This is a genomic window from Atopostipes suicloacalis DSM 15692 (assembly GCF_900129085.1).
GTDB lineage: Bacteria > Bacillota > Bacilli > Lactobacillales > Carnobacteriaceae_A > Atopostipes > Atopostipes suicloacalis.
Genome location: NZ_FQUF01000011.1, coordinates 1 through 57,671 on the forward strand (window position 1 = coordinate 1; position 57,671 = coordinate 57,671).

Here is a 57,671-nt window from a genome sequence, read left to right on the forward strand (position 1 = left end):
TTTTAGCTTCCAAGACCGTAGGGACTACGGGGTTAGCCTAATCAAAATCCGACCAGTAGGTTGGAGTTCTTAGGAATCTCCATCTTCAAAATCCAAAGGATTTAAGGTGGAGTAGTTCAAATTGCATTCATTCCTGTTATTATTACAGTAAAGAGAAAGGGAGAGATTGATTTGAAGCATTCTACAAATAAACATTTTGAAACGACAGAAGAAAACTATATTCGCTATTTTGATGCGCAAATTAGTGATATACCAGATATTTTAAAATTTACAATGGGGGAACCTGATTTTGATATGCCAAATTTTGTTAAAAAGACGGCGATCAAAGCGATCAAAAATAATCAGTCTCATTATGCTCCTTCGGCTGGGATACAGGAATTGCGTGTGGAAATTGCCGCTTACTTAAAGCGCCATTACGACTTGAGTTATGACGCTGATAAGCAGATTTTAGTTACGGTCGGTGTAACTGAAGCTCTTTCCGTAGCAGCCAATGCGTTATTAAATCCTGGCGAGAAAGTGGTGATTCCTGCTCCTTATTTTTCACTGTATGACAATATTATCAAAACCGCTCATGGTGTGCCGGTTCATGTAGATACATCCAATGATGGTTTTGTATGCACTGCAGAAAAACTTGACGAAGTTCTAACTAAAGAAAAAAATGTAAAATATGTCCTTTTGAATTACCCAAGTAATCCTATAGGTACTTCTTATAGCGAAAAGGAATTGAAGGATCTAGCGAAAGTCATTAAAAAGCATGAAGTCTATTGTGTGGCGGATGAAGTCTATGCGGACCTTATGTATGATGGGTTTAAGCACGCATCAATCGCAAAATTCATCCCTGAACAGACAATTGTCCTTAATGGTTTATCAAAAAGTTTCGCCATGACAGGGATGCGAGTAGGTTACATGGCTATTCCGGAAGATATTTACCAAAATTTTTATGTTGTTCACCAGTCGACGGTGACTTGTGTATCAACACCGATTCAGATAGCAGCCGTTGCTGCGCTTCGAGATGGCGATGCAGAAATGGAATACATGCGTCAGGCTTATGAAGAACGCCGTAATTTTTTAATTCCAAAACTTGAAAAACTGGGCTTTGAAATGGCTTCTCCGATCGGTGCGTTCTATCTGTTCTTGAAAATCCCTGAAAATCAAAATCAAGAGGATAAAGCTTTTGCTTTAGAATTAGCCCAGAAAGCAAAAGTAGGGCTTACTCCTGGTTCTGCTTTTGGTCCAGGTGGAGCAGGTTACTTACGTTTGAGTTATGCAGCCAGCTTAGAAAGCTTAAAAGAAGCGGTTAAACGTTTAGAGGATTATCTTCTAGTATAAAGTAGAAATTTTTTTATTATTTATATGATTTAAAGAAATATTGCCTGCTAACTTTATTTAAAGAGGAGAGAGAAATGATGCTATTTGAATACTTCCTAAAATTTGATATGGTAGTTACTTTTGTTGCGTTATTTACAATGGTCATTCTCTGGATATTAGAACTTCCTATTCCAAAAGCTCTTTTGTGGATTTTTGGCGTTAGTCTAATCGTTTCTATCATAACTCTCCTACTCATTCAATTTTTAAAATCAAAAAATAATGGATAAGGTATCGATAATTGCAAAGAAGTTTAAACGAATATATTCTAAAAATATAAAAATGAAGGAGTGTTTTAAGATGGTCTATGAACTACCAAAAGTGTGGCAATGGGAAGAAAAAAATACAAAAAAAGGGGGAAATCGTCCGACGGCAGGGAAACGGTTCGAGCAGAAGTTACCTGTTGGAAAAGCCCCTTTTCAGCTTTATTCACTGGGAACACCGAATGGAATAAAGATTACAATCATGCTGGAAGAGCTAAAAGAATTAGGTGTAACAGAGGCGGATTATGACTTGTACGAAATTAATATTGGGGAAGGCGACCAATTTGGTTCGGATTTTGTTGAGGTGAATCCAAACTCGAAAATCCCTGCACTAGTGGATCAAAGTCAGAACCCTCACCTGAATATTTTTGAATCGGCCTCGATTCTTCTTTATTTAGCAGAAAAATTTAATCAGTTTCTTCCAACAGATATTCATGGACGAACAGAAACAATGAATTGGCTATTTTGGCAAATTGGTTCCGGACCTTTCGTCGGTGGTGGATTTGGACATTTTTTCTCATATGCGCCTGAGCCTATGAAATATCCAATTGATCGCTTTACAATGGAAACTAAGCGACAACTTGACTTGCTCGATAAACACTTAGCAGAACGAACTTATATTGCTGGAGAGACGTATACAATTTCCGATATGGCGATTTGGCCATGGTATGGAAGACTTGTTTTAGGTGATTTATATGAAGGTGCAGCAGAATTTTTAAATGTTGAAGAGTATACGCATCTTTTAGAGTGGGCTCACCGTGTAGAAAAACGACCAGGAGTCCAAAAAGGGTTAACCGTTGATTATCAACCAATCGAAAAGTAAATATATTTGAATAGAATAAGTATAGAATTTTTTAATTTTATTAAAGGGAATATATTGATAATTAGATTTAATGCTACAAATTATTAAAATATCCTTCATATATTTACGTTATAGTTTGCTTAAAATCTTTTTATTTGAGGAGTCTTTGCATGTTTAATAAGTTAAAGTGGAAATTAACTCGTTTTATGTATGGTCGTTATGGGGTGGACCAGCTTTATATAGCGAGTGCGCTTCTTTTTATTGTGTTGCAGGTGGTTCAATTATTTGTTCGTAATTCTTTTCTAAGTGTATTGATTTTTGGTTTGGTGATCTGGACCTTTTATCGCGCATTTTCTAAAAATATCTATGCTAGACAAAAAGAAAATCAAACCTTTTTGAAGTTTATACGAGCTGCAAAGTCAAAAGGAAAATTGTTTGGTCGAAGAATGAGAGATATCGGTTCCTACCGGTATCGTAAATGTTCAGCGTGTCATACCACTTTGCGTTTGCCACGAAAAAGAGGTCAACATAAAGCTCGTTGTCCGAAATGTGGCCATTTATTAGAAGTGAAGATTTGGGTCTAAAGTTTTTTTAGCGTAAAAAATTTCAGAAGACTATTATTTTTTTGAAAATGTGAGACAAAAGTCAAAATAGATAAAGGAGCTATCAGCATGCATACTTTTCCAATCAAGGCATTTACAGATAATTATATTTGGGTCATTGAGGAACAAGAAAAAGTGATTGTGGTGGATCCTGGAGAATCGGGTAAAGTATTGGCTTATTTAGCGGAACATACGATTGAGGAAGTGACCATTTTACTGACTCATAAGCATGATGATCATGTAGGAGGCGTTGAAGCAATTGTTGCTCAGTATCCTAAAACGATCATTTATGGACCGGAGGAAACAAAAGAGTTTAATGATCAAACAATTCATTCAGGGGACGTTTGTGAAATCTATGGGAAGAATTTTGAGGTCCTTGATACGCCAGGGCATACGGCAGGGCACATTAGTTATTTAATGGAGGAGCAACTTTTTTGTGGGGATGCTTTGTTTTCTGGAGGATGTGGGAGAGTCTTTACGGGTGATTATCACGCACAATATAATACGTTACAAATATTCGCTCAACTTCAAAAGTCGGTAAAAGTATATGCAGCACATGAATATACCCTGACAAATTTAGAATTTGCACAATCAATAGAACCTACAAATTCAGTCATTGGCGAAGCGTTAGAGGGAGTTAGAAAGAGGCGTGAAAAAGACCAACCGACGCTACCTTCTACGATTGGCCGCGAATTGGAAATCAATTTATTGCTACGTGCAAAAACAGAGGAAGAGTTCACGCGATTACGGAAATTGCGGGATAATTTTTTAGGAAATATAGGCTGAAAGTTCTGGGGAGATCTGTCCTTTCATGCTAAAATATAATCTGCTCCTTAAAGTTGAAATAATGATTGAAGGTTTGAAATTTAGGAGTGTTGAAGATTCAAAAAAGTGAAATTAAAAGGATGGATTCTGGGGATGAAACTGTTATGGTTAGTGTTTAATGGGATGTTAATTGGAGTTTCAAATATTATTCCGGGGGTAAGTGGGGGAACGATGGCTGTTTCTTTGGGGATATATGATGATTTAATTTTCTCCATTACTCATTTAATGAGAAATAAAAAAAGAAGTGCTAGGTTTTTACTTCCTTTAGGTGTAGGCATTATTGTCGGTGTCCTTTTCTTTTCTTATGCGATTGAGTTTTTGTTGTCTGAGTTTCCTTTTTTTACGGCTTTGATTTTTGTAGGTTTAATTATCGGGGGTCTGCCGATATTAAATCAGGAGTTTAAACAATCCCTACGAAAGAAAAATGAAAAAGTTTCTTTGAAGCATGTTTTGGTCTTTCTTTTCTTCGTTATTTTTATTATTGGTTTTTCTCTCATGCAGGAACCGGCAATGGATTCGAGTTCTTTAGTCTTTTCATTCAGTATGGTCCTGATTATGTTTGTATTAGGCGTTATTGCATCGGCAACAATGATTATTCCAGGGGTTAGCGGTTCTTTAGTTTTGATGGTTCTTGGGTATTATTATCCGTTGATTCAGTTATTGAATCTTTTTTTTAAAAACAGTTTAACTTTTAATTGGGTAGGAATCTTTGAAAATCTTCTTTTAATTTTTCCTTTTGGTATAGGTGTTATTGTTGGTGTATTTGTGATTAGTAAGCTTCTTGAATTTTTATTTTTGAATTTTCCAAGTATTACATACAGTGGTATCTTAGGATTAGTGATTGCTTCGCCTTTTAGTGTTTTATATAATACCGATGCTTTTTCAAGTCTTTCCTCAGAAAATATGGGACCCACATTACTTGTTGGGATAGCACTTATGGCTCTTAGTTTTTATATTACTTTTTATTTGGGGAAATTAGAGGATAAGATAACTGAATAATAATTTTAAAAGAAACTTTCCATTGAAAACCAGCAATGGAAAGTTTCTTTCTTTTCTGGGTATTTTTAGAAACTAATTCGTGTTTCTGACAAGGGGGAGAGGTTTTAGTTTCTTTGATTTACTGCTCGTCTTTTGTTTCTAGAAATACTTGGTCTTCTATCGGTTCTTCTAATAATGTTAAGCGAGCTAAGTTCAAGGCGGATAATACTGAATTTCGGCGATTTCTGTCGCGCTTGTAGCCGAAATGGAATTTTTTCGCAAAGGTTTCTTTTCCCTCTTGAGCCAGGCCAATCCAAACAGTTCCGGGGATTTCTCCTTCGAGGGAAGAGGGACCGGCGACACCTGTTAGTGAAATGGCCAGATCGGCTTCAAAGAGGTGTCGGGCATTTTCAGCCATTTCGATCGCACATTGAGGGCTGACGACGCCATGTTTTTCAAGTGTTTCTGTCGTGACTTTTAATACGTTATGTTTAATATGCTCGCTATAGGTGACCACTCCACCTTCGAAAATTTCACTGGATTCAGGCTCACCAGAAATGACATCGAGAAACGATCCACCGGTCAGGCTTTCAGCTGCGGTAATTTTCTTTCCTTGTTCTTTTAGTAATTGTTTAACGACGTGAGCTAAACGCTTTTCGTCTTTTCCATAAATATAATCTCCAATGTGTTCTTTCACTTTTTTTGCGGTTTTGTTGAGTCGCTTTTCAGCTTCCTTTTCGGTACTCGCTCTAGCGGTAATTTGAATTTCAGCCTCATCCTTTTCAAAGTAAATACCAACGAATGGGTTTCCCTCATATTGAATGAGAGGGCTCAATCGATCATTAAGTTGTGCTAGAGTCAGACCATATACTGAATATTTTTTTGTTTTAAAAATAGGACGATCGAGCAATTCTTCGACAATGAGCGGGTAAGCTTGTTCTAAAAACATAGGCTTAAGTTCATCAAAAGGGCCGGGTAAAAGAATATAGGTTGTATCTTCTTGCATATAGAGAAATCCTGCCGCTAAGCCTGTGACGTTTTCTAAAAGTGTAGAATTCATTAGGATCATTGCTTGAAGTTGATTATATTCAGGCATTGTTAGACCCGAGTTTTGATGATAAGAGATAATTCGATTTTGTGTTTCATTGTCTAACACTAAGGGGACATCTAAATATTCAGAAAGTGCTTTTTTGGTAATATCATTTTTATCTGGGCCTAAACCACCTGTAATCACAATTAAATCTGAGTGTTTTTTCGCAAGCTCAAGGGCTTCTTTTAAATCTTCTGCATCATCTTTAAGTATGGTGCTTCGATTAATGGAAATTCCTAAAGGGGCTAATTCACGGGCTAAAAAACGCGCATTTTCATTCGCTACTTGACCTCTGAGTAGATGAGAATTGACTGCAATGATTTCTGCTTTCATTTCATGTGAACCCTCCATATTTTCATTCGTGCATAACTGATCTGGCACCTTTTTCTTTTACTCTAGCATAGGTTTCAAAAAGAATGAATCAAAATGACCCTATTTGTGTTGTTTAAATTAAAGGGTCTTAGTGAACATTTCAAAATTAAAGCTGGAAAATAATATTTTAATCCACTGGAGGATGGAATTCCTCTGATTTTTCATCGTAAATAAGGACGGTCCCAGAATCAATATCATAATGCCAAGCTTCTAAAGTGAGTTCTCCACGTTCAACCCGCTCACGAATTTCAGGATATTCGTATAAATGGTTGAGTTGCTCAACGGCATTTTCTTGTTCCATTAGAGTAGCTTTTGAAAGCTGTTCTTTTCTGGCCTGTTTTTCTTCAACTTTTTCTCGAACCCCTGCTAATGGTTTCAGGTATTCTTTTGTATAGGGAAGATCTATTAAAGATTCCACTGTTGAAAGAGCAGCCGCACATCCGCCACAATTTGAATGGGCACAAATAATAATTTGTTCGACCTTTAAAACTTGAATGGCGTATTCAATGGACGATAGTGTAGTGAAATCATAAGGCTCCTGCTGCAAAGAGGGAACAGTGTTTGCGATATTTCGAATCGTAAAAATTTCTCCAGGTAGACTATCCGTAATCAATTCGGGACTGACTCTGGAGTCCGAACAGGCAATAAAAAGTGTATGGGGATGTTGATTATCTTTTAATTTGTGAAATAATTCTTCGTGCTCTTTATAGGTATTTTTTTTAAAATAGGAAAGTCCCTTTTTAGTTGTTGAATTCATGTTTCAGTTGCTCCAATCTAAAGTGGAATATAAAAATTGTACTATATTATGCATCTAAAAAGAACTTAAAAGCTTTGTGTGATGTAGTTTAAATTGCACTTGTTTTTTTTTAGCTAGTTTATAGCATCTTTAGAAAATCGCTGGAAAAGCCCAGCACACATAAAATACGAATAAGTGCGTGCAAGTAGGGCTTATCCCGCAAAGATTACAAATAAGTGCGCGCAAGTAAGGGTTACCACGCACAAGATACGCATAAGTGCGTGCAAGTAAGGGTTACCACGCAAAGATTTACGCATAAGTGTGTGCAAGCAAGGCTCACCACGCACAAATTTCAAATAAGTGCGTGCAAGTAAGGGTTACCACGCACAAATTATGAATAAATGCGCGTAAGTAATGCCTACCACGCACAAATTTCAAATAAGTGCGCGCAAGCAAGGCTCACTCCGCAAAAAATCCAAATAAGTGCGCGCAAGCAAGGCTCACTCCGCAAAAAATCCAAATAAGTGCGTGCAAGCAAGGCTCACCCCGCACAAATTTCAAATAAGTGCGTGCAAGTAAGGGTTACCACGCAAAGATTACGCATAAGTGTGTGCAAGTAAGGGTTACCCCGCACAGATTTCAAATAAGTGCGCGCAAGTAAGGCTCAAAACGCAAAGATTACAAATAAGTGCGTGCAAGTAAGTTGAGGTGTTCCAAAAACTCTCAAAAGAAACATGCTATACTAATAGAAAGAATAAATTTTGAAAGAGGGGCCTTAGAAGTGATTATTAAACTGTTAGAACCTTTACGTGTACCGGATGCATTGATTGAAGAATTAGCCAGACCTTTAGAAAAAGCAGGTCATAAATTTGTGTATTATAAGGAAGAAACAACAAATATAGAAGAACTGGCAAAACGTAGTAAGGATGCCGATATTGTAATGATTGCGAATAATCCTTATCCGAAGAGAGCTTTCCAGCATGCTGAAAATTTAAAATTAATTAATGTAGCTTTTACAGGCGTTGATCATGTTGATCAACAAGCAGCTAAAGCACAAAATATTCAAATCGCAAATGCTGCAGGCTATTCCAATACAGCAGTAGCCGAACTTGTTCTGGGTTTAACGCTTGATGTTCTTCGAAAAATAAGTTTTGGAAATCAGAGTGTGCGATTAGGTGAAGAAGTTTCTATTATTCAAGGAAATGAAATTAAAGGAAAAACCGTGGGGATTATTGGAACGGGAAATATTGGATTAGAGGCCGCAAGACTATTTAAAGCTTTTGGTGCAGAATTGATTGGTTATAACCGCTCAGAAAAAGAATCTGCCAAAGAACTAGGATTAGACTATGTTTCTTTAGACGATTTACTTCAAAAAAGTGATATTGTTAGTGTTCATTTACCTTTAAATAATGAAACAACCCATCTACTATCCAAAGAAAAATTAGCGTTGATGAAATCAGAAGCGATTTTAATCAATGCAGCTCGCGGGCCAATCATTGACAATAAAGCCCTAGCAGAATTATTAAATGAGGAAAAAATTGCAGGAGCTGGGATTGATGTTTTTGATGAGGAACCGCCTCTTTCAAAAGATTATCCTTTACTAACAGCAAAAAATGCTGTATTAACTCCCCATGTGGCTTACTTAACCGATGAAGCGATGGTTACTCGAGCTCAAATTGCCTTTGAAAATATAGAGAAATTCATAGCAGGGAATCCTCAAAATATCGTTCAATAAAAAACGAATAAATTTTTTGAAAAGTTTCTTTTGTATTCACTATAAATGAATTGACCCTCGAAAGTTAGAGTAAAAAATCTAACTTTCGAGGGTCAATTTTTTTAGTCATTTGCTTTTAAGGCTTCGACCATATCGATTCGTTTTAATTGATAGTGAATGACTAGCATCACGATAATGCTAAAGAGAATCGTCAATAAACTTGAGTAAAGATAACTACTCAAATGAATTTCGCGGCCAAAGACTAACATATCGACTTCCATCGTATCCATAATAAAGTCAGTGAGTAGAGTCCCAAAGCCTAAACCAACGAGAATACCAAGAATGGTTAAGATAATATTTTCTCGGTAAATATATAAAGTCACTTCATGATCATGACTTCCTAAAACTTTTATGGTAGAAAGTTCACGCTGTCGCTCAGACACGTTGATATTGGTTAAATTATACAACACAATAAAGGCTAAGGCAGCTGCAGAAATAATAAGAATTTGAGTAATTAAATCAAGACTATCTAAAGTTCCGCTAAAGCTATGGGCAACATCTGAAACATAGTTGACGCCAATCACTTCATCTTCATCCATCAGCTCTCTACCTAATTCTGTTTCATCCAAAGCTTTTGGATCATATTCGATCAGTTCAAGATTGGGCTCTCCATTTGTTTCTCCTGTCATTTCTTCATAATAGGCAGGGGTCATGTAGAGGGTGTGACCGATATAATTCTCAACCACTCCTGCAACAGCAACTTCCCATATCTCATCATTATCGCCAAGGATTTCTAACGTATCACCAGTCTCTACTTCAAATAATTGAGCCAGTTTTTGTGTGAGGTAAGCCCCTGAGTCGTCTAACGTATGCACCGTTTCGCTTTCATAATCCTTAAGTTTCACAAAATTATTTATTTGTGAAGGGTCATTTGGAACAAAGAGGGTGATTTCTTGTTCATTTAAGTCTTCTTTTTCAGCCGTGGCAGTGTCTTGTGTGACGAGTAAATGATCCTCAATTCGTTCATCTTTTTCAATGGTTTCGTTGAAGCTATCAATTTCGTCTTTTTCTAGATTTGGATTCAGTGCGACATAAGCTTGAAATTGATAAATCTCGCCGTATTGAATGTCTGGAATGTCACCAATGGAATCAGAAATTCCAAAACCGGTCAGAATAAGCCCCGTACTTCCAGCTACGCCTAGAATCGTCATCAGCATCCGGGATTTATACCGAAAGACATTTCGGAACGTGATCTTATAGTTAAAGCTAAGTCTTTTCCAAATAAAGGGCAGACGTTCTAACCAAATTCGTGAACCTTTTTTAGGTGCTTTTGGCTGAAGCAATATAGCAGCATTACTTTTTAGAGAATGACGGACCGCTAATAAACTCGCGCCTACAGTAGACACAAAGGCTGCTACTAATGCAATACTTGTATACAAAGGATACCCTTGGAGAACCGTTTCTGGGAAATTATACATTGAACTGTAAGCAAAGAAAATGATATTCGGGATAAACATATAACCCACAATGAGCCCCAGTATCGACCCAATCGAAGTTGCCAAAACGGCATACGTAATAAACTTCGTTAAAATATGATGGTTCGCATAGCCTAAAGATTTCATAATCCCAATATACTCACGCTCTTCATCTACCATCCGCGTCATTGTCGTAAATGAAATAAATATGGCAATGAGGAAGAAAAATACCGGAAACACCATAGCGATTATCGATAGACGTTCGGCATTGTCTTTATATTCTAAATAACCAGGATTATCTGATCGGTCATAAAGAAGGTATTCAGGTGCAGGCAAGTCGGCTAAATCTTGTTCCGCTTCTTTTAATTCTGCCCGTGCCTTTTTCATTTCTTTTTGCGCAGTTTCTTGTTCACTTTCGAAGGTTTCGAGTCCTTCTTGATAATCTGCTTCTCCTTTATTGAGCTCGGCTTCCGCTTCTTCTAACCCTGCTTCTGCATTAGTTGTTTCTGTTTCTAAGGTTCGTTTGGCTTGTTCAATTTCCTCAAAACCGGCATTGATTTGTTGACGTCCATCTTCGATTTGAACAAAGCCTTCCTCGATTTGTTCGAGCCCATCGGACAGAGCCAATCGACCAGCGACTAATTCTTGTTCTTGCGCTTGTAGTTGCTCAAGTTGTGCTTGAAGCTCTTCTTTTTGCGCCATAAGCTGGTCTTCTTGTTGAAGGGGTGCGCTAACTTCCTCTCGTTTTTCTTCTAAGGTAGTGAGTTGTGCTTGCATTTCTTCAATGGTGTCTGGAGGCAATAAAGGATTTTCTAAAGCAGCTTCAAGTTCAGCAATTGCTTGGTCGATTTCTTCGATCCCTTGTAAAATAGCTTCGCGATTGCTCTCAATTTCAGCTAATCCAGTATTGATTTCCTCGACCCCTTGTTCTAACTGCTTTTTACCGGCTGCCATTTCTTCTTCGGCACCCTCTAAATTATTGAGTTCAGTTTGTAGCTCTTCTCTTTGTTGAACAAGCGCTTGTTCTTGTGCATTTAAATTATTGAGCTCTTCTTGAAGCTGGGCTTCGTTTTGCTCGATTTCATGACGTGCATTCGCTGTTTCATTTTTAAGTTCTGCTCGTCCTTCTTCAACTTCTGCCCATCCCTCATCGAGTTCTGTTCGGGCATCATCAAGTTCCACTTTTGCATCAGCTAACTCTTGTTCGCCTTCTTCAATTTCTGCCCAACCGTCATCAATTTCTTTTTGAATTTCATTTTTAATTTCTTCAGTTCGTCGAGTTTCTAGTTGTGTTAAACGTTCTTCTAATTCTGACTTTTTCTGTTCGATATCTGCATCATATTCTTCTGAATAAGCTTCATCGTTATCAGTGCCATCAACCGTAAGATAAGCTTCACTTTGAAGCTCTGTATCGTAATCTTCTTCAGGGATTACACCAAATCCATTTAGCGTTCCACTTCCCATCGTCGTGTTCCCTCGAGAAGGGAGTTCAATAAATAGGGGACTGTGAACAAAACCGACAACTTCAAAGGTTTGCTGATGGAGATTTTTTTCGGGTTCGCCGACATCTTCGCCGTTTTTTAGGGTGATGGTTTCACCAATGTTTACATCGGAGAGAAAACCTTCGTTGGCATCAAGCGCAATTTCACCAGAAACTTCTGGGAGACGTCCATCAACAACATAATAATCATTGATCTTTTGGCCGTCTTCTAAATCATAGTTGTATAAGCGAATGGTTTCAGAAGAATTTTCAAGGACAAAATCATTGGCTGAGTGACTCTGAATGGTATAGCCGGAAAGATTATTTAGATCCGTTAAATCTTCATCGGTGAGTCCATAAGTAGACAGTACGCGAAAGTCCATTAGATGATGATCTGAAAAGTATTCGTCCGCTGTTTTCATCATATTCGGACCAGTAGCGCTTAAACCGACGTAAAAACCGACCCCCAAAAAGATGATAATTAAAATGGCAAGAAATCGCATCACGGAATGGGAAAGCTCGCGGAAGGTGTCCTTCCAAATAGCTTTATACTGCATAATTGACCTCCTCTTGTAAAAAGTATTGTCTTACCATTCAATATCAGCAATTGGTGTTGGGTGTTCATTGTATTCATTTGTTAACACTTTCGCGTCACTAATATCAATGACCCGATCCGCCATGGGGGTTAATGCTCGGTTATGAGTAATGACTAAAACAGTCGCGTTGTACAGTTCCTTGGATTGGTACAAAAGGGATAAGACTTGTTTCCCTGTTTGATAGTCAAGCGCGCCAGTCGGCTCATCACATAAAAGTAGCTTCGGTTTTTTAACGAGTGCTCGAGCGATCGCTACTCGCTGTTGTTCGCCTCCTGAAAGTTGCGCCGGAAAGTTATTTATTCGGTGGCCTAAACCTACTGCTTCAACAACTTCTTCTGGATTTAAAGGATGATCAACTAGTTCTGCAGCCATCTCAACATTTTCTAAGGTCGTTAAATTTGGAATTAAATTATAATTTTGGAAAATAAACCCAATATCTTCTCGTCGATAATTGGTTAATTGTTTTTCGTTAAATTGGGCGATATCCGTCCCATCAATTAAAATCTGCCCTTCATCCGGGGTATCCATACCCCCTAAAATATTTAATAAAGTAGATTTGCCCGCGCCACTCGGTCCTACAATAATCGCAAATTCATTTTCAGCAATTGAAAAAGACACTTTGTCATTTGCGGCAATTTGGGTGTCCCCTTCACCGTAAAATTTCGATTCATTCATTACATCAATATAAGACATCTTTTCACCTCTTTAAATACGAGTTATTCTTCCTTTTATATTTTGTTTAGTTGACTAAGCTCCATAAAATTAAGGAGTCTTGCAATTTCTTACATAAATTATTATAATCAACATGGCGTATGATAACAACCATCAGTGTTGGAAAAATGTTGTTTAAAAGTGTTTGAATATGTAGTAGAAGGAAAAAGAACAAAATGGAGGGGAAAAGAATGAAGCAGAAAAAAATGGATCGTCGAGTGAAATACACACTTCGCACATTAAAAGAAGCGATGATTGAATTGTTGCAAGAAGAACATATTAGTAAAATTTCAGTGGTTGCTTTATGTGAGCTAGCAGATGTAAATCGCAGTACTTTTTATGCACACTTTCAAGATCAATATGACTTATTGCAATACATTACCGAAGAAGCGCTAAAGGATATTCAAAGTCATTTACAAGACCTTAATCGAAATTGGGATGCGGATCGTACTGTACAAGCGTTGAACCAAATTTTAGATTATGTAAAAGAGAATGCGGATGTCTTTAAAGCCTTATTAAGTGATAATTGTGACCCTGATATTCAACATAAAGTAATGAGTATGACAGAAATCGTCTCAATCAAAGACTATCAAGAATTGGATGAACGAACAAAAAATTATGTTCTTTCATTCCAACTTACGGGCTGTATTAGCATCTTACATAAGTGGCTAAACGATGGAACGCCAGAAACTACGGAGGAAATGAGCAACTTAATTTTAAAGTTGACAGGGAAAATAGAGTAGAGGAACAAAGACGAGATAAAGAGAAGTTTTATTCCTCTAATAATTGTTTAAAAAAGGAAACAAACTGTTGCCGGTTCGCTTCTGTGAAAGGTTTTGGTCCTTTCGTGCGCTCGCCACTTTTTCTTTTGAGTGCTCCTAAATGACGATTTTGAAGCAAACGTTCAATGTTCTCATTTGTATATTCATAACCTAAATGGTGAGCTACTCGGCAACCTTTAGGCAGAAGGAGCGAAGCTAGGCCATAGTCTTGTGTAATGACGATATCTCCTTTATTTGCAAGTTGAACAATTTTAAAATCCGCACGATCTGCTCCTTTTTCGACATAAATAGTCTTCACATAGTCAGGATAAGACGCTAAAGAATAGTGTGCAATGTTTGAAACAAAAACGACAGGCAAGTTATATTCTCCGGCAAGTTGAATCACTTCATTTTTAACAGGTGCAGCATCCGCATCTACGATTATTTTCATAACAATCAACCTTTCTTTTAAACGTTCAAAAATAAAACACTCCTACTTAGTATAGAATAAATACTAAGAATCAGAGCGTTTTTTATTCTTTATTTGTAAAAACTTCTTGAGAGTCTTGGTGGAGGACTTTTGCATAGAACGTTTTAAGCTTTGAGCCAATTGAAGGAATACTTTTTTTCGAAACTTCCTGATAGCCTTCATCGACTAAAGAAGGTATCTTCTCTTCAAATAAAGCCTCTATGATCGACTGAAAGGCCTCAATATCGGTTCCTTTATAAATATTAACCCCATCTACATAATCAGGATTAAATACTGGGATATCACGGATAAGAGTGTCGGTTTTACTAGCTAAAGCTTCTAATAAAACAATTCCTTCTGTCTCTTCGTGGGTTAAAAAAACATACAAATCACAAGCTTGATACGCTACACGCAAGGCTTCTCGATCGATATAGCCTGGAAACTGGAGATTAGGTAAGTCTGTTTGAAGTGCTGCGGAAATCTCTTTCGGCAAAAAACGAGGATCCATGTAACCAAACCAAATAAATTGAATGGTTGGGAATCGTTTAGCTAGTTCGACAAAATCAAGAATGCCTTTCCGTTTAATCGGCAATCCTACAGATAGAATCAATTTTTCCTCTGGCTTAATATGGTATTCTTTTCTGAATGCACGATCTTCTTCAGCGTTGCTTTTCCAATAATTAAGATCAATCCCATTTGAAAGGACTTCAATGGGTCTTTTTACGCCCTCTTTTATCAGTAAAGTTTTCGAATATTCAGAAGGAGTAAGCACTAAATCAGCGGTGTTATAACATTTTTTAATCCACCAGCCAAATAAAGAAGACAGAGCATTGGCGAAAATAAAAGAATTTTTAAAGTCTTCTTTCGTTGAATGGGCGTGATAAACCACTTTTTTTCCTTCACTTTTTGCCTTTTTTGCTCTTAGAAAAGACTTAAGAAAAACAGTGTTTATATGAAGGAGTTCGTAAGGTTCATCACCTGTTAATGTGTACGGAATCTGCGCTTCATCTAAGGCCATTTGTTGATGCTCAATTGCTCGTCCTACACCACTTTGCTTAATTTGGTTGAGATAATCACTACATAAATAAACACGCATTTTCACACCCCTTTAATTAAAAAACTGGAAGAAAAGAGTTAGCATCCCCATCGTTCCGTAAGAGTAGATGAATAGAGTAAATGGTTTACCTGTTGTTAAAATTAACAAATATTTATAGAAAGAAATATTTGAAAGTCCCGCTAAATAGCATAAAAAGTCTGCTGGAGAGAAGGGGAAGAACATACCAAAAGTGAATAATTTATCAAAACGGTTCTTTTCATCCAGCCAAGTGATATATTTATTGAACTGTTTTTCATCGATAATCATTTCAACTAAAGGACGACCAAATTTTCTAGCTAACATAAAATTCATGACGGATCCCACCATAATACCAATGAAATTTAAGACAAAACCATACCCCATACCAAAAATCATCGTCCCCATAGGAATCGTTAATGCTCCTGGAATAATCGGGATCACTGTTTGGATGATTTGAATCAAAATAAAACCAATAGGTGCAGCAGGTCCCAATGTAGCTAGTAGATCTCTTAGTGCTTCTTCTTGAGTGAATACTTGACTTTTAAAGCCCCAATATAAAGCATACAACGTTAGAACGATGCCTAATAGATTTAATAAATGGAGACCAAATTGAACTATTTCTTTATGCTTATCTTGAGTATGGACTTGTGAAAAATCCTCTGGGAATTGTTGGGACATCTTTACTCCACCTCCAATTTATTGAATGATTTTACCGGTTTATTTGCATCAGTGAGTGTGTGGGAAAAGATTCAATAACCTCTTCATAAATTTGCTCCACCTGTTCCCCAAATGAAGTAGAAGAATAATGCGTGTTCGCAAAATTTCTGGCAAATGTCTCCATCTCATGAGAAACATTCGACTGCTGAATCAAAGTATACAAACAAGCTTCAAATTCTTTAAATGACCGATATTGAAAACCATTTTTACCATCAATAATGACATTTTCAATCGATTCATCCGCTCGACACAACACCGGAAGTCCACTGGCAAGCGCTTCGATATAAGTCAATCCTTGGGTTTCACTTGTTGAAGCACTGACGAAGAAATCCGCTACTTGATAATAAATTGGCACATCTTTGGGTGCAATCATCCCAGTAAAAATAACTTGCTTTTCTAAGCCCAGCTCTTTTGTATATTGGCGAAGATGATAATGATTCGGTCCATCCCCAACAATTAAAAAATAAGGCTTTGTCTTAATCATGGATAAAAAATAAAGAAGCTCCTCAATATTTTTCTCTTTCCCTAAACGACCCAAAGAAACCATCAAAAAGGCATCTTTTGGTATCCCATAACGTCGTCTTAAATTCGCTAACTGCTCTTTACTTGCTCTGTTTTGGAAGTGATTAAGTTCAATCCCCGTCGGAATGACACGAATGGGTTTTTCGACTTCATACTCTGTTAATAACCGGGCGACCTTATTCGTGGGGGCAATGATTGCCTGCGCCTCTTTTAATCGTGTTTTAGTGAAGAGGGCGACAATCTTTCGACCCATCTTCTTGCTTGGAGAAAAGTAGTGCGTGTAATCCTCATAGACGGTATGGTACGTGTGAATGATAGGGATTGGCAGATAATGTGTAATGTACTTTGCCATCTGAAATGCACTAAATTCACTTTGCGTATGAATGATATCGGGTTTCCAGTGAATAATCTCGGTTAAAATCGGACGATCACGGAAAAAACGCACGCGTGCGCCTGGATAAATTTTATTGACGTTCATGGAAGAAATGGCATAAATATCTTGGTCCATATCAATGTAGCCAATATCTGAAAGAGTCAGAACGCGAACATCATGGCCTAAACTTTCCAAAGACCGCTTCAACGAAACAGTAGATGTGACTACGCCATTCACTGCAGGTAAATATAAATCGGTTGCAAGTAGAATTTTCATTTTTTAATTCCTTTCTACCCTACATGTACTCGGATGTTTTATGTTGCTTAAAAATAAGGGATAAATAAAATGTTTGAACTATGTAAAGAGAAAATAAACAAGAGAGTACGTGTATTACTAAAAGAATACAAAAAATAATCTGCTTTGCCATCGGTCTTTAGTCTAATTCTTTTCATATTTTCTTCACAATTATATAGTGTATTGCTTCCATTGACTAGTTTTTAGAACGAATTTCGGTAAAAAAATTTTATGTACGAACCCTTTCGAAAGTGTATAAGGTAAATTTCTTTATGTGATAACAATTCCAAAAAAGTATAAGGTAAATGAATTTCTGCGTAACTAATTAAAAAACTATATTTAAATGAAGTTCACTGAGAGAGGTTTGTGTAGTGGACTAAGGAATCTAGGTTTTCTAAGGATTTTGAGAAGAAAACCTTCCTCAACTCGTGAAAAATACTAAAAAATAAGCTATAATGAATAGAAATTATTGTAAGGGGATTGACCACGCATGGGAAAAGTAATACTAACAGGAGATCGTCCAACAGGAAAATTACATTTAGGGCATTATGTAGGTTCGCTTCATAATCGTGTGAAACTACAAGAGGATCCAAATAACCAAATGTTCATTATGATTGCAGATCAACAAGGATTAACAGATAACGCAGAAAACCCTAAAAAAATACAAGAGAGCTTATTTGAAGTCGGGTTAGATTATTTAGCAGTAGGGTTGGATCCAAGAAAATCTACTATTTTTATCCAATCTCAAATTCCACAACTGCCAGAACTAACCGTTTATTATTTAAACTTAGTGACGGTAGCTCGATTGGAACGAAATCCAACCGTTAAAAGTGAAATCAAAGAAAAAGGATTTGAAAAGAGTTTACCTGCGGGCTTTTTAGTGTATCCTGTCAGCCAAGCGGCAGACATTACAGCTTTCAAAGCCACACATGTACCCGTAGGCGATGACCAAAAGCCAATGTTAGAACAGACTCGCGAAATCGTACGGGATTTTAATCGTATTTATGACACGGAAGCTTTGGTTAAACCCGAATTGATGTTGCCTCCAAAAGGTCAAGGTCGATTGGTGGGGATTGATGGTCGAGGGAAAATGAGTAAATCGCTAAATAATGGCATTTATTTATCGGATTCGGCAGACGAAGTCGAGAAGAAAGTCATGAAAATGTATACTGATCCAAACCATATTCGCGTGGAAGATCCGGGTCAAGTGGAAGGAAATGTTGTGTTTACGTATCTTGATATTTTTGATCCCGATAAGGAAAAAGTAGCGGAATTGAAAGAACATTACCAACGTGGAGGCTTAGGGGATGTTAAGATTAAACGTTATTTAGTCGATGTCTTACAAAATGTGCTTGAGCCGATTCGTACACGTCGAGCAGAATATGAAGAAGATAAAGGGTATGTGTTGGATATGTTGAAACAAGGAAGCGAAGAAGCCGAGCGAGTGGCAGCTAGAACACTTGATGAAGTAAAATCAGCTATGGGAATAAATTATTTTTAATCCACACATATAAAAATACAAAGTAAATTTGAAAAGGAAGAAGGCATATAAATGGAGCGAATTAGTCGAGAACAGGTCATTTATGAGATGAATAAAGAGAATAAGCCGGTATTAACCGTTGAAAGTGGCGCTACAGTCGTTTTTGAAACGCAAGATTGCTTTTCAGGAGATGTTCAATCAGAAAAGGATACGGTCAGCGATATTGATTTTTCAACCGTGAATCCGGCAACCGGTCCATTATATGTCCAAGGAGCAGAGCCAGGAGATACTTTGAAAGTTAGCCTGAATCGAATGAAGATTGCCAACAAAGGTTCCGTCCTGACCGCACCAGGTTTAGGAATGTTAGCGGATGGGATTGAAAAAGAAGAGACCGTTATGGGAGAAGTCAAAAAAGAGGGAACGCTTTACAAAGGCTTTAATATCCCCCTAACAAAAATGGTTGGTGTAATTGGTACCGCACCTGCAGGAGAAGGGGTCAACACGGGAACGCCACATGATCACGGCGGGAACTTAGACACCACTTTATTAACTGAAGGAGCTACTTTATATCTACCTGTCAACGTGGATGGAGCCTTATTAGCCATGGGTGACATGCATTCATCCATGGGCGATGGCGAGATTATGGGATCAGGGTTAGAAGTTGCTGGTGAAGTTGAAGTGACCGTCGAAGTTCTGAAAGATTCCTCTTTACCCCTACCTTTTGTGGAAACAGAGGAAGTATACGCCACTCTCGCCTCCCGAGAAACCATGGAAGAAGCCAGTCAAGTCGCGATTAATAACATGGTCGATGTGCTGAGAAGTAAAACAGATCTCACTTTCAACCAAGCCGGGATGTTTTTATCTCTAGCGGGAGATTTAAAAGTTTCTCAAGTAGTCAATCCGAATAAAACCATGCGCGTCGAAGTCAAAAAAGAAGTGCTCCATTCCAAAAAATAACCCCCATAAAATGATGAAGAATGAACCGTCAGGATGCTCTTGCTTTGTGATACAAAGAGTGTCCTGATTATTTTTGAAGGCGGGTAAAGACCAATGTCAGAATCGTATTTCAATTAGTGGGAATGTCCGGTAGACTATAGGTAAGAATGCAATCGAGAAAAAGAAAAGAGAGATGGATGTATGAGAGTATTGTTGTTGATTTTAGCGGGGATTTCTGGGCTAATGAATGCGTATATGCTTGGAAATATAGAGGAAGTAAATGAAGAAAATAAGGATAATTTTGAAGATACGCTTGTTTTTCTAGGAAGAAGAGGCCTTCAAGAGCAAAAAGATTTTTTGTTCCGCTTTATAAGATTTGGGATTTTATTAAATGTTCCTTATATCGTTCTTTCAGCGATTTATTTTTATGGGCAACGAGTTCCTTTTATTCTAGCCTTAACACTTATTCTTTTCTTAGTTCTTGAGTATGGTCTTCAATGGCGACGAATTCGTAAAGCTAAGAAACTTGAAGATGCCGTGGCAGTGAATCCAACGTTTGGAAGATTCACGGAATTTTGGAGTATGGCGGTCTATGCGATTCATATTGCTTACTTAATATGAGAATATAAGTATTTTAAGAAAATTCAAAATGACTACTTTCTTGTCTCTTAAATAAAACGTTGTTACCTTGACTTATTGTCAATAAGAGGGGGTAATGAGATCAAAAGTTGGAGGACTTTTATGATTGGTAAATTGAAAGCGATGATTGATAAACATACTATTTTCTACATAATTATTGGGATGTGTTTTATATTTTCTCTCTTTTTTGTTTATAACAATCATCCGTTTTATGAACAGCCAATCGCTAAAGTGATTGAAACAGTTGTAACTGAAACAACTGAAACAGAAGATCAATATGGAAACAAAGACACACTTTTCGTCCAGGAGATAGTTGCAGAAATCAAAAATGGTGAAGAAAAAGGAAAACATGTTCATTTAGTTAATGAGTATTCATCTTCTGGGGCATATGACTTTGAATATAAAAGTGGTAATGAACTCTTTATATATACTAACAAAGATGGCCCATCACTAGCTGGAGATATAATCGATGTAAAAAGAGATAAATACATCGTCATTGCGATGTGGATTTTTATCTTTTCCTTACTTCTTGTTGGAAGAAGACAAGGTTTTTTTGCGGCTATCAGTTTAGCAATAAATATGCTTTTATTATCATGGGCGCTAGATATTTATGTGAACACGGGTTTAAATTTGTTATGGATTATTGGTATCACAGTTGTTTTGTTTACAGTATCGTCATTATTGCTTGTGAATGGACGTAATGCAAAAACATATGCAGCTATTATAACAACAGTTCTTGGAACGTTTATTTCCATGCTAATTACCTATTTAGCTATTTGGGCTACATCTGGAAAAGGTCTTTATTATGAAGAAATGTCCTTTTTAACAAGGCCTTATCAGCTCGTATTTCTAGCAGGACTATTCGTTGGCTCGTTAGGTGCAGTAATGGATGTCGCTATTTCTATTTCATCTGCCTTATACGAACTCTATCAAAGAGACCATCATATATCTAATAATTCCCTTAAAGAATCTGGGCTTAATATCGGAAAAGATATTATGGGCACGATGACAAACATTCTGTTTTTTGCTTATATAAGTGGTTCTATACCTATTCTTATCGTATATTTTAAAAATGCCTCTCCATTAGGATATGCCTTGTCTCTCAATCTTTCATTGGAAATTGCTCGTGCACTTTCTGGAGGTATTGGAATCGTGATTACAATACCCATTGGGATATATACGACTATCTTTCTCATTAATCGAAAGAGGGAAAAATTATGAATGTTTTAGTGTTATTAGCGATTATCTTATGTTTACTGATGGTACTGATTGGTGGAAAGAAAGGGGCAAAATCGTTTATTTCGTTGTTCCTTAATTTTGGAGTATTATGGGTTATCATACTTGAAATGACACTTCCACAAGCCAATCCAAACCTACTAGCGATAGTTGCAGGTGTAGCTATAAGCTGTATTAATTTATTTTTTATTAATGAAGTGAACAGTAAAACAATTGCAGCATTTATTGCTACAGTCATTACGATTACAATATTACTTTTTATTATTTATACCCTCACAGAAAAAGCAATGATTCAAGGGTTTGGTGGAGAAGAGATTGATGAGCTTATTGATGTGTACTCTCTGCATCTAGGAGTAGACTTTATTAAAATTGCAACAGCTGTTATCATTTTGAGTACAATTGGAGCTATCATTGATGTAGCCATTTCAATCACTTCACCGATGCAAGAAATCTTTCAGAGACATCCTTCAATCAACAGAAAAGAATTATTTATTTCTGGATTAACGATTGGAAAAGATATTTTAGGATCTAACACGAATACGTTATTTTTTGCTTTTATTGGTGGTTATCTGGCATTATTCTTATGGTTTAAAGATCTTTCCTATTCTTTTAGCCAAATTATTAATTCCAAAATTTTTAGCGCAGAGATGATTACAATATTTTGTGCAGGTATTGGTATCGCTCTTGTTATTCCTATTACTTCGTGGATAAGTGCCCTTTATTTAGTTAGAGGAAGGGATAAAATTTAAATAATTACTTTCTTAAATAAATACTCGACATTTATTTTTGTTCATGATACAGTAATAGACGGAACAAGATAAAAACTCAATATGATTTGTTAGGCAGAGGCTCCTATACAAACACAGGCTACTGCCCAGGAACGTCCAGAGACGCCAATGGGTATAACAGGAATTTCCGATATAAGGAATTTTTTAACGTAGCTAACAGGTATGTTTACGTTGTATAGTGCTGAAACTCCACGAAAAAGTCATGAAGTATACTATAGGTATATATTTATTTATGTGGAATTTTAAAACTGAGCTCTCACTGTCTTATAGTGGGGGCTTTTTATATTGCTTACAGGTCTTTGTTTTAATGATTAAAATGAGGAGGTATCAAAATGGTAAAAAGGTGCATTTTACTTTAGCAATTAAAAGAATTAATCGAGTGATCAAATTCTTTCTATGTATCCTTTCAAGAGAACTTGGTGGCTGATTTATTTTGCTTTGTCATGGAAGGAAAGGAAGAGAAAGGAAGGAAAGAAAATGATTAAAAATATTCTAGAACTTGATTCCTTTGAATTGGCCAGTAAGCCACTCAAAGAAATTTGGAAATTATTCGATGCAAATGAAGAAGGACACAGTACAGAAAAAGCAGAACAAGTAAGAGAAGAATTCGGAGACAATGAAATCGATTATGGAACAGAAAAATCGGTATGGCGCATCATTGTAGAAGCTTACTTTACTCCGTTTACTTTAGTGTTATTTGGTTTAGCCTTTATTTCATTCTTAACTGATTATGTTTTTGTACCTGCCGGAGAGCGAGAAATTCTGAGTGCACTTATTATTGTCGTGTTGGTTCTACTGAGCGGGACAATGACCTTTATTCAAACCATTCGCTCCAATCGATCTGTTGAACAATTGGAGTCCATGGTGGAAGTAACTTCTGCGGTGAAGCGAGAAGGCGAATTTAGAGAAATTAGAACAGAAGATATTGTCATTGGAGATATCGTTCGCCTAAAAGCGGGAGATATGATTCCGGCGGATATTCGTTTGACACAAACTAAAGATTTATTTATCTCTCAAACGTCTCTAACTGGAGAAAGCTATCCAGTAGAAAAAAGAGCCCAAACCGAAGTAACGGATGTAACGAGCGAGACAGATTATGAAACCTTGGCCTTCACAGGAAGTGAAGTGGTTAGTGGAAGTGCGACCGGGATTGTAGTCCGCACTGGAAATAACACTTTATTCGGAAGCATTGCAGATGAATTTGCTTTGGAACCTCCAAAAACAAGTTTCGATATCGGGATTGAAAATACGTCTTTATTACTAATTCGTTTTATGGTAATTATGGCCGTTGTCGTTGTCTTGATTAATGGTCTTACAAAAGGGGACTGGCTACAAGCCTTACTCTTTGGGATTTCCATTGCGGTTGGTTTAACACCTGAAATGTTGCCAATGATTGTGACAACGAACTTAGTCAAAGGGGCCAACGATATGGCCAAGCAAGGAACAATTGTGCGAAATCTACACGGAATTCAAAACTTTGGTGCGATTGATGTTTTAGTCACAGACAAAACGGGAACATTAACTCAAGATAATATCGTACTCCAGTACCATTTAGATATTGACGGAGACCATAGTGATCGTGTTTTACGCCATGCATATCTTAACAGCTACTATCAAACAGGATTAGGCAACCTCATGGATGAAGCGATTATCAATGCGAGTAAAGAAGAACTTGATTTAAAACAATATAACTACACAAAAGTGGATGAAATTCCCTTTGACTTTGAACGTCGCCGTTTGAGTGTCGTGGTAGAAGATGAGACGGGTAAGACCCAAATGATTACCAAAGGCGCGATTGAAGAAATGGTGGCTGTCTCTTCTTATGTAGACTACGGTGGAAAAGTTCATGAACTAACGGATGAAGAGCGGGAACATGTTTTGGCTCAAGTCAACGAATTAAATGAACAAGGTTTACGTGTTTTAGGAGTCGCTCAAAAAACGAATCCAAGTCCAGTAGATGAATTCTCTGTAAAAGACGAAGCTGAAATGGTTCTGATTGGCTACTTAGCTTTCCTAGATCCACCCAAAGAATCTACAAAAGAAGCCATCCAAGCTCTAAATGACCACGCTGTAGATGTTAAAATTATGACAGGTGATAATGAATTAGTCACTGTAGCTGTAGCAGACAAAGTAGGTATTCCTACAGATCACATTATCTCAGGGGATCAATTAACAAATAAAACGGATGAAGAATTAAGCAAAATCGTTGAAGACCACAATTTATTTGTAAAACTAAATCCGACTCAAAAATCAAAATTAGTCGGTATCCTAAGAGAGAATGGGCATGTAGTCGGATTTTTAGGAGATGGCATCAATGACTCTCCTGCTTTAAGAGCCTCTGACGTAGGAATTTCTGTCGATAATGCGGTAGATATCGCTAAAGAATCCGCCGATCTCATCTTGTTGGAAAAAGATTTAATGATTCTTGAAAAAGGAATTTTAGCGGGACGAAAAGTTTTTGGGAATACAATGAAGTATATTAAAGCAACAACGAGTTCCAATTTTGGAAATGTGTTTTCTGTTTTAATTGCGAGTATTTTCTTACCATTTTTACCGATGTTACCTATTCAATTGCTTTTCTTAGGATTGATTTATGAGATCTCTTCCATGTCTATTCCATGGGACAATATGGATAAAGAATATCTTTATGAACCTAAGAAATGGGAAGCGGCAAGTATTCGAAAATTCATGGTTTGGTTTGGTCCAACAAGTTCCATCTTTGATGTAACAACCTTTTTGATTATGTTTTTCTTTGTAGCACCACAGCTAGCAGGTGGAAGCTACCATTCATTAGGTGTGGAACAACAAGGCGTTTTCCTATCCATTTTCCAATCGGGTTGGTTTATTGTTTCACTTTGGACACAAACATTGGTCTTGTACGCTTTAAGAACACCGAAAATTCCGTTTGTTGAAAGTTACCCATCTTTCATCATGACCACTATCACAGTGATAGGAATTATTATTGGTTCAGTGGCCCCTTATACAGCCTTAGGGACAGCTTTAGGTTTAGCTCCTCTTCCAGGTAGTTTCTGGTGGATATTAGCTGTTACAGTGATTGCCTATCTTGTGCTGGTCCAAGTGGTTAAAAAAATCTATGTGAACCGTTATGGTGAACTACTATAATCAAATAAGAGTAAGTAAAAAAGTCCAATTTCTCCGTTTGAACACGGGAGAAATGGACTTTTTTATTGTTGATAGATTCTCACCAGAATGAAGGCTATTTATAAAAAACATGATAAAAAGGATAGCTTTTTTATTTAATTAGAGATTCGTAAGGATAAGTATTAATAAAAGGGCTAATATTCCAAATGTACCAATAGTTGCAAGGATATTTATTATTTTAATCGTTTGTTTTTTTAAAACTTTACGAGCGATAAAATAAATGGTGATCCCAATAATACCTCCAAGAGTATTCCCAATAAAATCTGTAATGTCTGTTCCTCCAATAGCAAAAATATATTGAATAGATTCAAACAATAAACTCACTATAGCAATAGGAGTAATCTTCTTCAAAAAAGTTTCATGGGGTTTTAACATACTTAAGTAAAGCCCAAAAGGAACAAAGATCAAAATGTTATTCAATATTTCACTATAATCCAATGTATTGTTCACAATAGCTGTTCCCTTAAACGGAATTAGATTAATTCCCCTAAACCTAGGAAGATCTTGAATCGAAAAAGACATCTTAAATAAAATAATCCAAATAAGCACAAGCAGATACACAATAAATAAAATTTTTGTAATCTTCTTTTGTGTTTCGTTCGATGTTTTCAAAAGCCCACCTCTTACCATTATTTATTTATTAAAAGTCACTCATCTTACCTATTGAATCAATATATCCTTCTAAAGCATTCACTTCTGAAGCTGTATCATAATCGATTTTTCCGGTTAATAGACTCTCACCAGAATGAAGATCGAAAACTTGTAAATCTGTTGGAAGAATCTTTTGATCAGATATTTCATCTGTAGCACTTTGAGCAATAAATAATCGATCGTTGATAACTTCTACTATAGGGTACTGATCTTCTTCATATAAACTTATTGGGAATTCATTATCTAGTACAGTTTCTTGCTCTACTTTTTCTCCCGTTTGATTGTATTGTCGTAAAATAAGTTCTTCTCCTTCATTTGTCAAAGAAAAAACTTGGTTATCGTTCCCGATAAAATATTTTGCCATCGAGTCTTTTAAAGGAATAAAGGTATCCTCAACGAAATGATACAAATAAGAAGTAGGGCCATTTGATCCATTGGTTTCTTCGGGTTCATCGTAAACGTTATATGGATAGTAATTAATGATTTGAATTTTATTATTTTTTGCTTTGTAAAAGTTTGAGCTATAATCGTAAAAATTTCCATTGTCATTCAGAAGAGAAGTTTCTTTGTAATTCTTCGTTTCTAGATTATACTCGCCAACACTTAAGTTACTTTTTTCAACAGAATATTCTGAATTCCAACTAGTTGTCGTATAGAGAATTTTTACGACTGGATATTCTTCATACAAGCCTACAATGTCTACTTGATCACCTTCTGGATAATTTTCACGTTCAACTTTTTCACTTATTTCTTCATTGGTTTCTTTATTTAATATATTTAAATGAACCGTTGAAGCATCAACATAATAATTGTCCTCATAATTTTCAAAATATCCTGAAAGCAATCTATTTCCACTGTTTAAAACATAATATAGATTAATATTCGTATCATAAAGTAAAGGATTAATAAAATCAGGATAATCTTTTTGTAAAATTCTTAAAGACTGATCTTCTGCCGCATCAAGTCCTTCCAAATAAGGCAAGGTTTCATTTGCTGTAACTCCTTCATAGCTGTCCCAATGAAAAAGACTATAATCATAAAGATAACCATTAAAGTATACATCATCTAATAATTTTTCATCTCCAGCTTCAACCGTTAACTTTACGAGATCTTCTTCATTAATCGTAGGAATACTGACAAAGTAAATAATGATTCCAAACACGGCAATAAGAGAACTGATGAGTAATTTTTTCTTATGCATTTTTTTCCCCCTTAAATCTTAATTTTATTTTTAAGTAATAGGTGACTGATAAAAGTACTTATACCAATCACTAAAAACTGATACACCATCATAATAATAGCTTCTTGACTAGGCCTTAATATAAATGAAGCGCTATAAAGGAGGCTATCTAATAAAGCATAAAGCACAAAAAAACCAATAAAATAACTAGCTCCAATGATTAGCCCTTTAAGACCGAAGCTTCTTTCAATAATAATTCCCACAAACAGTGACATAAGTGCTGCAAAAGCAAAACTATATCTGGAAATAAACTGAAAGAGAGTGGTTGGAAATAACAAACTTTGAACAAGATCATACAAGGGTTGTACATTATGTATATTTAATAAAGTATAATGACCATCCATCACTAGCCATTCAGCAATTTTTAATTCTATAAAATATAAACCAAACTGGAAAGAAAAAGCTAATAGTCCCCCAATTAAAAAAACCAATGATTTTGTTAAAAGGAGATATGTTCGGTTTGTAGGAAGCATTAATAAACGGTAAATAAACGTATTTTTTCCTAGCCATTCACGATACCAGATAAAGAAACTATAGAATACAAATACAAGAACAATTAGCATAATTGATAGTTGATATATTCCATTTCCAGTTATATCTTGAAGCGAAAAGTTAGGGATAGTTTCCAGTTGTTCTCCTTGAGCAATAATCTTCTCTAATTCATTATTATATTTTAATGAAGAAAAAATAGTTACAAAAATTTGCACAACAGCCGTAACTAATAAAGTTGGAACAAGAAATTTTAAAAAGCGATTCATTTCAAAACTCAATAAACTTATAAATTTTTTCATTATAGACTCCTTTCTATTTACCTAAACGATTCGGCTGGTGATGGTTTAATTCATCCGCATAAGGCATATACACTTCACGCATAATATCGACAATAGAGCGTCCTTCATTTTCACGAACCTCTTCAACATTAAACTCCCGTAAAACAATGCCTTCATCCATCAAAATGACTCGATCAACAAGAAATTCAATCTCATGGATTTCATGAGTTGTAATTAAAACTCCTTTATCTTCGACTAAATAAGAAGTAAAAACCTCAGCAATCTGCTCTCTAGTAAAAATATCAATCCCAGAAAAGGGTTCATCCATTAAAACGTAGTCAACATCTAGTGAAAGTCCTAATAAAAGATTAACTTTTGCGACGTTTCCTTTAGATAAGGTGTTAATTTTATCCTTTTCATTCAACCGAAAGAAAGTTAAAATCTCTTGAGCGCGTTCTTCATTCCACGTATCGTAAAATTCCTGCATAAAATCCATCGCTTCTCTAATTTTCATTTCTGGTAGCATAATTGCCGCATCTGGAATGAAAGAAAGTTTCTCATAATCTTTGGGAGAAAATTTTTCACCGTCAATTAATATTTCTCCACTGGTTACAGGAAGCAAATTCATAATATGATTTAGAATGGTTGTCTTACCTGCACCGTTTATACCGATTAGACTACTAATCTTCCCCTTAGGAATTGTAAAATTGATTCCATTTAAAACTTTTTTCTTGCCATATTTTTTATAGACATCTTTTACTTCAATCATCTTGGGTCCCTCCATTTTTTGTGCTTTGTTTTTTGATTTCATTGGCAATCAGTTCCGAAACTTCTTCGTAAGTAATATCAATGGTTTGAATTGAGGCTACAAACTCTTTCACAGCCTCTTCAACAAACTCTTTCTTTAACTTTTGAATCGTCGCTGGATTTTCGGTAACACGACTGGGTCGATTAGGTTCAGTGTAAATCCATTTTTGTTCTTCCATTTCACTAAAAGCTCGCTGAACGGTATTTGGATTAATTCCTAACTGTCGGGCAATTTGCCTACGCGAAGGTAATTCTGCGCCTAATACAAGCTCATCTCCAACAAGTCGTTCTCGGAAATGATCAATGACTTGCAAATAAATCGGATCTCGACTATTAAAATTGACTTGAGTCATAAGAAGCTCCTTTCATTTAAAGTATAGGATTAAATCTGTATTAACTAGTTGGTACACTATAGGTAAAAAAATTCGTCTTTTTTTAAAAAAGAATACTGATTCAGAGTGTATTATATTGTTAATACACACGGCTGTCAATAGTGAAAATATAATAAATAATAAATTTACCGATGTGTTGCCTTCATAAAACATGAAAAGGAACGATCGTTTCAGGTAAAATGGTAGGTACAGAGTGTCTAATATTAAAGATTGAGAGGAATAAACGATGGAAACTATCACAAATTTTAGAGATTTAGGCGGTATTCAAAATAAAGAAGGCCAAATGATTTTATCCAAAAAGCTTTTGCGATCGGGAGAATTATCTCGTGTAGCCATCAAAGAACAAACGGAACTGTTAGAAGTTTATGAATTAGGTAAAATTATTGATTTGCGTTCAGAAGCAGAGGTTGCTGAACGTCCGGATATAACGTTTGAGAATACGGAGTACCGACATATTGATATTTTCAAAAATGAAAAGAATGAAGGGACAGGGTTGGATGACTTTAAAGAAATGCCAACAGTCGAACAAGCTCATGAATATATGAACCATACGTACTATACAATGGCAACAAATAAAGAGGCCCAAGAAGGCTTTACACAAATGATTGAAGAAACTTTTTCTACAATTTCTTCTAATAACAGTGTTTTGTTTCATTGTTTTGCTGGAAAAGATCGTACAGGTGTTTCAGCGGCTTTACTTCTCGAAATCTTAAATGTATCAAGAGATGTTATTTATACAGATTATATGGCTACGAATGCGTTAAGAGTGAAGGAAAATAACGAATTGGTTCAACTCGCTCAAGCAAATGGACTAAAAACAAAATCAATTGCAGCGTTTAGGGTAGCTTTGAATGTTGAAACAGATTACTTAGATACTTTTTACCGAACAGTAAATGATGAGTTTGGAACCATTCAAGACTTCATCTCCACACAGCTCCAAATTTCATCAACCACGCAAAAAGACTTACGCCATTTATTACTAAAATAAAAATCTTAATGTTTTTAGTCGTTTGTCTTTCTGTTCTTTTTTGCTAGAATGAAGAAGAAACTTTAGAAAGAAAAGGTGTAGAAATGGTTAAAGGGATTATTTTTGATTTTAATGGGACGATGGTTTTTGATGCGCATCTGCATGAAAAAGCCTGGGTCGAAATGATACAAAAGCATAACGATTCAGTCACAGAACAAGAAATTATCGATTATATTCATGGACGAACAAATGATCAAATTATTCGTCATTTTATTGGTGAGGTTACGGATAAAGAACTTCAGGTATTGTCTGATGAAAAAGAAAAAGAGTATCACCGTTTAGTACGCGAAGAAAAACTGGGCTATGTGGCGGGAACAGAAAAACTCCTTGATCAATTAGTCGAAAAAGATATTCCTTTTACGATCGCGACAGCTAGTCCAAAAATAAATATTGATTTTTATTTTGATTATTTTAAATTGGATAGCTGGTTTACGCCTGAAGAAATTGTGTATGACGATGGAACGTTTCCAGGAAAACCAGATCCGACGATTTACCAAAAAGCAGCAGAGAGCCTAGGGTTAGATCCCAAAGATTGTGTTGTGATTGAAGATGCAACAGCTGGGGTGCAAGCAGCCAATCGAGCAAATATTGGTGAGGTTTTTGTAATGGTTTATTCAGAAGAGCAACGCACCTTATTTAACCACAAGGACTATACTTATAAAGCTGAGATTGAAAATTTTAGAGATTTTTTAGAAAAGTACATTCAATAAATTTTCTCTCTTTTGTAAAGCGATATTCCACAGATAATTCGATGGATAGAATGCAAGGCCTTTATTTTAAAGAAAATTAGAGTATAATTGTTTTAGAAAATGAACTATTGCAAAAGAAGCTGTATCTTTTTTGCAATAGTTCATAAATTAAAGAGTAGATAGTAGGAAGGATACTTATGCAATTTAAAGAGAGAGAATTTATACCTGTTATTTTAGGAAGTGACATTAATACTTATAGTGTAGCACGAGCATTTTATGAGGAATATCAGATAAAATCCGTCGTGATTGGGAAATATCAATCGGGTCCTAGTAATGGGAGTTTAATGATTGACTATATTGAAGATGTCCATATTGACCAAACAGAGACCTTTTTAAAAATAATCGAGCAACTTTCAAAAAAATACCAAGATAAAAAAATTATTTTACTTGGAGCAGGCGATAACTATATTAATATGATTACAAACAAACACTCTCAACTTCCTGATAATGTAATTGCTCCTTTTATTCCTCATGAATTAATGAATAATTTACAGAAGAAAGATTATTTTTATGAATTATGTGAAGAAGTTGGTGTCGATTATCCCGATACTTTGTTAATATCTAGAGAAATGGGCTTAGATTTTGACGTGCCTTTTGAATATCCAGTGATTTTAAAATCATCTGAGAGTATTCATTATTGGGAATATCCTTTTGAAGGGCAAGAAAAAGTTTATATTATAGATAACCGCGAAGAATTAAATGAAATCATTAAAAAAATTTATAACTCAGGTTATCCTGAAAAGCTTATTGTACAAGATATGATTCCTGGAAATGACGAGTATATGTATGTTTTGACCTCCTACTCTGATCAATCAGGAAAAGTTGTGATGATGTGTTTGGGAAATGTCTTACTTGAAGAACATACCCCGCTCGGAAAAGGAAACCATGCAGTGATCATTACGGAGCGGAATGAAGAGCTGATGAAACAAGCGCGTGAATTTTTAGAAAATATTCACTACGTGGGCTTCTCTAATTTCGATATTAAGTATGACTATCGAGATGGGAAATATAAGTTTTTCGAGATTAATACAAGACAAGGACGTAGTAATTATTATGTGACAGCTTCAGGTTTTAATGTGGCTCGTTATTTAGTCGAAGATTATATTTATAATAAGCAAATGGACTTAGAGCTATCAAAAGACCCCTATCTATGGACCGTTGTTCCGGACAGGGTAGCACTTAGATATGTAAAGCAAGAAGAAAATGTGAAAAAACTCAAACAATTAATGAATGAAGGAAAAGAAGTAAATCCTTTATTCTATAAACCCGACAACGCATTTTATCGCAGATTACGGATGATTAAAGCAACACTCAGTCACTATCATAAATTTAAAAAATATTATAGATAACCATAAGATTAAAATATAGAAAAAGGTGCTGGCAATGAAAAAGAAATTAGGTGTCATTGGAGGAATGGGCCCGGAAGCAACAAGTTACTTTTTTGAAGAACTCGTTGCTCATACACAAGCCGATAGAGATCAAGACCATATTGATACAATTATTTTAAATCATGCTACGTTACCTGATCGCACACATGCTATTTTGTCTGGAGATATTGAAGAATTATTACATGCTTTTATTAAAGATGCTCAATTACTTGAAGAGTTAGGTGTCGATAACATTGCGATACCATGTAATACTTCGCATTACCTATATGACGCTACTCAAAAAGAACTTACAATTCCTATTATTCACATGGTGCGGAAAACGATTGAATATGCTTTAAATCACTTTAAAAATGTTCGAAAAATAGGAATCCTAGCAACGAATGGAACCATTCAATCAGAAGTGTACCACAGAGAATGCGAAGCGTTAGGAATAGAAGCTGTAGCACCTTCTGAAGCAAATCAAAAAGAAATTATGTCTTTAATTTATGATGATATTAAAAAAGGACAGCCTGGAGATTATAGAAAATTTCAAAAAGCTTATAATGATTTAATAGAAGCGGGTAGTGATGTTGTCATTTTAGCTTGTACGGAATTATCTGTATTTAAAAAAACAAATAAAATATATGATAATTGTTTGGATGCGATGGATGTTTTAGTAAAGGAATCGATTATCCGATCCAATGGAATTTATCAGTAGAAAGATGTGTAAAAAATTAATAAACTAACATACTATAATCTAAGTTATTATATAGAAAAATTAAAATTAGCAAATTTATTCACTAAACAAGAGCTATTTGGTATCGAAGATCAAACAATTCTTCATTTAGAACAAAATTCAAAAAAAGTAGTACCTGGTACATTATTTATTTGTAAAGGTGCGCATTTTAAGGTTGAGTATTTAAAAGAAGCCATTGAACGTGGAGCAATCGGCTACATATCTGAAAAGAAATATGATTTAGATGAAACGATTCCTCATGTTATTGTTTCTGATATTCGTATTGCTATTCCTTTATTAGCTGAGATATTTTATAACAATCCTCAAGAAAAATTAAAAATCGTAGGAGTAGGCGGTACAAAAGGAAAAACAACAACGAGTTATTTTGTAAAAGCAATCCTTGATACTTATCTGAAAGCACAAGGAAAATCTCCTGCAGGTCTTATTTCTTCTATCACAAATTACGGTGGAAAAAATGAAGAAGAAGCGAAAAATACGACTCCCGAAGCCCTTGATCTACAATCTCATTTAGCAGAAGCCGTAGAAGCAGGGTTAGAATATATTGTAGTTGAGGTATCGAGTCAGGCTTTAAAATATCATCGTACAGATCGAATTAGATTTGATGTGGGCATCTTTTTAAATATTGATGAAGACCATATTAGCCCGATTGAACATCCGAATTTTGAGGATTATATACAATCAAAAGCTAAAATGTTTGGACAAACAAAAGATTTAATTGTTAATTTGAATACACAAGAAGCAGAGTATATTTTTGAAAAGGCAAAGGATGCAGAACGTTTCTATTCTTTCGGTCTAAATTCAGCAGAAGCTGATTATTATGCTTATGATTTAGAAACAGTAGAGTTAGAAAGTAATTTTAAGATTCACTCAAAAATGATAGATGAGACTTTTGCTTTAGCTATGCTAGGTGACTATAATGTGGAGAATGCACTGGCTGCAGTTGCTGCAGCAGATCTTCTAGGGATTCCAGTCGATTATGCAGTCGAAGTTTTGAGGGGAGTAAATGTTCCTGGACGGATGCGAATTTTGTCCTCAGCGGATAAAAAAATTATTGCTATTGCCGATTTTGCGCATAATCGTTTGAGTTTTGAACGATTAATTACAGGAATGAAAGAAGCTCATCCAGATTATAAAATAGTCTCCATTTTTGGTGCACCGGGTGGGAAAGCTCTTGGACGTCGTAAAGAACTAGGAACAGTTGGTGGAAGATATTCTGATTTTGTATATATTACGATGGACGATCCAGGGTTAGAAAAAGTAGAAGACATTTCAAAAGAAATTTCTCATTTTGTAGAAGGAGAAGGAACACCTTTTACATATATTGAAAATCGAGAAGAAGCGATTCAAACAGCTTTTAAAGATGTAGAAGAAAAATCATTGATTCTTGTTATCGGTAAAGGCCATGAAGAAACAATGAAAATTGGCGATAAAGAAGTTCCTATCAAATCAGATGAAAAAATTATAAAAGAATGTATTGAAGAATATAATACACACTTAGAGTAAAAGTAATGAAAATTTAGAATATAAATGGCTTTTTAGAGATAAGATACAAATAAATCTCTGAAAAGCCGTTTATTTTTCAAAAAGGTCTGAAATAATTTATCAAACTACTTTATTTATGCTAAAGTAGTGTAATTGGTATTTTGAATAAGAAATATAAAAAATAATTTCAATAATGAAATATTTTGAAAGGAATATTAAAGAAATGGTTAACAGCAAAGAAACGTTTCTACCTATCTTAATTGGAACAGATTTAAATACTTATACAATGGCTATTTCATTCCATGAAGAGTATGGGATAAAGCCTGTTGTTGTTGGAAGAGCACCACTTCCCTTTACAGAAGGAAGTACAATTATTTCAGAATTTTATTATACAGATCGTATTGATGATGAAGAATTTTTTGTAGGATATCTAAAAGAATTAGCAAAAAAATATCATTCTAAATACGAAAATTTACTGCTTATTGGAACAAATGATGAATATGTAACGTTTATTATCAATAATGCGGAAGCTTTATCTACAACTTTTAAATTCAGTAATATTGATAAAGAGTGGGTTCCCCAATTATTTTTGAAAAAGAATTTTTATCAATTGTGTGCCCGATATGGCCTAAATGCGCCTCTCACCTTCTATTATTCATGTTTGAGCGAAGAGCCTTTTGATGAAGAGGTTCCCTTCCCATTAGTGGTAAAACCAAGTAATGGTATTCAATATTATGAAAATCCATTTGAAGGAATGCAAAAAGTATACTTAATTGAAAACTATGAAGAGCTTCATAATGTAATTAATAAAATTAAAGCAAGTGGTTATCAAGATGAATTGATTATTCAAGATTATATACCTGGTGAAGATACAGCAATGTGGGATTCGGTTTATTATGGTAATCGAAATGGAAAGCCTCAACTTGTTTCGTTAGGACAGGTTGTCTTACAAGAGCCGACAACAACAGGTGTTGGAAATTATACTGCATTGATTGTGCGCGACAAGAAAAAAGAAAGCCACAAAATAATTATGGATAAACTTGCTCATTTTATGAATCAAATTGGTTACAAAGGTTTTGCGAATTTTGATTTAAAATATGATGAACGTGATGGGAAATTCAAAGTCTTTGAAGTAAATATTCGTCAAGGTCGCTCAAGTTATTATTTAACGCAATGTGGTTATAATATTGCAAAAATTATTGTAGATGATGTTATTTATCATAAAGAAAAAGAATTTGATTATGTAGGAGGCGAGAATCTATTTGCTGTTATCCCAAAAGCAGTTATAAAAAATTATACAAAAGATCCTTTAATTAAAGAAGAAGTGAAAGATCTAATCTCAAGAGGAAAATATAATAGTCCTATTTTTTATAAAGCAGATAAAGGACTAAAGCGAAGAATATTTATGACATTACGCCAGACCAATTACTTTAGAAAATATAAAAATAACCCACTAAAAGATTAAGTGAACAATACACTTTCTGCAGAAAAACTGTAGAAGGTGTATTTTTAGTGGGGAAGCTAATTTCTAGAATGACATACAAAAATGTATAAAAATAAGGTATGATTGAGTAGAATAATGAAAAATCATAGAACGGAGGAGATAGAGTTTGAAAGGAAAGAAGTTTTATGTGTTTTTAGTTGCTCTTTTACTTGTTGGCCTATCAGCTGTTTACTTTTTTAGACAAAAACAAAGTGAAAAGTACCTGGAATTTGAAGCATATGAGATAGAAAATATTGAAAAACAAGTCGCTGGTTTATATAATGAGGAAAAAAGCGATCTTTCAAAGGACTTATCAACGGATCAGCTTCAAACTATCCAAGAAGATTTAGAGGAATTAAAAGGCAAAGAGTATCGCTCAGAAAACCAACAGCGTTTAAAAAATGCAGAAGAGGAATACCTTGCAGCTAAAGTAATGGTTGGCCTTCAGGCGGATGTAGAAGCTTTATTCATCGAAAAAGGAATTATTGAAAAGGATCTTACTTTGGAAGAAGTGGTCAATTTAGAAGAACAAGTTGGAAAATTTCAAGAAAAAGTAGTTTATTATAACCGAAATTGGATGTCTTTGGAGGATGCAAAAGAACAGGTCAATGATATTGAGACTGCTATATCCTTTATTGATGATTTATTTGAAGAAGATTTTGTACGTGTCGATGTAACTCGAGAGAATGAAGAAGAAGCTCTTGAGCTTATTCAAAAAATAAAAAATGAAGAAGTACGAGAAGAACTTATGACTCGAGCAGAAATGGTGAATGTGGCTTTAATAGAAACTGAAGAGGCACTGGCCTTAGAAGAAGCTTTAGCTGAAGAAGCCACTGCGCAACAAGAGCTTGAAGAAGCTGAAGAATTAGAGCAAGCCTCTGAACAGTCTGAGCAGACGGAATGGCAGCCTAATCCATCTGGAACTGGGAATAGTTCAGGGAGTACAGGGAATACAAATACCTGGAGACCCCCAACTAATTCATCTGGTGGTGGAACAACTTCGCAAGGCGGTGATCAATCGTCTAACTCATCAAACGAAGATACGACAGATGAGGTAGAAGCTGAAGACCCGGATTCTAGTCTAGAGGAATCAGACCCTGAAGGATCAGACAATGAACCAGAAGATCCCCCGAATGAAGAATGATAATTTATAAAAAAGATGTAAAGCACAAGGACTAATCCTTATGTTCTACATCTTTTTTTGAATGATATTAGGGCATTCGTTCTAATATAATATCATCCACTTGTTTTCTAATTTTTGAAAGGTCAAAGAAAGTTGGAAGATTTTCCACATAAACCGTTCGACAATTTTCTAAAACAGGGAGGGGAAAATTAGCAACAATAATATCGTGAGGGAGAGTCTTAAAGACAACAGAATCTAACTTCATTTCATTAAAAACTTCAACAACAATTTGTTCATTAAATTCATATTCAATAATATCTTTGATTGTTTTTGAATGAGAAACATGCTGATCACTAATTACTAAAATCTTGATTTTGTCAAATTTTCTTCGAAGTTCCGGTAATAAATCTTCCCAGAATATAAAAATGGTATACATCATAAAAAAGATTCCATCATCGATTAGTGGTTTTCCTATGAGCTGACGATAATTTTTTGTTGCTTGATATAAATTCTTATAAAAAAAAGGAAATTCAGACTCGATTTTTGAAGCGAATTCTAGGTTATGATTGTGTAGAATATATCCTGAACGGGGTTCTTTATACTCTAAATATGCAGCATTCATAATGTTTAGAAGGACCGTTTCCTTGTTATTAAGCGAAAGTTGATGTGTTTTAGATAAATCCTCCAGCATGTCATCTAAAAAAGCCACTTCCGTCGAAAGCTTTTGTTGGGTCTTTGTTTTTTCAATTAACCGTTCATAATTCAATGAAAATTCCTCGCTAATGTAGGGGGTAAATATTTGCTGAATTAACATGTTGTCGACTTTCACTTGATTCGTTTCCTCAAAATAAGAAAAAGTTTCTTGATATACTGTTAAATCAGGAATAATTTCATCGAAATTAACATGAATATTGGAGATATTCACAAAATGCCCTTGTTTATACCGAATTAAATTCACTGCTGAGACAGTTTTAAATATATTGTAATAAGCAAAGTCCGCATCCATATGTGTAAATTTGATAAAAAAATTTAAAAATAGGTCTAATCCATTTTCATCAAGGTTTGGATAGGGCCATTCGAGTCCAGAATATTTCTCATGAAAAAAGTTATAAAAGAAGTAACGAATGTCACTTTCAGAACCAACAATTCTGCAGGGATTTGTTTCAATTTTAAAGTTTCTTTCTTCCAAAACCTCGTTAATTTGATCGATGAGCCGGTAAATGGTTGAGGAGCTAACATATAATCTTTCAATTAAATCAACTACTGAAATATGCTCTTCTAAAAAGATAATTTCCAGTAAATTATAGGCTGTAGAATGATGTAAAATATGTTGATAAAAACTTTTGAGGCCTGTGTTGTTTATTTTATTGAGACGAATACCATTGTTTGAAGTCTCGATAGCAAGTTCAGTAAAATTATTCTTAAAGTGTGCGAGATCATCCTTAAGGACTCGGACAGAGCAATCTAATATTTTTGACAATTCTGAAAGCGTTATCCAATCATCTTTGTCTTGTAATATTTCCGCTAGAAGCAATTGTCTGTTTTCCGTTTGATTTAGCAAGTGTCTCATCAAGCATCACCTTATTTCTAAATGTTTAAAATAGATTCCACACTAAAAAATATAAATCTCTTTCTTTATTAATCGAAATACCATTTAAATAATTAAGTTATCAAAGTAAAATTTTATATAATTCTATTATACAAAAAATATATACATTTAAGATTCAGAATCTGCCCCGACATGTGCATAAATGAAAATAAAGGATAAAGTAAGCCCCCTTATTTAGACGGAATGTCTATTTAAGTGGCTTTCTATTTTTTAAAGTCTCTTCTCTTGTAATATAAAGTTGATGTTTTTTAATGAACTTTTCTCGTGTGGCTTTTTCTTTTTGTTTTGCTGCTTTTCTGATGAGGCGCTGGAGATCATCATATTGATAACTTGAACGACTCCTATACATAAAAATAATGGGTTGTTCAATATCCAGAATTAAAGTTTGTGTAGTCACAAGAATGTCAAAATCAAGCTTTGAAAGCACTTCTTCGTTTACGATTGGTTCCTCTAATACACTCACCTCAAGCGATTCTGGTAAATCAGAACTTAATGATTCGGCAATATTCTGAGCATGTCTTAAGTTTAAATGACTATAAACTTTCACGGTAATAGCATTATATCGGCTAAAAAGCTGCTTAGTTAACCCTGACCATTTTGAAATTAATATATAAATTAAATAATTAAGTGTATATTCTGTTGGATAAAACCCTCTATTTTTACATAAAAGAATCATGTGTTGAAGGGCTATATCATAAAAAGCTGTGTACTTTTTTTGATAATGATCCACTAAAGAATAGTCACGTGGAGGAAAAAGAATAAACATTTTAGGTTGATGATTTTTTGCACTTTGAGAAAAGAATAGCAGTGCTTTATCAATTTCAACGATTAAATTGGTTTGGTCTTCTACAGCCAATTCAAAATGCTCTGTCAAGAAATCAATCATTTCTTTGATTTCGTTTAATTGCTTTAACAACGGGTCATCTTTTGGTAATTGCTCGTTTACAATGGGCGTTAAAATTTTTAAATGATAAATGACAAGGACGTCAATATAGATTTTTTCTTCTAGAAGATTGTCAAAAGAAAAATTTGCTATTTTCTTTTTAATTTCTGTCTTTACCTTGTCAGAAAGAGCAGACACAGAGTCGTGTTCTGACAAAGGAAATTCTACTGAATACCCTTGCAAATTTCGAACGAGATCGACCGCAAAGTGAAATCTGAAATGAGGATAGCTCATAACCTTAGAAGTTGACTGATAATAATCTGACGCTGGGGGAAATATTTCGTCAATGAGTTTTTTATGTATGTTTTCAAAGGGCCATTCATTCGAAGTATAGGCTTCAATAAAGTAAGAAGTATAAAAGTTACGAATTAAATATTCTTCCCCAGTGACTTTGTAAGGGGAAGTTTCTAGCTTTAAACCATATGGCTCAAGGGCAGTGTTAATCGTGTCTGCTAAGCGATTTAAAGTGGATTGACTGATAAATAATTCATTGATGAGTTGTTGATTGGTGAGGGTCTCATCGAAAAAGACCTTTTCAAGCAACATAAAACCTAAGGATTGTTTGAATAATTGCTTTTGAAAATAATCAATCCCTATATTCGTGGGGATTTTAAAGTTCACTCCTTCTGAAGACGACTGAAATTCTCCACCAATTTCTTCCATTGTTTCTCTTAATTCTTTTAAATAATTTTTTACGGACCGGGAGGAAGATTTAGTTTGTTTGCTTAGTGTATCAATTGTGATTGGATGATTGGTTGCGTAAAACATTTCTAACATTTCCATCTTACTTCGTTCTTTTGTAGATATTAAATTCCACATATAATCCCTCGCATTCTCCTTAAAAAAGTTAATATCCATTGAGTTGTATTTATACGTATATGTTAGCACAATTATGTATTTTTTGCACTCGTAAAGGCAAAAAAAGAAAGGTGAAAAAAAGGTTCCTCAAAACCTATGTTGTCAAGGCTTGTCGGTGTTAAATCATTATTTACACTTGTCAAGGTAAATTGAGACAAGAAAGGAATGGCATTGTTTAGGTAGAATGGCTCTATATAGGCATTAGTCGAGAAAAGTAAAATGTAGTGTTACAAGTAGACTTTCATAAAATAAGTCGTTTTTTAGTCTATTAACATCGGAAAAACCCCCCGTCTAGTTTTATTCGAATTTCATTTTCTGCCCTGAGCTTTACATAAAAGGAAATTCACAAACAATGTTGTATATTATAATATTTTTAATAATATTTATCTAAATTCTTTATATCAAAAAGATACACACTTCTAAATCAAGGCTGATCAATAATAGAAAAGGAGATCGAGATGAATGTTAAGAATATAGACAAGCAAAAAAAGCAAATACTCGCAGATAGAGATAAGAAAAAAAGTAGGAATTCTGACACAACGCCTATTCGCATCAGCAGTGATTTATACGAATTGCTGCGTGAGAAGGCATTCTATGATCGAACAACGATTCGAAAAGTGGCCGATGTCATTTTAGATGAAGCATTGAATGGTTAAAAGAAAGAACTCAAGAAAAATATAATTCATAAGATTTAAGGAGAGAGAAAAGAATGAAGAAAAATAAACTTGTACATATAGCTATTACGTCGGTTATGCTATTAAGCACAGTATTAACACCGCAAATGTCACACGCAATAGCGAGTATGCAGGCAGAAGAAGCAGATGAGTCGACACAAGTAGAACCCTCAGATGTAGATGCTGTAAATGAGGATGCTGTTGATGACTTAGATGATGGATCAAATGATGGTGATAGCGCAGAAGTAGTCGATGTAAATGCTGAAAATGAATCAGAAGAAGCAGAAGATGATCCCGTACCTGCGGAAGATGATGAGGTAGCGGATGAAACACCGGAGGATATCAATAATAACGATCCCCCCGTTGAGGAAGAAACTGAAGAAGAGAATGTAGAAACAGATGATGAGGACCAAGCTAAGCCTTTAGCAGAAGAAGCTAAGGATTTAGGTAGCAGTATCTTTACCAATGTAAAGATACACATGAATGGTGAAGAATTAGAAGAAGGTACTACAGAAATAGAAATAACGGATGGTTTACAATTACAATTTACTTTTGATTGGGAATTATTTGATGATGTTGATTTAAATGCAGGAGACTGGGCTCAAATCAAATTACCAGATGCATTACATGGTGTTGCAGGTCAAACGACGGGAAATCTATATGAAGATGGATTACCAGTCGGAACTTATGAAATTACAGAAGATGGTCATTTAAGAGTTGAATTTAATGACGAACTAACAGAAAAAAGTGATCGAGCTGGAGAAGTAGGCTTCCTATTAGAATTTGATGTAACAGAATTTGAAGAAGATGTTAATCAAAGTATAAAATTTGAAGACCCAATTAATAAAGAATTTATCATTAAAGCTAAACCAAGTGGAGATGTCCATGATATTAAGAAATTTGGAGAACCAAATGAAAACATTAATCCAGAATATCTGAACTGGACCATTGATGTCAATACGAAATTAGAAAATCTAACAAATGCAACAGTAGAAGATATTATTCCAGAAGGATTAAAGTTAGATTTTGATAGTATTGAAGTATATGAGCTCACAGTTGGTTATAAAGGTAAAGTTACTGAAGGTAATAAAATCGAAAATTCAGACATATCTAAAATAGATTCAGGATTTAAAGTTGATTTAGGAGAAACAGATAAAGCTTACAGAATCAAATATAGAACAGATATAACTGAATTCAAGGGCGAATTTACAAACGATGCTGTTTTAAAAGACAATGATGAAGAGAAAGATAAAGATGACTACACCATAACTGGTCTTGAAAGAGGATCGTTAATTGAAAAAGATGGATGGATAAATGACCAGAATAAAGATCAGATTATTTGGCAAATTGATGTAAATAAATCTGAATCTAGTTTGAAGAATGTAAAAGTTCTAGATGAATTACCAGAAGGATTAGATATTGAAGAGATCAGAGTTTGGAAATTAAGTAAATCAGGAAATGACTGGGAATATGATGGGGATATAAAAGGAGATTTCACGGGCTTTCCTATAGAACTTGGAAATATTGATGGCGCATATAGAATTCAAGTAATTACAAATATTGATTACAGTCATTTCAAAGAATATACAAAAGAACTCGATTTTTTAAATGAAGCGGAATTAGAAGTCGATAGTAAAGTCAAAGATCAAGATGACGCTCCAATAAAGGTAAAAAGAGAATCTTTACTAGAAAAGACTGGTAAAGATGAAACAGATTATAAAGACGATAAGATTTCTTGGGAAATTCATGTGAACAAAGCGCAACACACTATTAAAAATGCGGTTATTACAGATAGCATCGGGGCGGGACTTGAGCTAATTAAAGATTCGATTAAAGTTTTTGATGTGAAAAACAATAAAGAATTAGCATTAACTGACGATCAATTAAATCCTACTGCTGATGGGTTTACAATCAATCTTGGTGATATCAATAGTGAGTATAGAATTGAGTATGATACGAAAATCATAAAAAACCTCCCTGAAGGGCAAGAAGGTTATAAAAACAAGGTAGATTTGGATGGGGATGGTTTAGAAGGCGTAGGCGTAGAAGATACTACAAAAGAACCATCTATCAAACCAGACAAATTCAATGAATATAAGAAAGAAAATGAATATTGGAAAGTTATAGAAGATGATATAACCTATGATGGTCTAAACTACACTAATAAAACGATGAGCTGGAAGTTAACTGTAGATGCAATCAAAGAAGAGATTACAGAACTTACGATTACTGATTCTTTTGAACCAGCAAAATCTATGAAGTTCATAGCTGAATCTTTAAGAGTCCTTAAAGATGGAGAAATTGTTCCGAGTGATCAGTATGAATTAAATGATAAAGGTGTAGATGGTTTTGAACTAGAGTTTAATGGATCATTAAAAAGAGCGAAATATGAAATCTACTTCAAGACATCTTTTGATCCAAATGAAGTTTTGGCTGCTGATGGAGAATTAAATACAGGTAGACAATACAAAAATAACGTAACATATACAGGTAAAACAAAAGATGTAGAAGAAAATGAAAAAGGATTTACCGAGAATGACGATGCAAAATATAATGTAAAAGAGGAATACGTCAATGGCGGTAAAAAATCTGGTTCTTTAGACAGAGAAAATCGAATAATCAATTGGCAGATTTTCGCCAATGCAACTGGTCAAAACTTAACAGGTGGACCGTTTGTTATAACAGATACATTAACTCAAGGCGACCAGACGTTAAATGAGGACGTAAAAGTCTATGAATTTAGCTTAGATAAAGATGGTAACTTCAACAAAGGTGAAGAAATTACTGAGGGTCGTGTTGTAGTTTATAATGAAGAAAAAGATGGATTTACTTTAACGTTTGCAGATGGAGTAGATAAGCCGGCATTAGTTGAATTCAGTTCTAAAATCAACGGACTTTCTGAAGAGTGGTACAAAAATCAAGCAACAGTTACAGATAAAAACGAGCAAGAAAAAACGTATGATTCTGAGGTGAAATATGATAGACATAATCAATTCATCAATAAAGAAACAAACAGTGTTGATGGTGATATCGCCTATACAGATGATGAAATCGTTTGGGAAATTAGTATCAATGAAAGTTTATCAGATATTAAAAACGCTGTATTTAAAGATACAATCAGTGAAGGTTTAGTTTTAGTAAATGATAGTATTAAAGTTTATCAAGATGCTATCGCTGAAGGTAATGAAGTAGATTTAGACGAAGACGATATCACAATTAAACCTAATGATGTAAGTGGGACAGATTTATCAATCTCACTGGGACATATTGAAGAAAATAGATACTTTATAACTTATAAGACAGTCGTTGTTGCTACAGACGGAAAGATCAGTAATAAAGCATCTCTATTAGGTGGAGATAAAAAACTTGGAGACTCAAGCAAAAAAGAGTATGAAGCAAGACAATCATCATGGGGAACAGGTTCAGGTAAAGAAAACAGAGGACAAATTGAAATTGTTAAAGTTGACTCTGAAACTGAGGAGCCAATCTCTAGTCCAGCAACATTTGAACTTTATTACCTTCTAAATGGTGAAAAACAAATTGTAACTGGTGAAGCTCAAGAAACAGAAGATGGGAAGATTCAATATGGTAATTTACCATTTAGAACTTATTATCTGAAAGAAGTAGAAGCACCAGAGGGATATGTACTATCGAATGAAGAAATTAAAATAGAAGTAAATAAAGAGAATAAAAAAATCGAATTGCCCGTGGAAAATATCGCTGAGCTAGAAATTTCTGCAGAAAAAATCTGGGATGATGCTGATAATCAAGATGGTAAACGTCCAGGATCAATTACAGTAAATTTATTAGCTAATGGAGAAGTTAAAAAATCTATATCTCTGAGCGAGGAAAATGATTGGATAACTACATTTACTGGTTTATCACCAATTGATGAAAATGGTGATGAAATTGAATATACAGTTGAAGAAATAGCAGTTCCAGATTACGAAGTAGATATTTCAGGAACAGTTACAGATGGATTTGAGATTACGAATACACATAATCCAGCCGTAATTGATATCGAAGGAACGAAGATTTGGAACGATGCTGGAAATCAAGATGGTAAACGTCCAGATTCCATTACTGTTCACTTACTGGCAAATGGTGAAGAAGTAGCAGAAGCTAAAGTGGATGAAGAAGATGAGTGGAAGTACTCATTTACCGATTTACCAAAATTCAAGAATGGTGAAGAAATCAACTATACCGTTCAAGAAGATGGAGTAGAAGATTATTCAACTGAAATAGATGGTATGGACATTACAAACAGTTACACTCCAGAGCAAACCAGTATTAATGTAGTGAAAGCATGGGATGATGCCAAAAATCAAGATGGCATTCGTCCAGAATCAGTCACTGTAAAATTACTAGCAAACGGTGAAGAAACAGATAAAACAATTGAATTAAATGCAGATAATAACTGGCAGGCAGACTTTACTGAATTAGATGTTTATGCAGATGGTGAAACAATTGAATATACAATCGAAGAAGTAGCGGTTAAAGGTTATGAAGTAGTTCAAACCGGTACTTCAGAAGATGGTTATATTTTAACAAATATCCATGAGCCAGAATTAATTGATTTATCAGGTACGAAAGCATGGGACGATGCTAATAATCAAGATGGCAAGCGCCCAGATTCTATTACTGTTCGTTTACTAGCAAATGGTGAAGAAGTAGCAGAAGCTAAAGTGAATGAAGAAGATGAGTGGAAGTACTCATTTACCGACTTACCAAAATTCAAGAATGGTGAAGAAATCAACTATACCGTTCAAGAAGATGGAGTAGAAGATTATTCAACTGAAATAGCTGGTATGGACATTACAAACAGTTACACTCCAGAGCAAACCAGTATTAATGTAGTGAAAGCATGGGATGATGCCGAAAATCAAGATGGCATTCGTCCAGAATCAGTCACTGTAAAATTACTAGCAAACGGTGAAGAAACAGATAAAACAATTGAATTAAATGCAGATAACAACTGGCAGGCAGACTTTACTGAATTAGATGTTTATGCAGATGGTAAGGAAATTGAATATACGATTAAAGAGGTAGCTGTTACAGGTTACGAAGTAGTACAAATGGGTACTTCAGAAGATGGTTATGTTTTAACGAATAAACATACACCAGAATTAACTGAAGTTTCAGTCACTAAAGAGTGGAATGATGAAGACGACTTAGCAGGTTTCCGTCCAGATCACATTGAAGTGGAACTGTATGCAGATGGTGAAGCAACTGGAAAAGTTGTTGCCATTACTGCAGATGAAGAGGGTGCCTGGAAAGGGTCATTCATTAATCTACCTAAGTACCGCGATGAAGGAGTTCAAATTGATTACACGGTTAAGGAAGTAAGCCTAGATGAAGACTTGTATTCTGTAGAAGTAATTCCTGGCGAGGAAGAAAATGACGAAAAAGTCTATGACTTCACTTTAATCAATACGCATGAAGTCGAACGAATTGATGTTAGTGGAACTAAAACTTGGGATGATGCTGATAATCAAGACGGCAAACGTCCAGATTCAATTATAGTTCGTTTATTAGCAAATGGTGAAGAAATAGACCATGTCGAAGTAACAGAAGAAGATGAGTGGAAGTATTCATTCACTGATTTACCAAGATTCGAGAATGGTGAGGAGATTAATTATACTGTTCAAGAGGATGAAGTAGAAGGTTACTCTACTGAAATTAATGGTACAGAAATTACCAATAGTTACACTCCAGGTAAGACAAGTGTAAATGTTGTGAAATCTTGGAACGATAATAATAACATTGCGAATCGTCCAGATTCGATTACGATTAATTTATTCGCAAACGGTGAAAAAATTGATTCCGTTAAATTAAATGCTAAGAATAATTGGCAAGCAAATTTCACGGAATTAGATGAATATAAAGATGGTAAAAAAATCGTCTATACTGTTACTGAAGATAAAGTAAAAGGATTTGTAACGGAATCTATCAAAGGAAATGCTGAAGATGGTTTCGTTGTTACAAATGAACCTGTAGAGGATCCAGATACACCAACAGATCCTCACCCAGAAGATCCATCAGGTGAAGATCCAACAGATCCAGAAGATCCAAAAGATGATTCTGTCTTACCGCAAACAGGTGAAGCAGTTTCTTACACGCTATTAGCTGTAGTCTTAATCGGCTTAGGCGTTGGAATGGTCTATTACAAAAAGAAACACACAAATGAATAAGCTAGAAAATTGATATAAAGAAAAATCCCCTTCCTTGAGCTCTCCCGAAGTCAGGAAGGGGATTTCTTTGTCTTTAAAAGGATGTGGAAATTTGTGCGCAAATTTCTTCTTTCTAGGGCCTTTAAATAAAGAGTAACTAATTAATGAAATGGCTACACAAACTTATGTGATAACAAATCGAAAAAAGTAGTAGATAAATAATTTTATGAGATAATAAATCGCAAAAGTTATTAGATAAATATTTATATGTGATAACAAATCGAAAAAGTATTAGATAAAAATATTTATGAGATAACAATTTGTAAAAGGTATTAGATAAAAATATTTATGTGCTAATCATTTCAAAAAACTATCACATAAAACTAAAATTCTAAGTAACGAGGCTTTTTTAAGTCAAAATGTTTCTGGGCTTTCGTAAATGGTGAACTAGGATTAAGGTATTTTGTTCCTTTTCCTATTCCTATTCGAGTAAAATGAGTGTTTAAATATTTTCGCAGAGTCTGACTCGATAGTTCCCCATCAAAAAACTTAACTAATTCAGCGACGGTGAGCTCTTTATTATGATGGATAACGCCGTATTCGCAAATGGTTCGGATGATGGCATTTTCCCGAGGTTCGTGCATCCCGCAACTGCAAGAGATATAGGATCGGTTGGTATCTAGATTGAAATTGCCACACCGACTACAAAGAATTCCTTTTTGGGCATGCATTTTGATATCTTCTGGGATATCGTCTTGACTGAACGGATTCTCTGTTCTGTAGGCATTTAAGATTTGGAGAATCTTTTGAGAATCGATGGGTGCTCCTTGATAATTCCTTTCTTCTTGAACGATTTGCCAAATATACTTTCTGAGTTGGTTGGCCTGCACAATATCAATGTCTTCGACGGGATCATGAATGATTACTTCGTTATGCAGTCCAATAAAAATTGCTGCGCCTTGGATATTCACAGAAATAGAGGCGTTGTTTAGGATACTCTTTATGTTGATAGAAACTTTCTGGGCTTGTGCAATGGCATTGTGGCCTACTTTCTTTCCGTTTATTAGACACTGATTTTTTCGAAACTCAAATTGGCCGGTATAATTTTTGATTTCAAAGAGATATATACCGACACTAGTTAACAAAAGCAAATCACATTCGAATTTTTCGAAGTAATCGAGCCATAAATTGGGGAGGATCCGCCAATGTTCGCTACCGAATTGTTGGAGATAGGAGAGGACCTTTTGTTTGCCCTGATCGCCCGCTTCGAGCCGAATTCGTTCGTTTTCTAAATCCTCGGGGAGAGCTGTGCGCTTTTCCAATTCTCGTAAAATCTCTAATTTTGATGAGACTTGTATTTTTAAGGCTTCCATTATCATCGAGTCCTTTCATCCCACAAGTGAAAAATGCTTGGCTAAACATGTTTCAATTTGTTCCATAGAAATCTGATTATCAAAAAACAAATGCAGATCGGGTGGATAAAGACTTTTTTCGTAATTTAAAACACCATATTCACAAATGGTTCGAACAATGGCTTCTTCAAGCGGCTCGTATTTTCCGCAAGGGCAAGAAACAAACTCTTTGCCGATGGTTACATCAAAACCATTACAAGCTCGACACGCAATGCCAGGATGGATGTGTTCTTTCATTTCATCGGAGATATGGATGGTCCAGATGGGTTGTTGCTGATCAATTTCTCTGAGCCAGCGGATGTACCGAGGGTCAATTTTTTCATCGCTGTTCCTGTTCTTTTCATCTCGAATCATTTGTTTAATAAAAGCATCGAGTTGATCCGCACCCACGATCTCAATTTCTGGCACTTCGTCGTAAATACGAATTTGATTTGTAGAACTTGGAAAGATAGCGGCTCCTTTTACGTCTAGATTAATTGAACGGATCGTACTAAAAGCATTTATGAGCGTAGCTACACATTGGGCGGATTCAATCGGCAACTGATCCGGCTCTTTGCCGTTTAACAAACTGAGCTCCTTTTTAAATTCAAATAAACCGTCATAATGATTAATTTCTAATGGATAAAGATGGGTGGATGTCATCAATAGTAAATCACAGGTAAAGATATTGTAGGAATCTAAAGAGACATTTGTCATATAGACCCAATGATTTTTGCCCAAATGATTGAGGTGATTTAGGACGGTCTTTAGCCCTCTGTTTTTGGCTTCAACTCGTTTTAATTCTTTGGTAAGCTCCTCATCTAATGCATCTCGTTTATTTAATTCTCGTAAAATGTCTAAATTTGAAGCGGAAGTTTCTATTTCCATATGTCGTTCGTTATTTATTTTTCTCATTACAAATTACCCCCTATATATATAATTGTCTAAAAATTGCCAATTTCTCGAAAAAACTTTCAAAAAATAGAAAAATTTATAGGTTCGGTTATAACGAACGATTTTAAAGATAATTCATGAATAAATTCATAAAAGTATGATAATACCGAATTATACCTTGCATTCCTGAGAGGTACGCTATATAATACACCTTATTATACGAGGAGGAGTTTATAAAGTGAGCTATTTAAAAGAAAAAATATTAAAAGACGGCGTAGTATTAGATGGAAATGTATTGAAGGTTGATTCATTTTTGAATCATCAAATCGACCCTGTTGTGTTGAAAGAAATCAGTAATGAATTTATTGAGTACTTTAAAGATAAAGAAATAACGAAGGTTATGACGATCGAAGCTTCTGGAATAGCTCCAGCGATTCTTGTAGCGTCTCATTTAAATATTCCCATGTTATTTGCAAAGAAAACCGAACCTTCGACTCTTTCAAACGAAGATCAATTTTCTACAAATGTGCATAGTTATACAAAAAATAAAACAAGTCGTGTTCTTGTTTCTAAACAATACCTTACTCCAGACGATAAAGTTTTAATTATTGATGATTTCCTTGCCAATGGAGAAGCGGCACTTGGATTAATTGACCTAGTAGAACAAGCTAAAGCAGAAGTTGTGGGTGTTGGAATCTGTGTAGAAAAATCTTTCCAACCTGGACGTGCGAAGATTGAAGACAAAGGGGTAGATATCTTCTCAATTTGTCGAATTGCTTCTTTAGAAAATAATAAAATTACGTTTGTAGAAGATGAGCATTAAACAGATGACAGATTTTAAATTTAAAGAAATGTCTTCCGCAAAAAATATAGCCCTGAGTCTGCAACACCTCCTAGCCATGTATGCAGGAGCGGTGGTTGTCCCTATTATTATTGCAGGTGCTTTGAATTACACCCCTGAACAAACTGCTTATATTATTGCGGCAGATATTGTCATTTGTGCCATAGCAACGTTCCTACAAATCTATAAAGGAAAATACATTGGAATTGGCTTGCCGGTCGTTATGGCAACGACATTTACAGGGATTGGTCCAATCGTTCAAGCGGGCACCGAATACAGCCCAGCCGTGGCTTATGGTTCAGTCTTTGCGGCAGGCATTGTCATGTTGTTTCTGGCGCCTGTTTTTGCAAAATTAAATCGACTATTCCCCACGCTAGTTACCGGAATTGTCGTTTCTCTGATTGGTCTCACTCTGATTCCAGTTTCGATTAACTATTTAGCTGGTGGTGACGAAGCTGTTAATTATGGAAGTATCGAGCATCTCATTGTAGGTGGCGTAACCTTTGTCATTATTTTACTTTTGTATCGCTACACTCAAGGCTTTATTCAATCAATATCTATTTTAATTGGAATGCTTGGAGGAATGGCTGTGGCCGGACTGTTTGGCCAACTTGATTTCTCATCTGTTCAGACTGCACCATGGTTTCAAATCCCAATTCCTTTTAAGATTACATCTCTAGAATTCGAGATAGGAAGTATCGTTAGCCTCGTTATTGTAGGGATCGTAACAATTATAGAAGCCACTGGAAATTATTTAGCCCTAGGAAGTATGATGGATCAAAAAATTGAAGAATCGGATCTAAGAAAAGGTTATTTTTCTGCAGCTATCGCTTTTATACTGAGCGGTATTTTTAATACCAACCCACAAACGGCCTTCTCACAAAACCTTGGAGTTGTCCAAATGTCGGGCGTTAAAAAGCGCGAAGTTATTTTGAACTTAGTCGTTTTGATGCTAATTGCTGGCTTCATTCCGAAAATCGGCATCATCGCAACAGCGGTCCCAACCCCCGTTCTTGGAGGCGCGATGATTTTCCTCTTCGGGAATGTCTTAGCTTATGGAATGAGTGTGATTGGCTCTGTTGATTTATCTGGGAATAATAGTTTGATTGTAGGTGCAGCGATCGTTATGGGGGTAGGCGTTACGGTAAACCCTGAAGCTTTCGCACAATTACCTGCTTGGATTTCTTGGATGACCAGTAGTGGAATTGTTGCCGGAACTATTGTCGCAGTGTTACTAAATTTATTTTTTAACGGTTTAGAAAAGGAATAAATTTCTAAAAGAGGAGGGCAAAAGTGCTCTTCTCTTTTTATTTACGTAGATTTGACTTAAAATAGGACTATTAGAATAAAAAAATAATCAATAGAGGAAAATAAAATGAAAAGAATTTTAATGCGTATTATTCGCTTTTACCAAAAATATATCTCACCCCAAACACCACCCAGCTGTCGTTATCATCCAACTTGTTCGTCTTACGCGCTCGAAGCCGTCGAAAAGCATGGCGCTTTAAAAGGTGGAGTCATGGGAACTGCTCGTATTATTCGCTGTAACCCTTTTGTCGAAGGTGGAGTCGATGAAGTGCCGGATCATTTTACTATTTTTAGAAATCCTGAAAACATCAATGACGAATATATTCCAGAATTTTTGATGCCGGTAGATAAAGAAGCTCAAAAAAGAATGACTACTTTGATGGCGACTTATGAAAAGCAGCTAAAAATCTCAGAACAACTTCCTTCCTCTTTAGCCACTCTCCAAGAAATCGCCGATATAAAAAAACTAAACGCAGAAGAAATAAAAAAAGAATTTTCTGAAGAAGAACTTGACCTATTAATCGATATTGACATCTTCCCGAACCTTTCAGCCGATGACTACCAATACTTCACCCTGCCAAAAACAAAAAAGAATCAACCTTATTTAAAAGAAGTTGAAAATTTTGACCTCGATTTAGAGTTAGGCTCAAAATATCCTCTAGTAGTATTAGAAAAAACGGGAATTTGGTATACCAATATGCCCCACCTTGCTCAAACTTTTCTCGTTACACGGGGAATTACGGAAACGGATATTGAAAACAAAAGTTATCATTTATGGTTAGTCTTAAATGCGATGGAGAAACTAGAGAATAAATAAAAAAAGACCTTTAAAGTCATTTAAAAATCGTGACTTTAAAGGTTTATTGACTAATTATTATTGTCTTGCACATCAACTAGCTCAGCAAAAACGAAGTAACGGTCTCCACTATTTTTCCCGTCAACATAATAACAGTTCATAAGTGAAAGGACGGGCTTCCCTCGTTCTTCTGAAACTTCGTCATAGATCCACTCGATTTCTGAAGGATCTACAATTTTAGTATCATACACACGATATTCATACATTTTTTCATTATCGGTTAAAAAGATAGCATCATCCATAGCTACAGAAGTCAAATCAGCAAATAGAACATTTTTAGTGCTGGCATAGTGACCAGCAATGGGAAAATTCCCTTCGCCCATCGTTAAGTCAGGGCGCATGGTGCCGACACCTGCATTCAGGATTTGATTATTTACTCCATTATATACCGTTAGATTTAAATCAATACTTGGGATAAATAAACGCCCCACAATTAAGCTTTCATCAACCGCGCCGCCATCGGATAAAGCGCCAGTAGGACTAATTTCTTCGATCGCATCAAAATCAAAATCGGATTCCCTTTTTAAATTATCTTGTAAAGATTGAGCAGAAATTTCTTCGGTAGCCGCTACATTTTGATTGGAGCGATAGTCAATCCACCAAGAAGTAAGACGGGGCGAAAGGAGCAAAAGAATCCCTGCAGTTATTAAAAGGGTACTTAAAATAGATAAAAATCGCTGTTTTTTCATTTTGTTTTTGTTTCTCCCTCGGAATAATTTAGTATAATGGGTATAATGAAATCGTATAACTGAAGATTTCTTCTATTATAATACATCCTTGGAAGAAACGGAATAAAAGGAGTCTAAAAAGCATATTTAAAGGCTGTTTATTGCTAAATGCATGATAAAATAACAAAACAACGATTAAAGAGAGGAAAGCCTATAATGCGAATATTAATTGCAGATGATGATCGAGAAATTTGTGATTTATTGGAAATTTATATTAATAATGAAGGCTTTGAAGTAATCAAAGCTTATGATGGGAAAGAAGCCTACCAAAAATTTATAGAAAGCAATCCCGATTGCTTAGTGTTAGATATTATGATGCCTGAAATGGATGGTTTGGAAGTCGTCAAAAAAATTCGTGAAGAATCACAGGTCCCTATTTTAATGTTAAGTGCAAAAACCGCAGATATTGATAAAATTCGAGGCCTCGCAAAAGGGGCAGATGATTATGTCGTCAAACCTTTTAATCCTTTAGAAGTAGTTGCTCGTATCAAATCTTTGTTGCGCCGCAGTTCTTTTGGTAAAGAACCGCATGAACAAACGGGCGAAATTAAGATTGGCTCATTAATCATTAATAAAGACCAGCATGAAGTGACGACTATCGATGGAGAATCTGTTCATTTAACCGTCTTAGAGTTTGGTATTTTATATTTATTAGCCAGCAATCCTAATCGTGTTTTTAGTGCGGATGAAATCTTTGAGCGTGTGTGGCAACAAGAAAACGCGGTTCCTTCCAAAACAGTCATGGTGCATGTCAGTCATTTGCGTGATAAATTAGAGCAAGTCACCAGTGGCGAAGAAATCGTGAAAACAGTTTGGGGAGTGGGCTATAAAATTGAAGCAGACTAATCAATTTTCTACAGACCATCAAGCAAAAACTTCTCTCAAGTTAACCTCCTATGAGAAAGGGGTTTTAGTGGGAGAAGGTTTTATCACGGCAGGTATTATAGTGTTATTGTATTATGCGACCTACCAGATTTTTCGAATTTTAGTGAATGCTTTTCCAACATTTTTTGAAGATTTTTGGTTTTTTGGTGATTTATTTATTGAGATGAAAGACCAGAGTTTGTTTGAGGTGAATCCTTTTGTCTATATTTTTCTGTTGCTTCTAGCAATCATTGCTATTGTCTGGCGCTTACGCAGACGGTATCGAAATTATGAAATACGACATATTATTTCAGAACTACATTATATTGCGCAAGGAAACTTTGAGTATCGGATTCCACCCAGTAAAGATAGCGATCTTCAAGAATTTATTGATAGTATTCATGTCTTAGTGGACTCAACCATCGCGGCCATGGAAGAAGAACGACGCTTGGAGCAAATAAAAGATGAGCTGATTACTAACGTGAGCCATGACATTCGAACGCCTTTAACTTCAGTCATTGGCTATTTAGGATTGGTCGAACAAGACCGTTATCATTCAATCGAAGAAGCGCGTGGTTATGTGCACACCGCCTATAAAAAAGCACGTCAAATGAAAACATTAGTGGATGATTTATTTGAATATACCACCGTTCGTCAAACCGATACGCCTTTAAATTTAATCACATTTGATATGGTTCAATTGTTAGAACAACTGGCGATTGATTTTCAGATCGAAGCTGAGGAAAAAGGAATGGATATCGAAATTCATTCATCCAAAGAGCGGTTAATGATGGAAGGCGACTCAGAAAAGCTTGTGCGCGTATTTAATAACCTTTTAACGAATGCCTTAAAATATGGGAAAGGTGGGAAAAAAATTGCGATTGATATTGAGCAAACGAAGGAAAATCATGTTCAAATAGCAATTAAAAACGATGGAGAACCCATTCCGGATGAAGCTTTGGATCAATTATTTGAACGTTTTTATCGGGCAGAGACTTCCCGATCTCAAGAATCAGCCAGTACCGGCTTAGGCTTAGCCATTGCTAAGGGGATCGTCGAGTTGCATTCGGGAACTATTACTGCAGAAACAAACAATGAATGGACAAAGTTCATTATTGATTTACCGTTAAAAGCAAAAGTAAGTAAGGGTTAAGGTCTTTTTCACGACAAATAGTATAACTTTATGAATACATCTAAAGACTCGTTTATTTCATGACAAATATGTGGTATCCTTTTAGATAGTTTAGTGAACCTACGCGAATGCTACTGCCTATCAGGGTTTAGTAAATATTTTGTCATTATGAAATAAATGAGTCATTTTATTTATAAAATAAGAAGCCTCAAGTAACGAATACGAATGAAATTAGAAGTTAGGGGAAAAACAAGAAATGTTCAATCAAAAAATAAAATTAAATCTTAAAAAAAGTACTATTATCGGAGCCTCATCCGCCGCTTTATTTGGAGCTCTTGCACCAAATTTAGGACAGGCTGTTCAAGCAAAAAGCTTAGATGTGGATGCTGAAGCGTCTATTATCGTAGACTTTGATACCGGTCAAATTCTTCAAGGTCAAGACATTGATGAACCATTAGGGATTGCTTCCATGTCAAAGATGATCGTCGAGTATATTCTTTTTGAAGAAGTAGACGCTGGGAATATCTCTTGGGACAAAGAAGTTTCCATTAGTGACCACGCTTATCAAATTAGTCAAAATTATGAATTGTCAAACGTTCCTCTAAGAATTGACGATACTTACACAATAAAAGAGTTATATGAAGCCATGGCCATTTATTCCGCAAATGGAGCAACAGTTGCAATTGCAGAAGCGATTGCTGGTTCAGAACCAGAATTTGTTGATCGTATGATCGAGACGGTCGAATCCTTTGGGGTAACCGATGCTTCTTTAGTGAATGCAACGGGTTTAAATAATGAATATTTACAAGATAATCTTTATCCAGGATCTTCAGAATCTGATGAAAACATGATGAGTGCTCGATCAGCTGCAATTATAGCGAACCACATTTTAACCGACTATCCAGAGATCCTTGAAATTGCTAGTACACCAACAAAAACATTCCGCGAAGGAACTGTGGATGCAGTAAACATGGTCAACTGGAACTGGATGTTACCAGGAATGCTTTTTGAACGAGAACATGTGGATGGACTAAAAACAGGAACAACCGATTTGGCAGGCGCAACTTTCGCAGGAACTGCAGAAGAAGAGGGACGCCGTTTAATCACCGTTGTTCTAAATTCAGGAGACGATAAAACCACACGCTTTGTTGAAACAGACAAAATGATGGACTTTGGTTTTGACGAATGGACAATGCAAGAAGTGACCGAAAACTGGGAAGATAGATTAGATTATGAACCATTAGCCGTCGCAAATGGTAAAGAAGATACTGTAAACTTTGAACCTAGTGAAACACTTGAAATGCTTGTTCAATTAGATGACAATATAGAAGAAGATTTAAATTATTCTGTTGTCTGGAATCCTGATATTCTAACTGAAGATGGATCCGTAGAAGCTCCAATCGCTAAAGGAATGGAGTTAGGGGAATTAGTAATTGAGTATTCTGGAAATGAGCTAGGCTATTTAGAAAAAGATAAAGTAACCTCTGTTCCTTTAGTAGCTACCGAAGCTGTCGATAAAGCAGGCTTATTTGGTCAAGCGTGGAATTGGATGGTCTCATTCTTTGACAGTATTGCTAGTCGATTCTAATAAAAAGTTTAAAATGTATAAAAAAATAAGAAAAAATCAAAGGAGTGTTGCTTCATGTTGGATATGAAACTTATTCGAAATGACTTCGAAAAAGCTACAGAACAATTAAAAAAACGTGGTGTAAAAAAAGAAGACATTGCACGTTTACAAGAAATGGATAAAAAGCGCAGAGATCTAATTCAAAAATCAGAACAGTTGAAAAATGAACGCAATCAAGTAACCAAAGAAATTGCGGAGAAAAAACGAAACAAAGAATCTGCGGATGAAGCCATCCACTCCATGCAAAAAGTTAGCAAAGAAATTAAAAAAGCAGATCATGAACTCGAAAAAGTAAAGGCAGAAACAAATGATATTGCCTCAAGACTCCCAAACTTACCCCACAAATCAGTCCCAGTAGGAGAAACGGAAGACGATAACGTGGAAATTAGCCGTTGGGGAGATGAGCTCATTGCTCGACCAGGAGAGAATCCAAAACCTCATTGGGAAATTGGCGAAAACCTAGGAAT

At 35.4% G+C, this 57,671-nt stretch carries 47 protein-coding genes, 1 pseudogene and 1 riboswitch (1 of these 49 running past the window's edge); of the genes and pseudogenes, 30 read left to right on the forward strand and 18 right to left on the reverse strand.

The features are described from left to right. Nucleotides 1-171: 171 nt before the first annotated feature. The 6 genes from BUB96_RS04210 (at nt 172) to BUB96_RS04235 (ending at nt 4,856) form a co-directional block, all read left to right on the forward strand. A complete protein-coding gene (locus tag BUB96_RS04210) occupies nt 172-1,329 on the forward strand; it encodes an aminotransferase class I/II-fold pyridoxal phosphate-dependent enzyme (protein ID WP_073296921.1) in 1,158 nt (385 codons plus the stop codon). Nucleotides 1,330-1,403: 74 nt separating this feature from the next. Next, the gene (locus tag BUB96_RS04215; RefSeq protein WP_143274275.1) at nt 1,404-1,595 is read left to right on the forward strand and encodes a hypothetical protein; all 192 of its coding nucleotides are present in this window, start codon (nt 1,404-1,406) and stop codon (nt 1,593-1,595) included. A 70-nt stretch (nt 1,596-1,665) separates the two neighbouring features. Next, nucleotides 1,666-2,451 carry a glutathione-dependent disulfide-bond oxidoreductase gene (yghU, locus tag BUB96_RS04220; protein WP_073296927.1) on the forward strand — a complete coding sequence of 262 codons (786 nt, stop codon included), beginning with the start codon at nt 1,666-1,668 and terminating at the stop codon, nt 2,449-2,451. 149 nt (nt 2,452-2,600) lie between these two features. Then, nucleotides 2,601-3,014 carry a hypothetical protein gene (locus BUB96_RS04225; protein ID WP_073296930.1) on the forward strand — a complete coding sequence of 138 codons (414 nt, stop codon included), beginning with the start codon at nt 2,601-2,603 and terminating at the stop codon, nt 3,012-3,014. Between the two features lie 87 nt (nt 3,015-3,101). Beyond that, nucleotides 3,102-3,818 carry a hydroxyacylglutathione hydrolase gene (gene gloB, locus BUB96_RS04230; protein ID WP_073296934.1) on the forward strand — a complete coding sequence of 239 codons (717 nt, stop codon included), beginning with the start codon at nt 3,102-3,104 and terminating at the stop codon, nt 3,816-3,818. Between the two features lie 132 nt (nt 3,819-3,950). After that, nucleotides 3,951-4,856, forward strand: a complete 906-nt coding sequence (locus BUB96_RS04235; RefSeq protein ID WP_073297081.1) for a DUF368 domain-containing protein — start codon at nt 3,951-3,953, stop codon at nt 4,854-4,856. 118 nt (nt 4,857-4,974) lie between these two features. Here BUB96_RS04235 and BUB96_RS04240 read toward each other — a convergent pair whose 3' ends face one another. Next, on the reverse strand, nt 4,975-6,258 hold the full coding sequence (locus BUB96_RS04240) for a competence/damage-inducible protein A (protein WP_073296937.1): 1,284 nt from the start codon (nt 6,256-6,258) through the stop codon (nt 4,975-4,977). A gap of 166 nt (nt 6,259-6,424) precedes the next feature. Then, nucleotides 6,425-7,054: a carbonic anhydrase gene (locus tag BUB96_RS04245; RefSeq protein ID WP_073296940.1), complete on the reverse strand. Its 630-nt coding sequence runs from the start codon at nt 7,052-7,054 to the stop codon at nt 6,425-6,427. Nucleotides 7,055-7,814: 760 nt separating this feature from the next. Here BUB96_RS04245 and BUB96_RS04250 point away from each other — a divergent pair. Continuing rightward, a complete protein-coding gene (locus tag BUB96_RS04250) occupies nt 7,815-8,768 on the forward strand; it encodes a 2-hydroxyacid dehydrogenase (protein ID WP_073296943.1) in 954 nt (317 codons plus the stop codon). Between the two features lie 101 nt (nt 8,769-8,869). Here the strand turns inward: BUB96_RS04250 and BUB96_RS04255 are convergent, their stop codons facing one another. Next, nucleotides 8,870-12,259 (reverse strand): FtsX-like permease family protein, encoded by a 3,390-nt coding sequence (locus BUB96_RS04255; RefSeq protein WP_084136836.1) that lies wholly within the window; start codon nt 12,257-12,259, stop codon nt 8,870-8,872. A gap of 30 nt (nt 12,260-12,289) precedes the next feature. After that, the gene (locus BUB96_RS04260; protein ID WP_073296949.1) at nt 12,290-12,991 is read right to left on the reverse strand and encodes an ABC transporter ATP-binding protein; all 702 of its coding nucleotides are present in this window, start codon (nt 12,989-12,991) and stop codon (nt 12,290-12,292) included. 209 nt (nt 12,992-13,200) lie between these two features. Here BUB96_RS04260 and BUB96_RS04265 point away from each other — a divergent pair, with 209 nt between their 5' ends. Further along, nucleotides 13,201-13,752, forward strand: a complete 552-nt coding sequence (locus BUB96_RS04265; RefSeq protein WP_073296952.1) for a TetR/AcrR family transcriptional regulator — start codon at nt 13,201-13,203, stop codon at nt 13,750-13,752. A gap of 28 nt (nt 13,753-13,780) precedes the next feature. Here the strand turns inward: BUB96_RS04265 and BUB96_RS04270 are convergent, their stop codons facing one another. The 4 genes from BUB96_RS04270 to BUB96_RS04285 form a co-directional block, all read right to left on the reverse strand. Beyond that, nucleotides 13,781-14,221: a YaiI/YqxD family protein gene (locus BUB96_RS04270; protein ID WP_073296955.1), complete on the reverse strand. Its 441-nt coding sequence runs from the start codon at nt 14,219-14,221 to the stop codon at nt 13,781-13,783. 82 nt (nt 14,222-14,303) lie between these two features. After that, the gene (locus BUB96_RS04275) at nt 14,304-15,335 is read right to left on the reverse strand and encodes a glycosyltransferase family 4 protein (protein WP_073296958.1); all 1,032 of its coding nucleotides are present in this window, start codon (nt 15,333-15,335) and stop codon (nt 14,304-14,306) included. A gap of 12 nt (nt 15,336-15,347) precedes the next feature. Next, the gene (locus BUB96_RS04280) at nt 15,348-15,992 is read right to left on the reverse strand and encodes a TVP38/TMEM64 family protein (protein WP_073296961.1); all 645 of its coding nucleotides are present in this window, start codon (nt 15,990-15,992) and stop codon (nt 15,348-15,350) included. A gap of 31 nt (nt 15,993-16,023) precedes the next feature. Beyond that, nucleotides 16,024-17,202: a glycosyltransferase gene (locus tag BUB96_RS04285; RefSeq protein WP_073296964.1), complete on the reverse strand. Its 1,179-nt coding sequence runs from the start codon at nt 17,200-17,202 to the stop codon at nt 16,024-16,026. A gap of 508 nt (nt 17,203-17,710) precedes the next feature. Here BUB96_RS04285 and trpS point away from each other — a divergent pair. The 6 genes from trpS (at nt 17,711) to mgtA (ending at nt 25,422) form a co-directional block, all read left to right on the forward strand. Beyond that, complete coding sequence (gene trpS / locus BUB96_RS04290; RefSeq protein ID WP_073296968.1) at nt 17,711-18,721, forward strand: tryptophan--tRNA ligase; 1,011 nt, start codon at nt 17,711-17,713, stop codon at nt 18,719-18,721. A 51-nt stretch (nt 18,722-18,772) separates the two neighbouring features. Then, nucleotides 18,773-19,657 (forward strand): acetamidase/formamidase family protein, encoded by an 885-nt coding sequence (locus tag BUB96_RS04295; RefSeq protein ID WP_073296972.1) that lies wholly within the window; start codon nt 18,773-18,775, stop codon nt 19,655-19,657. Between the two features lie 180 nt (nt 19,658-19,837). Further along, nucleotides 19,838-20,257: a hypothetical protein gene (locus BUB96_RS04300; protein ID WP_073296975.1), complete on the forward strand. Its 420-nt coding sequence runs from the start codon at nt 19,838-19,840 to the stop codon at nt 20,255-20,257. A 120-nt stretch (nt 20,258-20,377) separates the two neighbouring features. After that, on the forward strand, nt 20,378-21,496 hold the full coding sequence (locus BUB96_RS04305; protein ID WP_073296978.1) for a YibE/F family protein: 1,119 nt from the start codon (nt 20,378-20,380) through the stop codon (nt 21,494-21,496). Next, nucleotides 21,493-22,260 (forward strand): YibE/F family protein, encoded by a 768-nt coding sequence (locus BUB96_RS04310; protein ID WP_073296982.1) that lies wholly within the window; start codon nt 21,493-21,495, stop codon nt 22,258-22,260. Before BUB96_RS04305 ends, BUB96_RS04310 begins: the two co-directional genes overlap by 4 nt. A gap of 78 nt (nt 22,261-22,338) precedes the next feature. Further along, nucleotides 22,339-22,506, forward strand: a riboswitch (M-box (ykoK) riboswitch). 270 nt (nt 22,507-22,776) lie between these two features. Continuing rightward, nucleotides 22,777-25,422, forward strand: a complete 2,646-nt coding sequence (mgtA, locus tag BUB96_RS04315) for a magnesium-translocating P-type ATPase (RefSeq protein WP_073296985.1) — start codon at nt 22,777-22,779, stop codon at nt 25,420-25,422. Between the two features lie 138 nt (nt 25,423-25,560). Here mgtA and BUB96_RS04320 read toward each other — a convergent pair whose 3' ends face one another. The 5 genes from BUB96_RS04320 to BUB96_RS04340 are packed head-to-tail and all read right to left on the reverse strand — an operon-like array spanning nt 25,561 to nt 29,282. Continuing rightward, a complete protein-coding gene (locus BUB96_RS04320) occupies nt 25,561-26,073 on the reverse strand; it encodes a VanZ family protein (protein WP_073296988.1) in 513 nt (170 codons plus the stop codon). Nucleotides 26,074-26,101: 28 nt separating this feature from the next. Next, the gene (locus BUB96_RS04325) at nt 26,102-27,313 is read right to left on the reverse strand and encodes a hypothetical protein (protein WP_073296992.1); all 1,212 of its coding nucleotides are present in this window, start codon (nt 27,311-27,313) and stop codon (nt 26,102-26,104) included. Nucleotides 27,314-27,324: 11 nt separating this feature from the next. Then, nucleotides 27,325-28,143, reverse strand: a complete 819-nt coding sequence (locus tag BUB96_RS04330) for a hypothetical protein (RefSeq protein ID WP_073296995.1) — start codon at nt 28,141-28,143, stop codon at nt 27,325-27,327. A 13-nt stretch (nt 28,144-28,156) separates the two neighbouring features. Beyond that, the gene (locus tag BUB96_RS04335) at nt 28,157-28,891 is read right to left on the reverse strand and encodes an ATP-binding cassette domain-containing protein (protein WP_073296999.1); all 735 of its coding nucleotides are present in this window, start codon (nt 28,889-28,891) and stop codon (nt 28,157-28,159) included. After that, the gene (locus BUB96_RS04340; RefSeq protein WP_073297002.1) at nt 28,884-29,282 is read right to left on the reverse strand and encodes a GntR family transcriptional regulator; all 399 of its coding nucleotides are present in this window, start codon (nt 29,280-29,282) and stop codon (nt 28,884-28,886) included. Before BUB96_RS04340 ends, BUB96_RS04335 begins: the two co-directional genes overlap by 8 nt. A gap of 265 nt (nt 29,283-29,547) precedes the next feature. Between BUB96_RS04340 and BUB96_RS04345 the strand changes: the two genes are divergently transcribed. From BUB96_RS04345 to BUB96_RS04375, 7 genes are all read left to right on the forward strand, one after another. Then, the gene (locus BUB96_RS04345) at nt 29,548-30,309 is read left to right on the forward strand and encodes a tyrosine-protein phosphatase (RefSeq protein WP_073297005.1); all 762 of its coding nucleotides are present in this window, start codon (nt 29,548-29,550) and stop codon (nt 30,307-30,309) included. An 83-nt stretch (nt 30,310-30,392) separates the two neighbouring features. Then, on the forward strand, nt 30,393-31,058 hold the full coding sequence (locus BUB96_RS04350) for an HAD family hydrolase (RefSeq protein WP_073297008.1): 666 nt from the start codon (nt 30,393-30,395) through the stop codon (nt 31,056-31,058). Between the two features lie 176 nt (nt 31,059-31,234). Beyond that, nucleotides 31,235-32,446, forward strand: coding sequence for a carboxylate--amine ligase (locus tag BUB96_RS04355; protein ID WP_073297011.1), 1,212 nt, complete (start codon nt 31,235-31,237; stop codon nt 32,444-32,446). Between the two features lie 34 nt (nt 32,447-32,480). Then, nucleotides 32,481-33,182 carry a cysteate racemase gene (cuyB, locus tag BUB96_RS04360; protein WP_073297014.1) on the forward strand — a complete coding sequence of 234 codons (702 nt, stop codon included), beginning with the start codon at nt 32,481-32,483 and terminating at the stop codon, nt 33,180-33,182. Between the two features lie 117 nt (nt 33,183-33,299). Beyond that, entirely contained in the window at nt 33,300-34,724 is a 1,425-nt protein-coding gene (locus BUB96_RS04365; protein ID WP_268761851.1) for a Mur ligase family protein, read from the forward strand. A 202-nt stretch (nt 34,725-34,926) separates the two neighbouring features. Continuing rightward, complete coding sequence (locus BUB96_RS04370; RefSeq protein WP_073297021.1) at nt 34,927-36,168, forward strand: carboxylate--amine ligase; 1,242 nt, start codon at nt 34,927-34,929, stop codon at nt 36,166-36,168. A gap of 145 nt (nt 36,169-36,313) precedes the next feature. Continuing rightward, on the forward strand, nt 36,314-37,330 hold the full coding sequence (locus BUB96_RS04375; protein WP_073297025.1) for a hypothetical protein: 1,017 nt from the start codon (nt 36,314-36,316) through the stop codon (nt 37,328-37,330). A 67-nt stretch (nt 37,331-37,397) separates the two neighbouring features. Here the strand turns inward: BUB96_RS04375 and BUB96_RS04380 are convergent, their stop codons facing one another. Together BUB96_RS04380 and BUB96_RS04385 are read right to left on the reverse strand one after the other, a co-directional pair. Continuing rightward, on the reverse strand, nt 37,398-38,879 hold the full coding sequence (locus BUB96_RS04380; protein WP_073297028.1) for an AcpB/EbpR/MafR family transcriptional regulator: 1,482 nt from the start codon (nt 38,877-38,879) through the stop codon (nt 37,398-37,400). Nucleotides 38,880-39,105: 226 nt separating this feature from the next. Beyond that, on the reverse strand, nt 39,106-40,680 hold the full coding sequence (locus BUB96_RS04385; RefSeq protein ID WP_073297031.1) for an AcpB/EbpR/MafR family transcriptional regulator: 1,575 nt from the start codon (nt 40,678-40,680) through the stop codon (nt 39,106-39,108). Nucleotides 40,681-41,177: 497 nt separating this feature from the next. Between BUB96_RS04385 and BUB96_RS04390 the strand changes: the two genes are divergently transcribed. Continuing rightward, nucleotides 41,178-41,375, forward strand: a complete 198-nt coding sequence (locus tag BUB96_RS04390; RefSeq protein ID WP_073297034.1) for a hypothetical protein — start codon at nt 41,178-41,180, stop codon at nt 41,373-41,375. 53 nt (nt 41,376-41,428) lie between these two features. Beyond that, entirely contained in the window at nt 41,429-47,584 is a 6,156-nt protein-coding gene (locus BUB96_RS04395) for a Cna B-type domain-containing protein (RefSeq protein WP_073297037.1), read from the forward strand. A gap of 362 nt (nt 47,585-47,946) precedes the next feature. Here the strand turns inward: BUB96_RS04395 and BUB96_RS04400 are convergent, their stop codons facing one another. Both BUB96_RS04400 and BUB96_RS04405 read right to left on the reverse strand, forming a co-directional pair. Beyond that, the gene (locus BUB96_RS04400) at nt 47,947-48,942 is read right to left on the reverse strand and encodes a nuclease-related domain-containing protein (RefSeq protein WP_073297041.1); all 996 of its coding nucleotides are present in this window, start codon (nt 48,940-48,942) and stop codon (nt 47,947-47,949) included. Between the two features lie 9 nt (nt 48,943-48,951). Next, nucleotides 48,952-49,869, reverse strand: coding sequence for a hypothetical protein (locus BUB96_RS04405; protein ID WP_073297045.1), 918 nt, complete (start codon nt 49,867-49,869; stop codon nt 48,952-48,954). 217 nt (nt 49,870-50,086) lie between these two features. Here BUB96_RS04405 and BUB96_RS04410 point away from each other — a divergent pair, with 217 nt between their 5' ends. The 3 genes and pseudogenes from BUB96_RS04410 to yidD form a co-directional block, all read left to right on the forward strand. Beyond that, on the forward strand, nt 50,087-50,671 hold the full coding sequence (locus tag BUB96_RS04410; protein WP_073297048.1) for a xanthine phosphoribosyltransferase: 585 nt from the start codon (nt 50,087-50,089) through the stop codon (nt 50,669-50,671). 4 nt (nt 50,672-50,675) lie between these two features. Next, nucleotides 50,676-51,959, forward strand: a complete 1,284-nt coding sequence (locus BUB96_RS04415) for a nucleobase:cation symporter-2 family protein (RefSeq protein WP_073297051.1) — start codon at nt 50,676-50,678, stop codon at nt 51,957-51,959. A gap of 105 nt (nt 51,960-52,064) precedes the next feature. Further along, a pseudogene (gene yidD / locus BUB96_RS10540) lies at nt 52,065-52,301 on the forward strand (membrane protein insertion efficiency factor YidD); the annotation flags it as partial. Between the two features lie 563 nt (nt 52,302-52,864). On the opposite strand, the gene BUB96_RS04425 reads toward yidD, so the two are convergent. After that, the gene (locus BUB96_RS04425) at nt 52,865-53,542 is read right to left on the reverse strand and encodes a class A sortase (RefSeq protein WP_073297057.1); all 678 of its coding nucleotides are present in this window, start codon (nt 53,540-53,542) and stop codon (nt 52,865-52,867) included. Nucleotides 53,543-53,737: 195 nt separating this feature from the next. On the opposite strand from BUB96_RS04425, the gene BUB96_RS04430 reads away from it, so the two are divergent. From BUB96_RS04430 to serS, 4 genes are all read left to right on the forward strand, one after another. Then, on the forward strand, nt 53,738-54,427 hold the full coding sequence (locus BUB96_RS04430; protein WP_073297060.1) for a response regulator transcription factor: 690 nt from the start codon (nt 53,738-53,740) through the stop codon (nt 54,425-54,427). Next, entirely contained in the window at nt 54,414-55,598 is a 1,185-nt protein-coding gene (locus BUB96_RS04435) for a sensor histidine kinase (RefSeq protein ID WP_073297063.1), read from the forward strand. Before BUB96_RS04430 ends, BUB96_RS04435 begins: the two co-directional genes overlap by 14 nt. Before the next feature lie 235 nt (nt 55,599-55,833). Next, nucleotides 55,834-57,165: a serine hydrolase gene (locus BUB96_RS04440; RefSeq protein WP_084136845.1), complete on the forward strand. Its 1,332-nt coding sequence runs from the start codon at nt 55,834-55,836 to the stop codon at nt 57,163-57,165. Nucleotides 57,166-57,219: 54 nt separating this feature from the next. Next, nucleotides 57,220-57,671, forward strand: partial view of a serine--tRNA ligase gene (serS, locus tag BUB96_RS04445; protein WP_073297066.1) — the beginning only. 838 nt of this gene lie beyond the right edge of the window; the window shows 452 of its 1,290 coding nt (coding positions 1-452); it begins with the start codon at nt 57,220-57,222; its stop codon lies beyond the right edge, outside the window.

Coding starts and splice junctions, on each gene's coding strand:
- BUB96_RS04285 (WP_073296964.1), bottom strand. CDS start 17,202: ATGAAAATTCTACTTGCAACCGATTTATATTTACCTGCAGTGAATGGC.
- BUB96_RS04390 (WP_073297034.1), top strand. CDS start 41,178: ATGAATGTTAAGAATATAGACAAGCAAAAAAAGCAAATACTCGCAGAT.
- BUB96_RS04225 (WP_073296930.1), top strand. CDS start 2,601: ATGTTTAATAAGTTAAAGTGGAAATTAACTCGTTTTATGTATGGTCGT.
- BUB96_RS04395 (WP_073297037.1), top strand. CDS start 41,429: ATGAAGAAAAATAAACTTGTACATATAGCTATTACGTCGGTTATGCTA.
- BUB96_RS04415 (WP_073297051.1), top strand. CDS start 50,676: ATGACAGATTTTAAATTTAAAGAAATGTCTTCCGCAAAAAATATAGCC.
- BUB96_RS04260 (WP_073296949.1), bottom strand. CDS start 12,991: ATGTCTTATATTGATGTAATGAATGAATCGAAATTTTACGGTGAAGGG.
- BUB96_RS04340 (WP_073297002.1), bottom strand. CDS start 29,282: ATGACTCAAGTCAATTTTAATAGTCGAGATCCGATTTATTTGCAAGTC.
- BUB96_RS04425 (WP_073297057.1), bottom strand. CDS start 53,542: ATGAAAAAACAGCGATTTTTATCTATTTTAAGTACCCTTTTAATAACT.
- yghU (WP_073296927.1), top strand. CDS start 1,666: ATGGTCTATGAACTACCAAAAGTGTGGCAATGGGAAGAAAAAAATACA.
- BUB96_RS04345 (WP_073297005.1), top strand. CDS start 29,548: ATGGAAACTATCACAAATTTTAGAGATTTAGGCGGTATTCAAAATAAA.
- BUB96_RS04325 (WP_073296992.1), bottom strand. CDS start 27,313: ATGCATAAGAAAAAATTACTCATCAGTTCTCTTATTGCCGTGTTTGGA.
- BUB96_RS04310 (WP_073296982.1), top strand. CDS start 21,493: ATGAATGTTTTAGTGTTATTAGCGATTATCTTATGTTTACTGATGGTA.
- BUB96_RS04235 (WP_073297081.1), top strand. CDS start 3,951: ATGAAACTGTTATGGTTAGTGTTTAATGGGATGTTAATTGGAGTTTCA.
- BUB96_RS04440 (WP_084136845.1), top strand. CDS start 55,834: ATGTTCAATCAAAAAATAAAATTAAATCTTAAAAAAAGTACTATTATC.
- BUB96_RS04430 (WP_073297060.1), top strand. CDS start 53,738: ATGCGAATATTAATTGCAGATGATGATCGAGAAATTTGTGATTTATTG.
- BUB96_RS04380 (WP_073297028.1), bottom strand. CDS start 38,879: ATGAGACACTTGCTAAATCAAACGGAAAACAGACAATTGCTTCTAGCG.
- mgtA (WP_073296985.1), top strand. CDS start 22,777: ATGATTAAAAATATTCTAGAACTTGATTCCTTTGAATTGGCCAGTAAG.
- BUB96_RS04255 (WP_084136836.1), bottom strand. CDS start 12,259: ATGCAGTATAAAGCTATTTGGAAGGACACCTTCCGCGAGCTTTCCCAT.
- BUB96_RS04265 (WP_073296952.1), top strand. CDS start 13,201: ATGAAGCAGAAAAAAATGGATCGTCGAGTGAAATACACACTTCGCACA.
- BUB96_RS04400 (WP_073297041.1), bottom strand. CDS start 48,942: ATGATAATGGAAGCCTTAAAAATACAAGTCTCATCAAAATTAGAGATT.
- BUB96_RS04295 (WP_073296972.1), top strand. CDS start 18,773: ATGGAGCGAATTAGTCGAGAACAGGTCATTTATGAGATGAATAAAGAG.
- trpS (WP_073296968.1), top strand. CDS start 17,711: ATGGGAAAAGTAATACTAACAGGAGATCGTCCAACAGGAAAATTACAT.
- BUB96_RS04370 (WP_073297021.1), top strand. CDS start 34,927: ATGGTTAACAGCAAAGAAACGTTTCTACCTATCTTAATTGGAACAGAT.
- BUB96_RS04275 (WP_073296958.1), bottom strand. CDS start 15,335: ATGCGTGTTTATTTATGTAGTGATTATCTCAACCAAATTAAGCAAAGT.
- BUB96_RS04330 (WP_073296995.1), bottom strand. CDS start 28,143: ATGAAAAAATTTATAAGTTTATTGAGTTTTGAAATGAATCGCTTTTTA.
- BUB96_RS04300 (WP_073296975.1), top strand. CDS start 19,838: ATGAGAGTATTGTTGTTGATTTTAGCGGGGATTTCTGGGCTAATGAAT.
- BUB96_RS04280 (WP_073296961.1), bottom strand. CDS start 15,992: ATGTCCCAACAATTCCCAGAGGATTTTTCACAAGTCCATACTCAAGAT.
- BUB96_RS04355 (WP_073297011.1), top strand. CDS start 31,235: ATGCAATTTAAAGAGAGAGAATTTATACCTGTTATTTTAGGAAGTGAC.
- BUB96_RS04405 (WP_073297045.1), bottom strand. CDS start 49,869: ATGAGAAAAATAAATAACGAACGACATATGGAAATAGAAACTTCCGCT.
- BUB96_RS04245 (WP_073296940.1), bottom strand. CDS start 7,054: ATGAATTCAACAACTAAAAAGGGACTTTCCTATTTTAAAAAAAATACC.
- gloB (WP_073296934.1), top strand. CDS start 3,102: ATGCATACTTTTCCAATCAAGGCATTTACAGATAATTATATTTGGGTC.
- BUB96_RS04215 (WP_143274275.1), top strand. CDS start 1,404: ATGATGCTATTTGAATACTTCCTAAAATTTGATATGGTAGTTACTTTT.
- BUB96_RS04270 (WP_073296955.1), bottom strand. CDS start 14,221: ATGAAAATAATCGTAGATGCGGATGCTGCACCTGTTAAAAATGAAGTG.
- cuyB (WP_073297014.1), top strand. CDS start 32,481: ATGAAAAAGAAATTAGGTGTCATTGGAGGAATGGGCCCGGAAGCAACA.
- BUB96_RS04240 (WP_073296937.1), bottom strand. CDS start 6,258: ATGAAAGCAGAAATCATTGCAGTCAATTCTCATCTACTCAGAGGTCAA.
- BUB96_RS04335 (WP_073296999.1), bottom strand. CDS start 28,891: ATGATTGAAGTAAAAGATGTCTATAAAAAATATGGCAAGAAAAAAGTT.
- BUB96_RS04385 (WP_073297031.1), bottom strand. CDS start 40,680: ATGTGGAATTTAATATCTACAAAAGAACGAAGTAAGATGGAAATGTTA.
- BUB96_RS04305 (WP_073296978.1), top strand. CDS start 20,378: ATGATTGGTAAATTGAAAGCGATGATTGATAAACATACTATTTTCTAC.
- BUB96_RS04350 (WP_073297008.1), top strand. CDS start 30,393: ATGGTTAAAGGGATTATTTTTGATTTTAATGGGACGATGGTTTTTGAT.